51 protein-coding genes and 8 pseudogenes are annotated in these 44,074 nt (G+C 48.5%); 50 read left to right on the top strand and 9 right to left on the bottom strand.

The window, feature by feature from the left end:
* From G614_RS32210 to G614_RS34540, 23 genes and pseudogenes are all read left to right on the top strand, one after another.
* Window positions 1–258, top strand: a pseudogene (locus tag G614_RS32210) (maturase); the annotation flags it as partial.
* A gap of 76 nt (window positions 259–334) precedes the next feature.
* Window positions 335–1,873, top strand: coding sequence for a multiple monosaccharide ABC transporter ATP-binding protein (gene mmsA / locus G614_RS0117515; RefSeq protein ID WP_027642990.1), 1,539 nt, complete (start codon window positions 335–337; stop codon window positions 1,871–1,873).
* Window positions 1,874–1,876: 3 nt separating this feature from the next.
* Window positions 1,877–3,045: pseudogene (gene mmsB / locus G614_RS27900) on the top strand (multiple monosaccharide ABC transporter permease).
* Window positions 3,046–3,250: 205 nt separating this feature from the next.
* A complete protein-coding gene (locus tag G614_RS0117505; protein ID WP_002593934.1) occupies window positions 3,251–3,889 on the top strand; it encodes an endonuclease III domain-containing protein in 639 nt (212 codons plus the stop codon).
* Between the two features lie 364 nt (window positions 3,890–4,253).
* Window positions 4,254–4,817: a GNAT family N-acetyltransferase gene (locus tag G614_RS0117500; protein WP_027642989.1), complete on the top strand. Its 564-nt coding sequence runs from the start codon at window positions 4,254–4,256 to the stop codon at window positions 4,815–4,817.
* Between the two features lie 88 nt (window positions 4,818–4,905).
* The gene (locus G614_RS0117495) at window positions 4,906–6,177 is read left to right on the top strand and encodes a DUF4272 domain-containing protein (RefSeq protein WP_027642988.1); all 1,272 of its coding nucleotides are present in this window, start codon (window positions 4,906–4,908) and stop codon (window positions 6,175–6,177) included.
* Between the two features lie 27 nt (window positions 6,178–6,204).
* Window positions 6,205–7,071 carry a patatin-like phospholipase family protein gene (locus tag G614_RS0117490; protein WP_027642987.1) on the top strand — a complete coding sequence of 289 codons (867 nt, stop codon included), beginning with the start codon at window positions 6,205–6,207 and terminating at the stop codon, window positions 7,069–7,071.
* Between the two features lie 210 nt (window positions 7,072–7,281).
* Window positions 7,282–7,803 carry a peptide deformylase gene (locus G614_RS0117485; RefSeq protein ID WP_242828130.1) on the top strand — a complete coding sequence of 174 codons (522 nt, stop codon included), beginning with the start codon at window positions 7,282–7,284 and terminating at the stop codon, window positions 7,801–7,803.
* A 65-nt stretch (window positions 7,804–7,868) separates the two neighbouring features.
* Window positions 7,869–8,675, top strand: coding sequence for a GTP pyrophosphokinase (locus G614_RS0117480; RefSeq protein ID WP_027642985.1), 807 nt, complete (start codon window positions 7,869–7,871; stop codon window positions 8,673–8,675).
* A pseudogene (locus G614_RS34550) lies at window positions 8,662–9,416 on the top strand (GrpB family protein). Before G614_RS0117480 ends, G614_RS34550 begins: the two are co-directional and overlap by 14 nt.
* Before the next feature lie 112 nt (window positions 9,417–9,528).
* Complete coding sequence (locus tag G614_RS0117470) at window positions 9,529–11,052, top strand: 4Fe-4S dicluster domain-containing protein (protein ID WP_027642984.1); 1,524 nt, start codon at window positions 9,529–9,531, stop codon at window positions 11,050–11,052.
* Window positions 11,053–11,482: 430 nt separating this feature from the next.
* Complete coding sequence (locus G614_RS0117465) at window positions 11,483–12,601, top strand: BMP family lipoprotein (protein WP_027642983.1); 1,119 nt, start codon at window positions 11,483–11,485, stop codon at window positions 12,599–12,601.
* Window positions 12,602–12,641: 40 nt separating this feature from the next.
* Complete coding sequence (locus G614_RS0117460) at window positions 12,642–14,267, top strand: ABC transporter ATP-binding protein (RefSeq protein ID WP_027642982.1); 1,626 nt, start codon at window positions 12,642–12,644, stop codon at window positions 14,265–14,267.
* Entirely contained in the window at window positions 14,264–15,307 is a 1,044-nt protein-coding gene (locus G614_RS0117455) for an ABC transporter permease (RefSeq protein ID WP_027642981.1), read from the top strand. Before G614_RS0117460 ends, G614_RS0117455 begins: the two co-directional genes overlap by 4 nt.
* Before the next feature lie 11 nt (window positions 15,308–15,318).
* Window positions 15,319–16,254 (top strand): ABC transporter permease, encoded by a 936-nt coding sequence (locus G614_RS0117450; RefSeq protein ID WP_027642980.1) that lies wholly within the window; start codon window positions 15,319–15,321, stop codon window positions 16,252–16,254.
* Between the two features lie 14 nt (window positions 16,255–16,268).
* On the top strand, window positions 16,269–17,204 hold the full coding sequence (locus G614_RS0117445) for a nucleoside hydrolase (protein ID WP_027642979.1): 936 nt from the start codon (window positions 16,269–16,271) through the stop codon (window positions 17,202–17,204).
* A gap of 57 nt (window positions 17,205–17,261) precedes the next feature.
* Window positions 17,262–18,542 carry a M20 family metallopeptidase gene (locus G614_RS0117440; RefSeq protein ID WP_027642978.1) on the top strand — a complete coding sequence of 427 codons (1,281 nt, stop codon included), beginning with the start codon at window positions 17,262–17,264 and terminating at the stop codon, window positions 18,540–18,542.
* A 23-nt stretch (window positions 18,543–18,565) separates the two neighbouring features.
* A complete protein-coding gene (locus G614_RS0117435; protein ID WP_027642977.1) occupies window positions 18,566–19,309 on the top strand; it encodes a glutamine amidotransferase in 744 nt (247 codons plus the stop codon).
* 75 nt (window positions 19,310–19,384) lie between these two features.
* The gene (locus G614_RS0117430) at window positions 19,385–20,548 is read left to right on the top strand and encodes a M20 family metallopeptidase (protein ID WP_027642976.1); all 1,164 of its coding nucleotides are present in this window, start codon (window positions 19,385–19,387) and stop codon (window positions 20,546–20,548) included.
* A gap of 58 nt (window positions 20,549–20,606) precedes the next feature.
* Entirely contained in the window at window positions 20,607–21,644 is a 1,038-nt protein-coding gene (locus tag G614_RS0117425; protein WP_002570573.1) for a LacI family DNA-binding transcriptional regulator, read from the top strand.
* A 117-nt stretch (window positions 21,645–21,761) separates the two neighbouring features.
* The gene (locus G614_RS0117420; protein WP_027642975.1) at window positions 21,762–22,271 is read left to right on the top strand and encodes a CBS domain-containing protein; all 510 of its coding nucleotides are present in this window, start codon (window positions 21,762–21,764) and stop codon (window positions 22,269–22,271) included.
* 375 nt (window positions 22,272–22,646) lie between these two features.
* A pseudogene (locus G614_RS34545) lies at window positions 22,647–23,035 on the top strand (phenylacetate--CoA ligase family protein); the annotation flags it as partial.
* A 25-nt stretch (window positions 23,036–23,060) separates the two neighbouring features.
* Window positions 23,061–23,459: pseudogene (locus tag G614_RS34540) on the top strand (thiamine pyrophosphate-dependent enzyme); the annotation flags it as partial.
* Between the two features lie 4 nt (window positions 23,460–23,463).
* On the opposite strand, the pseudogene G614_RS30255 reads toward G614_RS34540, so the two are convergent.
* Together G614_RS30255 and G614_RS32205 are read right to left on the bottom strand one after the other, a co-directional pair.
* A pseudogene (locus G614_RS30255) lies at window positions 23,464–23,860 on the bottom strand (PaaI family thioesterase).
* Between the two features lie 224 nt (window positions 23,861–24,084).
* Window positions 24,085–24,636, bottom strand: a complete 552-nt coding sequence (locus G614_RS32205; protein ID WP_155245072.1) for a hypothetical protein — start codon at window positions 24,634–24,636, stop codon at window positions 24,085–24,087.
* A 77-nt stretch (window positions 24,637–24,713) separates the two neighbouring features.
* Between G614_RS32205 and G614_RS0117400 the strand changes: the two genes are divergently transcribed.
* The 3 genes and pseudogenes from G614_RS0117400 to G614_RS34535 form a co-directional block, all read left to right on the top strand.
* Entirely contained in the window at window positions 24,714–25,085 is a 372-nt protein-coding gene (locus G614_RS0117400; protein WP_027642973.1) for a spore coat associated protein CotJA, read from the top strand.
* Between the two features lie 8 nt (window positions 25,086–25,093).
* Window positions 25,094–25,378 carry a spore coat protein CotJB gene (locus G614_RS0117395; protein ID WP_027642972.1) on the top strand — a complete coding sequence of 95 codons (285 nt, stop codon included), beginning with the start codon at window positions 25,094–25,096 and terminating at the stop codon, window positions 25,376–25,378.
* Window positions 25,378–25,476 (top strand): annotated as a pseudogene (locus tag G614_RS34535) (manganese catalase family protein); the annotation flags it as partial. The gene G614_RS0117395 and the pseudogene G614_RS34535, both read left to right, overlap by 1 nt.
* A gap of 9 nt (window positions 25,477–25,485) precedes the next feature.
* Here G614_RS34535 and G614_RS0117385 read toward each other — a convergent pair.
* The 6 genes from G614_RS0117385 to G614_RS29350 form a co-directional block, all read right to left on the bottom strand.
* A complete protein-coding gene (locus G614_RS0117385) occupies window positions 25,486–26,949 on the bottom strand; it encodes a recombinase family protein (protein ID WP_027642971.1) in 1,464 nt (487 codons plus the stop codon).
* 910 nt (window positions 26,950–27,859) lie between these two features.
* A complete protein-coding gene (locus G614_RS0117370; RefSeq protein ID WP_027642969.1) occupies window positions 27,860–28,681 on the bottom strand; it encodes a hypothetical protein in 822 nt (273 codons plus the stop codon).
* Window positions 28,682–28,701: 20 nt separating this feature from the next.
* Window positions 28,702–28,941: a hypothetical protein gene (locus G614_RS0117365; protein WP_027642968.1), complete on the bottom strand. Its 240-nt coding sequence runs from the start codon at window positions 28,939–28,941 to the stop codon at window positions 28,702–28,704.
* 98 nt (window positions 28,942–29,039) lie between these two features.
* A complete protein-coding gene (locus G614_RS0117360) occupies window positions 29,040–29,672 on the bottom strand; it encodes a DUF4352 domain-containing protein (protein WP_027642967.1) in 633 nt (210 codons plus the stop codon).
* Window positions 29,673–29,727: 55 nt separating this feature from the next.
* Entirely contained in the window at window positions 29,728–30,417 is a 690-nt protein-coding gene (locus G614_RS0117355; RefSeq protein WP_027642966.1) for an ImmA/IrrE family metallo-endopeptidase, read from the bottom strand.
* A gap of 3 nt (window positions 30,418–30,420) precedes the next feature.
* Window positions 30,421–30,747, bottom strand: a complete 327-nt coding sequence (locus G614_RS29350; RefSeq protein ID WP_049948077.1) for a helix-turn-helix domain-containing protein — start codon at window positions 30,745–30,747, stop codon at window positions 30,421–30,423.
* 164 nt (window positions 30,748–30,911) lie between these two features.
* Between G614_RS29350 and G614_RS0117345 the strand changes: the two genes are divergently transcribed.
* The gene (locus tag G614_RS0117345) at window positions 30,912–31,142 is read left to right on the top strand and encodes a helix-turn-helix domain-containing protein (RefSeq protein WP_242828131.1); all 231 of its coding nucleotides are present in this window, start codon (window positions 30,912–30,914) and stop codon (window positions 31,140–31,142) included.
* Between the two features lie 63 nt (window positions 31,143–31,205).
* Window positions 31,206–31,517, top strand: a complete 312-nt coding sequence (locus tag G614_RS32920; RefSeq protein ID WP_027642964.1) for a hypothetical protein — start codon at window positions 31,206–31,208, stop codon at window positions 31,515–31,517.
* Window positions 31,518–31,556: 39 nt separating this feature from the next.
* On the opposite strand, the pseudogene G614_RS35070 reads toward G614_RS32920, so the two are convergent.
* Window positions 31,557–31,871 (bottom strand): annotated as a pseudogene (locus tag G614_RS35070) (ATP-dependent Clp protease proteolytic subunit); the annotation flags it as partial.
* 238 nt (window positions 31,872–32,109) lie between these two features.
* Here G614_RS35070 and G614_RS31390 point away from each other — a divergent pair.
* The 22 genes from G614_RS31390 (at window position 32,110) to G614_RS32905 (ending at window position 43,972) form a co-directional block, all read left to right on the top strand.
* Complete coding sequence (locus G614_RS31390) at window positions 32,110–32,265, top strand: hypothetical protein (RefSeq protein WP_155245071.1); 156 nt, start codon at window positions 32,110–32,112, stop codon at window positions 32,263–32,265.
* 42 nt (window positions 32,266–32,307) lie between these two features.
* Window positions 32,308–32,580 carry a hypothetical protein gene (locus G614_RS0117330; RefSeq protein WP_027642963.1) on the top strand — a complete coding sequence of 91 codons (273 nt, stop codon included), beginning with the start codon at window positions 32,308–32,310 and terminating at the stop codon, window positions 32,578–32,580.
* Window positions 32,581–32,595: 15 nt separating this feature from the next.
* Window positions 32,596–32,874: a hypothetical protein gene (locus G614_RS27870; protein WP_044918094.1), complete on the top strand. Its 279-nt coding sequence runs from the start codon at window positions 32,596–32,598 to the stop codon at window positions 32,872–32,874.
* 15 nt (window positions 32,875–32,889) lie between these two features.
* A complete protein-coding gene (locus tag G614_RS0117320; RefSeq protein WP_242828129.1) occupies window positions 32,890–33,060 on the top strand; it encodes a hypothetical protein in 171 nt (56 codons plus the stop codon).
* Window positions 33,061–33,109: 49 nt separating this feature from the next.
* The gene (locus G614_RS0117315) at window positions 33,110–33,328 is read left to right on the top strand and encodes a hypothetical protein (protein WP_027642961.1); all 219 of its coding nucleotides are present in this window, start codon (window positions 33,110–33,112) and stop codon (window positions 33,326–33,328) included.
* A 22-nt stretch (window positions 33,329–33,350) separates the two neighbouring features.
* Window positions 33,351–33,950, top strand: coding sequence for a hypothetical protein (locus G614_RS0117310; protein WP_027642960.1), 600 nt, complete (start codon window positions 33,351–33,353; stop codon window positions 33,948–33,950).
* 18 nt (window positions 33,951–33,968) lie between these two features.
* Window positions 33,969–34,592, top strand: coding sequence for a host-nuclease inhibitor Gam family protein (locus G614_RS0117305; protein WP_049948076.1), 624 nt, complete (start codon window positions 33,969–33,971; stop codon window positions 34,590–34,592).
* Window positions 34,593–34,595: 3 nt separating this feature from the next.
* Complete coding sequence (locus tag G614_RS0117300) at window positions 34,596–35,516, top strand: AAA family ATPase (protein ID WP_027642958.1); 921 nt, start codon at window positions 34,596–34,598, stop codon at window positions 35,514–35,516.
* Entirely contained in the window at window positions 35,509–35,955 is a 447-nt protein-coding gene (locus tag G614_RS0117295; protein WP_027642957.1) for a RusA family crossover junction endodeoxyribonuclease, read from the top strand. The genes G614_RS0117300 and G614_RS0117295 overlap by 8 nt, the downstream gene beginning before the upstream one ends.
* Window positions 35,952–37,361: a DEAD/DEAH box helicase gene (locus G614_RS29345; RefSeq protein ID WP_027642956.1), complete on the top strand. Its 1,410-nt coding sequence runs from the start codon at window positions 35,952–35,954 to the stop codon at window positions 37,359–37,361. The genes G614_RS0117295 and G614_RS29345 overlap by 4 nt, the downstream gene beginning before the upstream one ends.
* A 4-nt stretch (window positions 37,362–37,365) precedes the next feature.
* Window positions 37,366–37,836, top strand: a complete 471-nt coding sequence (locus G614_RS27860) for a DUF669 domain-containing protein (protein ID WP_049948075.1) — start codon at window positions 37,366–37,368, stop codon at window positions 37,834–37,836.
* 39 nt (window positions 37,837–37,875) lie between these two features.
* Window positions 37,876–39,651, top strand: coding sequence for a DNA primase family protein (locus tag G614_RS27855; protein ID WP_080664539.1), 1,776 nt, complete (start codon window positions 37,876–37,878; stop codon window positions 39,649–39,651).
* Window positions 39,652–39,937: 286 nt separating this feature from the next.
* A complete protein-coding gene (locus tag G614_RS0117275; RefSeq protein WP_027642955.1) occupies window positions 39,938–40,510 on the top strand; it encodes a hypothetical protein in 573 nt (190 codons plus the stop codon).
* Window positions 40,511–40,524: 14 nt separating this feature from the next.
* A complete protein-coding gene (locus G614_RS0117270; RefSeq protein WP_027642954.1) occupies window positions 40,525–41,079 on the top strand; it encodes a hypothetical protein in 555 nt (184 codons plus the stop codon).
* A gap of 11 nt (window positions 41,080–41,090) precedes the next feature.
* Window positions 41,091–41,738, top strand: a complete 648-nt coding sequence (locus tag G614_RS0117265; protein ID WP_002589170.1) for a single-stranded DNA-binding protein — start codon at window positions 41,091–41,093, stop codon at window positions 41,736–41,738.
* A complete protein-coding gene (locus G614_RS32915; protein WP_242828128.1) occupies window positions 41,719–41,940 on the top strand; it encodes a hypothetical protein in 222 nt (73 codons plus the stop codon). Before G614_RS0117265 ends, G614_RS32915 begins: the two co-directional genes overlap by 20 nt.
* A 31-nt stretch (window positions 41,941–41,971) precedes the next feature.
* A complete protein-coding gene (locus G614_RS32910; RefSeq protein ID WP_242828127.1) occupies window positions 41,972–42,157 on the top strand; it encodes a helix-turn-helix domain-containing protein in 186 nt (61 codons plus the stop codon).
* A complete protein-coding gene (locus tag G614_RS0117255; protein WP_002592925.1) occupies window positions 42,144–42,395 on the top strand; it encodes a hypothetical protein in 252 nt (83 codons plus the stop codon). Before G614_RS32910 ends, G614_RS0117255 begins: the two co-directional genes overlap by 14 nt.
* 30 nt (window positions 42,396–42,425) lie before the next feature.
* Complete coding sequence (locus G614_RS31385) at window positions 42,426–42,572, top strand: hypothetical protein (protein ID WP_155245070.1); 147 nt, start codon at window positions 42,426–42,428, stop codon at window positions 42,570–42,572.
* Between the two features lie 70 nt (window positions 42,573–42,642).
* Window positions 42,643–42,855 carry a hypothetical protein gene (locus G614_RS0117245; protein ID WP_027642953.1) on the top strand — a complete coding sequence of 71 codons (213 nt, stop codon included), beginning with the start codon at window positions 42,643–42,645 and terminating at the stop codon, window positions 42,853–42,855.
* 41 nt (window positions 42,856–42,896) lie between these two features.
* Complete coding sequence (locus G614_RS0117240; protein WP_027642952.1) at window positions 42,897–43,499, top strand: DNA cytosine methyltransferase; 603 nt, start codon at window positions 42,897–42,899, stop codon at window positions 43,497–43,499.
* 41 nt (window positions 43,500–43,540) lie between these two features.
* Window positions 43,541–43,972 (top strand): XF1762 family protein, encoded by a 432-nt coding sequence (locus G614_RS32905; protein WP_074664624.1) that lies wholly within the window; start codon window positions 43,541–43,543, stop codon window positions 43,970–43,972.
* Window positions 43,973–44,074: the final 102 nt, after the last annotated feature.

Raw genomic sequence — 44,074 nt, 5'->3', positions numbered from 1 at the left:
GAACAGACGGATGAGTGGCTGCGCCACAGAATCCGAGCGGTGTACTGGAAACAATGGAAGAAGGTACGCACAAGATATAAAATGTTGCGGGCGTTACATTTACCAGAGTGGAAGGTGCATGAGATGGCGAACTGCCGAAAGGGAGTGTGGAGAGCGGCGGGAATGCTCAACTCGGCACTCACCAAAAGAATCATAGTGGACAGACTTGGTTATCCCGATATGACTGCCCACTATTTGAAAGTCCGAGTAAACTATTGAACCGCGTAGTACCGAACGGTACGCTACGTGGTGTGGAAGGGGAGGTTAAAATCTCCCCTATCCGATGAGGGATAGAATGGCAGAGATACTTTTGGAAATGAGAAATATCACCAAGACCTTCCCCGGAGTAAAAGCCCTTGACAATGTAAACCTGAAGGTGGAAAAGGGAGAAATCCACGCGCTGGTGGGGGAAAACGGAGCCGGTAAATCCACTCTCATGAACGTGCTCAGCGGCATATATCCCTACGGCACATATGAGGGCGACATCATTTACGGCGGACAGGTGTGCAAGTTCGATAAAATCAGCGACAGCGAGGAAAAGGGAATCGTCATCATCCATCAGGAGCTGGCGTTGATTCCATATATGTCCATTGGCGAGAACATGTACCTTGGAAATGAAAAAGGAAAGAAGATGGCAATTAACTGGGACCAGACATACGACGAGGCTGACCGCTATTTAAAGACAGTGGGCCTTAATGAGTCCTCCCATACATTGATCAAGGATATCGGGGTGGGAAAGCAGCAGATGGTGGAGATAGCCAAGGCCCTTGCCAAAAAGGCCCGGCTGCTGATTCTGGACGAACCAACTGCTTCCCTCAATGAGGATGATTCCAAAGCCCTGCTGGAGCTGCTGCTTAAATTCAAGCAGGAGGGCATGACATCCATCATTATTTCCCATAAGCTCAACGAGATCGCATATGTGGCTGACAAGATAACGGTCATCCGTGACGGCTCCACCATAGAGACACTGGATAAACAGACAGATGACATCTCAGAGGACCGGATCATAAAGGGCATGGTGGGACGTGAGCTGACAGACCGGTTCCCCAGGAGGGAGAACATCAACATCGGCGGCACTGCCCTTAAGGTCAGGGATTGGGTGGTATACCATCCCCTGTACTCAGACAGGAAGGTGGTGGACCATGTGTCCATTCATGTGAACAAAGGAGAAGTGGTGGGAATCTGCGGGCTGATGGGCGCAGGACGTACGGAGCTGGCCATGAGCATTTTCGGAAAGAGCTACGGCACCAATATATCGGGACAGCTTTATATTGAGGGGAAAGAAGTCCATCTGAATACGGTGCACGATGCCATATGCCATAAAATCGCATATGTGACTGAGGACAGGAAGGGGAACGGCCTTATCTTGTCCAATCCCATCCGTGTAAACACCACCCTTGCCAACATGGGGGCGGTCAGCAGCCATGGAGTCATAGACAAGGACAAAGAATACATGGTGGCTGTGGAGTACAAGGATAAGCTGAAGACAAAATGTCCTGGAGTGGAACAGAACGCAGGAAATTTAAGCGGCGGCAACCAGCAGAAGGTACTTCTGGCAAAATGGATGTTCACGGAGCCCGATGTCCTGATTCTGGATGAGCCCACAAGGGGAATCGACGTAGGCGCAAAGTATGAGATATACTGTATCATAAACCGTCTGGTGGAGGAGGGAAAGTCCGTCATCATGATATCGTCGGAGCTTCCCGAGGTGCTGGGCATGTCCGACCGCATTTATATTATGAATGAGGGCAGGCTGGCCGGGGAAGTGGACGCTTCGGAAGCTACCCAGGAATATATTATGTCCTGTATTCTTAAAGCTGATAAAGGAGAGTAGACCATGGATCAAAAGCTGAAAATCTCAGAGATTCTGAAAAAATATACAATGATTATCGCCCTTGCGGTCATCATCATACTGTTTACCGTGAACACGGGAGGCAAGATGCTTCTTCCGCAGAACGTAAACAACCTGATTGCCCAGAATGCCTATGTATTTATCCTGGCCACCGGTATGCTGTTCTGTATCCTGACAGGAGGCAACATCGACCTCTCGGTTGGTTCCGTGGTATGCTTCGTGGGCGCCATCGGAGGCAAGATGATGGTGGAAATGGGCATCAGCCCCTGCCTTACACTCATCGCCATGGCCATCATGGGAATGCTGGTGGGAGCATGGCAGGGATTCTGGATTGCCTATGTCAGGATTCCACCTTTTATCGTTACCCTGGCCGGCATGCTGATGTTCAGGGGGCTTTCCAACGTGGTGCTTCAGGGAATGACGCTGGCCCCCATACCGGACCAGTTTCTGGTGCTGTTCAACAACTATGTGCCGGATTTCTTCGCAGTGGAGGGCTTTAACCTGACCTGTTTCCTGGTGGGAGTCATTGCCTGTGTTGCCTATGCCTTTATCGTGTTCAATGGAAGGAGACAGAAACTGGCAAAGGGGTATTATGTGGAGCCCCTTACGGGAGTTGTGGTCAAAATGGCAGTCATCTGCGTTGTCCTGCTCTCCTTCATGTTCCGTCTGGCCCAGTACAAGGGGATTCCAAACGCTCTTATCTGGGTTGCGGTCATCATCGGAATCTACAGATTGCCTCCAAGACCACCACAGGCCGCTACTTTTACGCTGTGGGCGGCAATGAGAAGGCAACAAAGCTTTCCGGCATCAATACCAACCGGGTATATTTCCTGGCCTACCTGAACATGGGCCTTCTGGCAGCCATCGCGGGCATGGTCACAGTGGCCAGACTGAACTCCGCCAACCCCACGGCTGGAAACAGCTATGAGATGGACGCAATCGGCGCGTGCTTCATCGGCGGCGCTTCCGCATACGGCGGCACCGGTACAGTGCCCGGGGTTATCGTGGGCGCAACCCTCATGGGCGTGCTGAATCTGGGCATGAGCATCATGGGTGTGGACCAGAACCTGCAAAAGGTGGTAAAGGGCGGCGTTCTGCTGGCAGCCGTTATATTTGATGTGGTGAGTAAGAGAAAGTCGTTTATTGTTAAATAATCATATGTGATATCAACAGGAATAATCTGCCCTGGGGCCGTTGTCTTTACAGTCTGCCCCAGGGTATTTCCCTTGAGAAATAAACCTGTGTCATGTATAATAAGATGTATGTGAAAAGAGAAGCGCAGGAAGATACAAAGAAGTAAAAAGGAAGTAAAAAAGAAGTTAAAAAGAAGTGCGCTGCAGCATACAAAGGAGATATAACATGACTAAGGAAAAACTAGCATTGGAAATCATAGGCCGCCTGAAAAAAGAATATCCCGATGCAGGCTGTACCCTGGACTATGACCATGCGTGGAAGCTGCTGGTCAGTGTACGTCTGGCGGCACAGTGTACAGATGCAAGGGTGAACGTGGTGGTTGAGGACCTTTACGCCAAATATCCGGATGTGGATGCCCTGGCAGAGGCGGATGTGGAAGACATTGAACGGATTGTGAAGCCCTGCGGCCTGGGACACAGCAAGGCCAGGGACATAAGCGCCTGCATGAAGATACTGAAGGAACAGTATGGAGGCAAGGTGCCGGATGACTTTGACGCCCTGTTAAAGCTTCCCGGAGTGGGAAGAAAGAGCGCCAACCTGATTATGGGGGATGTGTTTGGAAAACCTGCCATTGTGACGGACACACACTGCATCCGCCTGGTGAACCGCATGGGTTTGGTGGATGGAATCAAGGAGCCCAAGAAGGTGGAGATGGCTCTGTGGAAGCTTGTACCGCCTGAGGAGGGCAGCGATTTCTGCCACAGGCTGGTATTCCATGGCCGGGACGTCTGCACGGCCAGGACAAAACCCCACTGCGAGTCATGCTGTCTCAATGATATCTGCAAAAAAGCGGGAGTGGAATAAATATTTGCAGGGATGGAATAGAGATGGGACTTGAAGAAAGCTTTATGGAAAAAGCTCTCCGGTATATGATGCGGCCGGAGAGCTTTTTTTGCTTAAAGAGGTAAGCTTAATTAAAGGTATTTCCATATCCCGATGCCTTTGAGCATTTTTGTGTTTTGACAATCCCATCCTTCAGGAGCGGGCAGAGGCAGGGGCTATGGAGTTAAAGAAGAAGCAAGCGGAGGAAGCATAGCTATATGGAATAATTTAGGATATTAAGGGTTCCTAAAATGCGGGATGTGTGCTATATTAGAGAATAATATTCTGCTGCCAGTCAATCATGCTGCGCACATCCTTTGTATGTGCAGGAAAGGAGAGGAACCTTATGAAGAATTCAGGAACCGTGAGAATGGAGACAAAGCGGCTGGTGCTGCGCCCTTTTGTGATAGAGGACGCCGGCGCCATGTTCAGAAACTGGGCAAACGATCCTCAGGTCACGAAGTTTCTCTCCTGGGAACCTCATAAGGATGCGGAGGAGACAAGGAGAATCCTGGAGGGCTGGATTCAGTCTTATGCGTCCGGGGATTATTATAACTGGGCCATAGAGTGGAAGGAAGACCAGGGAAATGTCATTGGAAACATTTCTGTCCCGGAGCTTAACCAGAAGGCCGGCCGGGTGACGGTAGGTTACTGCCTGGGCAGAAAGTGGTGGGGGCATGGAATCATGAAGGAGGCGTTTGCGGAGCTGATTCGGTTCTTTTTCGAGGTGGAGGGTGCCAACCGCGTGGAGGCCCGGCACGATACGCGCAATGTGAACAGCGGAAAGGTCATGATGGCCTGCGGGCTTAAAATGGAAGGGACCCTCCGGCAGTATGGGTGGAATAATCAGGGGATATGCGATGAGTGTATCTATGGGATGGTGGCTTCGGATTATTTTAAAGGGAAATAGTAGAAAATATAAGGAATAATTTGTGTTTTCCCACCAAACATAGTATAATCAAACTGTTTTATACGGTGTAATCAAGAAGGAGATTTATATGGAATTGTTTGAAGAAAAGAATACAACAGAGACATCAGCCCCAGCAAAGCGATATGAAGGCAAGGCATTCATTTTCTCAGATATCCCGTCACAGGAAAAAATCATTCAAGTTCTGTGTGCAACCTTTGGCCTGGACCCGGAGGGAATGGGAGACACCCTGGTTCTGCACAACGGAGATATAGAAATCCGTCTGGCGGTGGCCAGCGAGTCTGCCGGCGAGCAGGCGGAGGAGTTCATAAAGAGACAGGTGGAGGGAACCTGCGACCATTTTTATCAGGTTAAAACAGGGGTGGTGGATGTTAAGACCAACCTGCTGTACCAGATTGGACGGGCCAGAAGTTTTGTGCTGGTGGAATATGCCTTTGACGTGGAAGACGAGGAGGATATTGAGGGCAAGAAGACCATGATTGAGGACATGTTTGTGTCCGTCTTAAACGACCTGGAGGGGATCATCCTGATCCAGAATCAGGAAGATAAAGAGGACAGCATGTTCTGCTGCGGGGAAAATGGGGAAAAGCTTCTGATTCTGTCCGACAAGGGCGGAAGCGCCTTTACCCGCTATCTTCCCTATCAGGAGCCGGACTTAAAGGCCGGAAAGGATATCACCCAGGAACAGGTAGACCGCAGGATGCGTACCATGCAGACGCTTATCGGGAATGCCATCTATGTACCCGGATGGCTGCCGGCGGTTGAGCCTGCTTCACAGATAACCTGCCCCTCCCTGGAGGAGACCGCCAAGAGGGCCCTGGCCATTATGGGTGTTGCCATTTATTCGGAATGCCTGCTGGATGAAAAACAGGGAGTGGAAAAGGCCCAGAATTTCCTGATGGATTATATTGATAATAACAATACCCAGGATTATTTCTCTCCCAGGGAGTGGAAGTATCTTCACGATACGGCTCCCGACAGGAAGGAAGTCCTGTCTTTCTTAAGGCAGTATGAATCCCTTTACGTGGTAGAGTGGGCTCTGGGACTGGTGGAGGAGCTGGGATTCCCGGACCATCCGTGCAATCCCGCTGATTTGGTAAAGTCTCTGAGGAATGGCACCAGTATCAGTAAAATCATGGCAAAGTCCAGGCCTAAGAGCCCCAGAGAGCTGTTAGATGCCTGCGACCTTATTTCCTGTCTGGAATGGTCCTGCATCAATGCCAGGCGCCATGAACTGCCGGAGCCTGTGGGCATGAAGACCAGGGTGGTAAGGGAATGGCACAAGGCTCTTAACTGGCTGACAGGCCATGGCCAGTGGGATGAGGTAAGGGCTAATACCTAAAATACGTCTGTAAAGAGGTAGATGGAAATGAAAACTGGAATTGTTGTGGAAGGCGGCGGAATGCGGGGCATTTACGCCGCCGGCGTATTGGATGTTTTATTGGAACATGGGATTAAGGCAGACGGTCTGGTGGGCGTTTCGGCCGGAGCCGTCCATGGGTGCAGCTTTGTGGCGGGACAGGCCGGGCGCTCCATACGCTATAATCTGAAGTACTGCCGCGACCCGCGGTATATGAGCTTCCGCTCTCTGGTAATGACCGGCGACCTGGTGGGAAATGAGTTCTGCTATCACGAACTGCCGGAGCGGCTGGACCCATTTGACAATGACGCCTTTGAGGCTTCGCCCATGGAGTTTTATGCCACCTGCACGGATGTGGAGACCGGCAGGCCGGTATACCACAGATGCGACAGCCTGAGGGGAGAGAACATACAATGGATCAGGGCATCTGCATCCATGCCCCTGGTTTCCAGGATTGTGGAAATAGACGGACAGAAACTGCTGGACGGAGGAGTATCCGACTCCATTCCCGCGGCGGCATTCCGCAAGATGGGCTTTGGAAGAAGCCTGGTCATACTTACGCGGCCGGATGGTTACCGCAAAAAGCCAAACCATATGCTCCCCGCTATCCGCAGGGTATACCGCAGATATCCTGAATTCATAAAAACCATGGAGTGCCGCTACCTGATGTATAACCGGGAACTGGAGGAGGTCAGACGCATGGAGGCTGCCGGGGAAATCTTCGTTATACGCCCCAGCCATCTTATTAAAATCAGCCGGACAGAAAACAGACCGGAGAAGATACAGCAGATGTATGATTTAGGGCGTCTTGACGGGATGAGGGCGCTTTGGGATACAGCCGGTTTTTTAGGATCGGAGCCAGCTGTGTGCGGGTAATATCATATAAGAGCCATGGACCCTGGAATTGAGAAAAAACGGGTTCACGGCTCTTTTTACGTTTTTAGGTCAGGGTATATTCCAACTTTTCCAAAAAGGCATACAGGCCCGGACTGCCCCATGTATGGAGGCGGTCCGGATTTTTTTTGCCGTACCCTTTAATTGGGATTTGGAAATAGGATGGAATCGTGATATACTTAGGAAAACGCGTTGTACGGGGACGAAAACAGCGCAGAGGGAGGTTTTGACGTGGAGCGGACGATTCTGTTATTGGGAAATCCTGAATTATATGAGGTCAGCGGGGAAGTGAAAATAGAGGAGCTGCAGCAGATGGAACAGGTGCGGGAGGATTTAAAGGATACCCTGTTGGCATTTAGGGCCCGATATGGAGTGGGAAGGGCCATTGCGGCGCCTCAGATTGGAGTGAAGAAACGTGTTATTTACCGGCACCTGGACACGCCGGTGCTGTTTATCAATCCCCGTCTTTCCTTTCCTGAACAGGAGATGATAGACGTGATGGATGATTGTATGTCATTTCCTGACCTTCTGGTCAGGGTAAAGCGGCATAAACGGTGCATCATATATTATAAAGACCTGGACTGGAACGACTGCTCCATGGACCTGGAAGGGGATATGTCGGAGCTGATTCAGCATGAGTACGACCACCTGGACGGAATACTGGCAACCCTGCGGGCAGTGGATGAGAGGGCATTGGTGATGAAACCTCATTGATGGATGGAGTACGGCGGCTGTGAGGATATGCAGACATTTTAGACACACAGGAGGAATTATACCAGATGATTGACAAGGAAAAATTTTTGACAAGCTACAACATTGAACCTGAGGAACTTAGGGCAGCCGGTCTGGACTGGGAGGAGCTGGCGGCCATATATGATGACTATCTGTCCGTTGAGGGAAAACTGCGCAGCATTGGTAAGGATTTTGTATACGATTATCTCTATGATATTGAGAGGGCAGGCATCCATTCCTACCGGTACCGCACTAAGGATCCCGGCCATCTGATAGAGAAAATCATACGCAAGCGCAAAGAACATTTTGAACGGTTTCAGGATATAAACAGGAGCAATTATCATAAGTATATCACGGACCTGATTGGTATTCGGGTGTTTTTTCTTTACCGGGAGGATTGGATTCATTTCCATAAATATATAACCAGCGTATTTGAGAATAATCCCGGTCTCTACGTGGTGGACCGAATAAAGGATTTTGATGAGGACCCCAGGCATTATTACATCGCGGAAAGGCCAAAGGTCTACCGCAGGAACGGGGACACCAGGATTTATGATGAGAATTTGATTGAGATTAAGTCCAACGGAATATACCGCTCTCTCCACTATATCATCAAATATAAGGGATACTATGTGGAAATCCAGGGAAGGACCCTGTTTGAGGAGGGCTGGAGTGAGATAGACCATGATATCGTATATCCCTATTTCCAGGACGATGAGATGTTAAAGGATTTCTCCACTCTTTTAAACCGTCTTTCAGGCATGGCGGATGAGATGAGCTCTTATTTCCGCAGGATGAAGGGGGTGAAGGAGGAGTGGGAGAGAAAATTGGAGAGATATGATAATGAAGGATAAACAGGACCCGTTTTCCGGCATGAGCCTGGAGGAACTGTGGCAGCTGTTCCCTGTTTTCCTCACAGAGCACAGGCAGGTCTGGGCGCAGTGGTACCGGGAGGAAAGGGAACGGCTGTTGGATATCCTGCCCATGGAGGATATCTGTGAAATCAGTCATGTGGGAAGCACATCCATCCCATCCATCTGGGCTAAGCCCATAGTGGATATCCTGGTGGAAATAAGGGAAGGCGCGGATATGCAGGCCATGAAGGAGCATGTCATCCGCGGCGGCTACATCTGCATGATGGAAAAGGCGGGGAGGATTTCGTTCAACAGGGGGTACACGCCGGCGGGATTTGCGCAGAAGGTATTCCATCTGCATCTGAGGGAGGCAGGGGATAATGACGAGCTGTATTTCAGGGATTATCTGAGGGAGCATCCGGAAGCTGCTACGAGGCGCTGAAGCTGGGACTCTGGAAGGAATACGAACATGACCGGGATGGATATACGGAGCAGAAAACAGCCATGGTGGCAAGGTTTACCAGGGAGGCAAAGACCCTTTATCCCGGCCGGTATAAAAGGCCGACTTTGCGGTTTGACAGGGCTGAGCCGGAAGATACGAAGGCGCTGCGCCGGCTTGCCAGGGCGTCGCACACTGGGGATACCGTGGGATTTTACAGGAACATGGGCGCGGTGCAGGACGGGGAAACACGGTCTCTGGTGGACGGACGGCCTGTTCCGCATTTTGTGTATGACGTGTGATATTTGCATTTTTCATGGGCTGGTATATAATCGGTACTGTTAAAAGCGGCATGTATCGCACGTAAGAGACCAGAAGACGGTCTCTAAGTGCTCATAACGAGGAGGCAGGAATATGCGAGGAGTGGAGACACGTATACAGGAAATCAGACACAGGATATTCAGGGAAGTGGCAAGGATGGCCTATCATACGGAATGGCCGGTGGATAAACGTATTGAAGAGCTTCCGTATAAAATTATACCGGGAGAAGTGGGTAATTTCCGTAATGATGTTTTTTTGGAGCGGGCCATTGTCGGGGAACGGCTCAGATTGGCCATGGGGCTTCCGTACCGCAGCGCGGCGGAACATGCACCGGTTTCGGATAACATAGAGGCGGCAGACAGACCGGAGACCTATTATACGCCTCCTCTGATTAATGTGATTAAATTTGCCTGTAATGCCTGTCATGAAAAGCGGGTATTTGTAACAGACGGCTGTCAGGGCTGCCTGGCCCATCCCTGTGAGGAGGTGTGTCCTAAGGATGCCATCAAGCTGGACAGGACCAATGGCCGCTCCCACATCAATGACGACAAATGCATCAAATGCGGAAGATGCGCGGATGTTTGTTCCTATAAGGCCATCATTATCCAGGAAAGACCATGCGCCGCTGCCTGCGGCATGGATGCCATTTCCACGGATGAGAATGGAAAGGCGGATATTGATTACGATAAATGCGTGTCCTGCGGTATGTGTCTGGTGAACTGCCCCTTTGGCGCCATAGCGGATAAGTCGCAGATATTCCAGGTTATACGGGCCATCCAGTCAGGGGAAAGGGTTTATGCGGCAGTTGCCCCGGCTTTTGTGGGACAGTTCGGTCCCAAGGTGACGCCTGGCAAGCTGCGTGCAGCCATGAAGGCGCTGGGGTTTGCGGACGTATTTGAGGTGGCGGTGGGAGCCGACCTGTGCGCTACCCAGGAGGCAATTGACTTCATCCGGGAAGTGCCGGAAAAGCTTCCTTTTATGGCTACGTCCTGCTGCCCGGCCTGGTCCATGATGGCTAAGAAGCTGTTCCCGGAGCATGCGGACTGTATTTCCATGGCATTGACACCCATGACTCTGACAGCAAGGCTGATTAAGCGTCACCATTCCAATGCAAAGGTTGTATTCATCGGTCCCTGCGCAGCCAAGAAGCTGGAGGCCATGCGCACGGACATACGAAGCGATGTGGATTTCGTCCTTACCTTTGAAGAAATGGACGGCATCTTTGACGCCCGGCATGTGGACATGGAGAAGATAGAAGAAGATCCGGAAGGTGTCAATGACGCTTCCGCGGACGGCCGTAACTTTGCGGTGGCAGGCGGCGTGGCCAAGTCCGTGGTGGATGTGATTCACGAGCGTTATCCGGAAAAGGAGATTAAGGTAGCCAATGCAGAGGGCCTTAAGGAATGCAGAAAACTGCTGACCATGGCAAAGGCCTGGAAATACAATGGCTACCTTCTGGAGGGAATGGCGTGTCCGGGAGGATGCGTGGCCGGAGCAGGCACCATGCAGCCTATTAAGAAGTCCCAGGCTTCCGTGAATCTGTACGCATCCAAGGCAAAGCATAAGACCTCCAATGAGACAGAGCATGTGAAGGAACTGGATAAGCTGGTGGACTAAAGGACGGAAATCTGTCCAACTTTACAAGGAGGTTTAAGAGCTCAGAGAATATGACGCCGGGACAGTATAGGAATTTGTATGGAAGTAGGAAGAAAGTATAGAGCAGGTATGGCAGGAGATATGGCGGTGTGAGAAACACCCCTTCTCCTGCCATTTTCTTGTTTGACGGTCAGAAACTGTATCGAGGTAGATAAATCCTTTTACCAATAATGAAATTATTAGTCAGAAGTGCGTGACCAGATATATGAAAAAAACTGTAAATAATGCATAAAAAATACGGAAAAATATAGTGAAATATCTATCTATTGACAAATTAAAGAAATAGTAATAAGATTAAACCACGAAATAAATTTGGAAAAACGCTTTACTAAACGCTTTTTCTTGGTAAAAGGAAACAATTATATTTCAGGTGAAGGAAGGAGTAGTTTTTATGAAGAAACGTTTTATGGCAATGACGATGGCGGCAGTATTAGGATTAAGTCTGGTGGGGTGTGGATCCGGCAGCACAGGAGCTAAGACGGAGAGCAATGCGGGCAGCGGGCAGACTGCAGGGGAAGGCTCCGGTGAGGCGGCAGATTCTGAGGACAAAAGTCCGATAAAGGTAGCTGTTGTCTACTCTGGTAATCTGGGTGACAAATCCTACAATGATTCCTGTAATGCCGGCGCACAGCAGGCAGCCAAGGATTTCGGGGTGGAGGTAAAGAACCTGGAAGGCACTACCGCAGACGAGTGGGAAGCCAACCTTCTGGCGTGCTGCGAGGGTGGATATGATTTGGTCATCTGCTCTAACTCTAATTTCCAGGAATACCTTGAGAAATATAAAGACAGCTATCCGGACGTTAGATTTGCTATCATCGATACAACTGTAAAAGGGCCAAACGTGGTTTCCATCAGTTTTGCTCAGAATCAGGGTTCCTTTTTAGCAGGTGCAGTGGCAGCTATGTTCACAACTCATTCCGAGATTGAAGGTGTAAATGACGATGCCATTATAGGCTGGGTCGGAGGCCAGGATATTCCGGTGCTTCACGATTTCTATGTTGGATTTGAGCAGGGAGCAAAATATATAAATCCCGACATCACCATTCTTCAGTCTTATGCAGGAACATGGATTGATCCACTTAAGGGTAAGGAACTGACATTGGCTCAGTATGAACAGGGCGCTGACATTGTCATGAATGTGGCTTCCGGTACAGGTACAGGTATTCTGGAGGCAGCCAAGGAAGCTGGAAAATATGCGATTGGCGTTGATTTGAATCAGGATAACGACCAGCCGGGACATGTAGTGACATCTATGGTTAAACGAGTTGACACAGCCTGCTACAGCGTGATTGAATCTGTTGTGGAGGGTAACTTCAAAGGGGATACAACCAGCTATCTGGAAATTTCTAACGATGGTGTGGACTTAACTGATTTCGCAGTCATTAAAGAGCATTTAGGCGATAAGTTCCCTGCAGATATCCAGGACAAGGTGCAGGAACTGAAAGATAAGATCATCTCTGGCGAGATTGTGGTAAATAACTACGAGGGATTCGGCAAGGACGCTCAGTAAGGCTGTATAAAGTGCGGAAATACTTCAGGGGCGGCAGGGCATGAATATGTCTTCCCGCCCCGGGTTTTATGAAATCTTTAGAGGCAAAGATTCAGGGAAAAAGGTGACCGGAATGAACGGATATGTAGTGGAAATGAATAGTATCAGGAAATCATTTGGCTCCGTACAGGCGGTAAAAGATGGGCAGTTCAACTTGAAGAAGGGTGAAATACACTCCCTGATTGGTGAAAATGGAACAGGAAAATCCACCATGATGAAACTGCTGTACGGACTATATGATTTTGACGGGGGAGAAATAAAAATCAAAGGTGAGAATATAAGCCACATCACCCCCAAGATTGCCATAGAAAAAGGAATAGGCATGGTGCACCAGGAATTCATGCTGGTCAACGAGCTTACGGTACTGGAGAATATTATTCTGGGATTTGAGCCCAGGAAGGGATGCACCATAGATTTTGAAAAAGCAAAAAATACAGTGCAGCACTATATAGACCAGTACGGCATGGATATACAAATGAGTAAGAAAATAAATCAGATTTCCGTGGGAGAAGCCCAGAGAGTGGAGATCATTAAAATATTGACCAGAGGAGCAGATATAATCATACTGGATGAACCGACAGCGGTGCTGACGCCTCAGGAAACCCGCAGGCTTTTTGAGATTCTGGAGAATTTGAGGAAGGACGGCAAGTCCATTGTTTTCATTTCACATAAACTCAATGAGGTAATGGAGATATCGGACCGTATTACGGTAATGAGGCAGGGATGTTTTATCGGTACCGTAGATAAACAGGATACGTCCCCTTCGGATTTGGCCAGGATGATGATAGGAAGGGAAGTTTTCCTGGACATAAAAAAGGAAAAGGCTGATATCGGTGATGTGGTCCTGGAGGTCAGAGATTTGTGGACATCGGGGGAAAAAGAGATATCCAAGATACGCGGTGTCTCCATGGAAGTCAGGGCAGGAGAAATCGTGGGAATTGCCGGTATTGATGGGAATGGACAGAGTGAGTTTATAGAGGCTATAACCGGATTGAGAAAGGTGGAGAAGGGATGTGTTATTCTGGGAGGAACGGAAATCACTAATTTTTCTCCAAGGAAATCCAGGGAAGCCGGACTTGCCCATATTCCTGAAGACCGAAATACCAGAGGTTTAAACCGTACCATGACAATACGGGAGAACCTGGTGGCAGTTCAGGAGGACAAAGCGCCCTTTGCCAGGGGAATCATGGTAAATGATTCTGCCTCCTACCCATTTGCGAAAGAGATGGCCGAGAAATTCGATATACGTCCCAGGGATACTGAGATTCCCGCATCCTCACTTTCGGGAGGAAATGCCCAGAAGGTAGTGGTGGCGAGAGAGGTTTCCATAGGCGGAAAACTTCTGGTGGCATCCCAGCCTACAAGAGGTGTTGATATAGGCGCTATTGAATCAATCCGCACTATTTTGCAGGATGTCAAGAAAAAGGGCCTGGGAGTGCTTCTGGTATCTGCGGACCTGGAGGAAATCATGTCTTTGTCTGACCGTATTGTGGTTATGTATGAGGGCAGGATTACAGGGCGCATGATGGCGGAGGAAGCAGATGAAGAAAAGCTGGGGCTTCTGATGATGGGCGGCCATGATATGGAAGGCTGCGGTATCCAGGAGCAGGAAGGAGGCAGACAATGAATCCAAGAGTAGAATCAGTGATGAAAAGCCTGAGGAGGATTTTACTGCTGGCTCTTCTGGCGCTGGGCATAGGAGCTGTTTTTATACTGCTGATTCATGAAAATCCACTGGAAGCATATGCGGCTTTGTTTAAGGGAGTTTTTGTCGGGAAGCTGAAGATTGGTACAACCCTGGCCAACTTTACCCCGCTGCTTTTGACGTCCATTGCATTTGCGGTGGCGGCTAAGGCAGGAGCCTTCAATGTAGGCGTTGAGGGCGAGGTGTTCTTAGGCGGTATGGCAGCTGCCTATGTGGGAATCTACTGCACATGGCTTCCAAAGCCTTTGCTGCTGGTGGCATGTTTTGGGGCTGCCGTTGCAGCAGGTGCTGCATGGGCATGGATTCCGGGATTTTTAAAGGCGTATTACGGCGTCAGTGAGGTGTGTACTACCATTCTGATGAACAGTGTGGCACTGTATATCACTTCCTATTTAGTAAGCGGACCAATCAGTGCAGGCGTTGCCAATCCGCAGTCCATACCGGTGAATGTGACGCTTCCCAAACTTTTGAAACCAAGTAATGCCAACGCGGGGCTGTTTATAGCTATTATAACGGTAATTGCTGTCATCTGGATGCTGAACAAAACAACGCTGGGCTATAAAATAAGAACCGTGGGAACCAATCCGGCCAATGCTGAGTATGTTGGAATCAATCCGAAGAAGGTGTTTATCCGTACCATGATGCTCAGCGGCGCCATTGGCGGCCTGGCAGGCTGTATCGAGGTGCTGGGTACATATGGATACTTCCTGAATAACTTTGCCGCGAACCTGGGAACAAACGGTATGCTGGCTTCCCTGATTGTAAAGAACAATGTGGTTACCACCCCGTTCATCGCGTTTTTCCTGGCAGTGCTGCGCTCCGGAGCTTTGGGTATGCAGCAGAATACCGGTGTTCCAAAATCCATTGTAGATACCATTACCGCTATCTTTATTATCGTGGCTACCATGGAATTGTTGTTCCAGTTTAACAAAAAACGCAAGGCAAAAGCAGATGCGCAGTAGGAGGAGGACATATGCAATTTAATAAGATTTTTGATATTTCATTAATATATGCGACGTTCCGTTCAGCTACGCCCATCATATATGCAGCTCTTTGTGCAGCCATTACCCAGCAGGCGGATATTCTTAATATTGGTACTGAGGGTATCATGCTTACAGGTGCATTTACAGCTGTAACTGTTAGTTATCTGACTGGAAGCTGGGTTCTGGGAATCCTTATTTCAATGGTTGCAGGCCTTCTCATTGCCATGATTATGGCTGTGGGGCACATTAAGTACAAGGCAGAGATTTGTGCCATTGGTATGGGTATTAATCTGTTTGCCATTGCCTTTACCAAATTCATGCTCAATAGCATGCTTGGAGTAAGCGGCTCCTTTACCAGCCCGCAGATTAAAGGAATACCTAAGGTACATATACCGTTTTTAGACGGCGTGCCTGTTCTGGACAGCCTGTTTAACAACTGGAGTGTTACGGAATGGTTTGTTATCGTGCTGGTATTTCTTATGATGTTTCTTTTTTATAAGACAGTATGGGGACTGCGGCTGAGGGCAGTGGGACAGTTTCCCATGGCTGCAGAGACAGCGGGAATTAATGTAAATGCCATGAAATACCAGGCAATAGCCATATCCGGTCTGATTGGAGGGCTGGCAGGAGCTCATCTGTCCCTTGGATACAGCAGGCTTTTTACAGAGGGCATGACGAATTCCAGAGGATTTATGGGTGTGGCTGCCATGTATTTTGGAGGAGCCCATCCTGCACTTACAGCGGTTGGATGTCTGATATTCGGATTTACGGATTCATTGGGAGCCCGTATACAGGCGTATGGTGTTCCATCCCAGTTTGTATTGCTGATGCCCTACGTGGTGACCATTGCTGTGCTGGCAGTTTCCATGATATCTAAGAAAAAAGCCCAGGAGAAGAAAAAGAGTTCGCTGGTTACGATTGAATAGCAGGAGGTCAAGATATGGATAAGCGCAAGATTATTTTAGACTGTGATCCGGGCCATGACGACGCGGTTGCCATAATGCTGGCAGCTAAGAGCCCGCAAATTGATTTATTGGGTATCACAGTGGTCGCCGGAAACCAGACATTGGAGAAAACAACTGCCAATGCGCTGAATGTATGCCAATATCTGGGGCTGGATATTCCGGTGTACGCAGGATGCGGACAGCCCATGATACGGGATAAGCAGGTTATTGCAGATGACATACATGGAGAGACAGGACTTGACGGACCGGTATTTGCTCCTCTCCGGAGAAAAGCAGAAGATAAACACGCGGTGCTGTATATAATAGATACGCTGATGGCATCGGACGGCGATATTACACTTGTACCCACAGGCCCTCTGACCAATATTGCCATGGCAATCCGCCTGGAACCGAGAATTCTTCCCAAGATTCGTGAGATTGTGCTTATGGGAGGCTGCTATCAGTTGGGAAATGTGACGCCTGCGGCAGAGTTCAATATCCTGGCGGACGCAGATGCGGCCCACGTGGTGTTCACATGCAATAGGCCCATAACCATGGTAGGACTGGACGTGACCAGAAAAGTACTGTGTTATCCGTCCGTGATTGAACGAATGGAAAAAATCGGCACGCCGCCGGCAATGCTGTTCGCGGATTTGATGCGGTTTTTCAGCAAGAGCCAAAAAGCTGTATTCGGATGGGAGGGAGGGCCTCTCCACGACCCTCTGACCATAGCATACCTGATAGACCCGACAGTCCTTACTACGAAAGCAATGTTTACGGAAATAGACATCCGCAGCGTTCAGAGCTACGGCCGTACGAATTGTGACTTCTTCGGATATTCCAAGAGGGAGCCCAACAGCAATGTGGCAGTGGAAGTGGATGTGGAAAAGTTCTGGGATATCATTGAACAGGGAATCCGTAATTACGGTTAATATGGTTAAGAGAGTGATGAAATGCCGCAGCCATGTCTGACCGAAAAAGGAGTTGAAATTATGAGGCCGCTAAAAGAAGTTTTGGAAGAAAATAAACAGGCATATATACAGCGTTTGATGGACCTTATAGCTATCGATACCCATGATTTGGGCCATGGGATAGCAGGGGGACTGGAAAAACAGGGGCAGGAGTATATGGTGAAATTGTTCGGGGATATGGGCGCGGATATCATCCGCCGGGATCCCATGACAGAGGAAGCCATTAAAGAATGCCTGACAAAATATCAGGAAGGAAACATTGGACATAATTACGATGACCGCTATAATGTGTATGCTGTTTTTAAGGGTGACAAAGACGGCAGGAGCCTGATGTTTAACGGCCATATAGACACCATGCCTGCGGGAAATGAAAATGAGTGGAATACGCCGCCGCACACGCCAACCATGAATGACGGCAGGCTTTACGGCCTGGGCGCGGCTGATATGAAAGGCGGTCTTATGGCATCTGTTATGGCAGTGCAGCTGCTTAAGGATGCCGGTGTACAACTGCCGGGAGATGTACATATCACTTCAGTCTGCGACGAGGAAGGCGGAGGCAATGGTTCTATGGCCGCAATCATGTCAGGAGAAAAAGCCGATGGAGTGGTTGTCTGCGAGCCTTCTTCCGATGAATTGATTCTGGCCCATATGGGATTTGTCTTTTTTAAAGTGGAGTTTGAGGGAAAAGCAAATCATTCCGGAGCAAAGTGGAAGGGAGTCAGCGCAATTGATAAGGCGCTTAAGGTTATTCGGGAGTTGGAGGAGCTGGAACACAAATGGCTCCTGACCTATAAACATCCCCTGCTTCCTGCTCCCAATCTGAATATAGGTACGATTCACGGCGGCAGCGCCGGTTCCACCGTGCCGGGACATTGCTATTTTGAGACATGCATCCACTATCTGCCCAGACAGATGAGTTATGATCAAATTGTAGAAGAATTTACAGATGCGGTGAACCGGGTGGCTGACAGTGACATGTGGCTGCGCCAGCACAGGCCGGTGATAACCATGTATCAGGCCGGAGGGGCCTTTGAACAGGAATCCGGTGACAGCTTTGTGGCCTGCTTTATGAATGGATACGAAAAAGCCCTTGGAAGGCAGGTGCGCCTGGTCGGTTCTCCTGCAGGCTGTGACTCGAGATTATGGAAGAACATCGCGGGCTGCCCCACCATGCAGTTTGGCCCCGGACGGTTGGAAGAGTGCCATTCTGTCAATGAGTATGTGGAGGCGGAATCATATCTGGAAGCCATTCTTGTTTATGCCCAGCTCATACTGGAATGGTGTAAGGCAAATAAATAGAATGAAGAATAAGGAGAAGAGAGATGAGCAAGAAAGTATTGTTGGCAGGAGAGTCCTGGATGAGTTATACCACACATGTGAAAGGATTTGACAGTTTTTATACCTCCGCATATGAGACAGGAGAAAAATGGCTGAAAGCAGCACTGGAGGAAGGCGGTTATGAGGTTACTTTTCTGCCGAACCATCTGGCAGGAGAGGAATTTCCATTTACAATGGAAGAATTAAAGGAATACGATGCAGTGATTCTCTCTGACATCGGAGCAAATACGCTTCTTCTTCCGTCAGCCACATTTATGAGAAGCGAGAAGAAACCAAACAGATGCAATCTGATTCGCGATTACGTGCTGGATGGGGGGGCCCTTATGATGGTGGGAGGCTACCTTACCTTTTCAGGCGTGGATGCAAAAGGAAAATGGCATGATACTGCGGTGCAGGAGGTTCTTCCGGTAGAGGTTCTTACCGTGGACGACCGTATGGAGCACTGCGAGGGAACTACGCCTGTGACAGTTGCTGAGCATGAAGCCCTGAACGGGATTCCGGGGGAGTTCCCGCAGGTACTGGGATATAATAAGACCATTGCAAAGCCGGAAGCGGTTGTGGCCGCTGTGGTAGATGATGACCCGTTTATTGCCTTTGGGGTATATGGAAAGGGAAAGAGCGCTGTAGTAACCACGGACTGCGCCCCCCACTGGGCACCGCCGGAATTCTGTGAGTGGGAATATTATAACAGGATGTGGCAGGGAATCATGGACTGGCTGACAAAGTAAGAATAAGAATGGGGACTGCTGCCTGAAATCAAGGATTCCATGGGCGGCAGTCCTCTTTTTGCAGGAGGATTGCAGATGGAAACAGAGAAAAGAACAGAGGAACAGAAAAGAACAGAGGCTCTGGAGTTTTTGAAGCACATACTGGATATACCCAGTGTCAACGGAAAGGACAGGGAACAGGAGGCAGCTGTTTATCTGGCAGAATATTTAAAAAGAAAGGGTATGGAAACAAGGGTTCAGCTGATTGATGAGCATCACGGCAACGTGATTGGCGTACTCAAAGGAAAAACAGAGGAGACCATACTTTTTAACGGTCATCTGGATACAGTTCCATATGGAGATATAAACGAATGGAATACCAATCCGGCCGTGTGTGCAGAACAGGATGGGCGCCTTTATGCAAGAGGAGCCAGTGATATGAAAAGCGGATTGGCAGTCATGGCTTTTGTTCTGGGAGAGCTGGCGGAGAGTGGATGCGTTCCACAGAAGACGATTGTTTTTGCGGGAACCTGCGATGAGGAACGGGGCGGTTTGGGCGCAAAGGAAATCATAAAGGAATACCCTGATTTATTTCCAAAGCTGCTCCTGATTGGAGAGCCTACTTCATGTCAGGCTGGTGTGGCTCAGAAAGGATGTATCTGGTTAAAGCTGTCTGTTTCAGGCAAGACAAGCCATGGAGCAGAACCCTGGCAGGGAATCAATGCCCTGGAGCAGGGCTTTGGCCTGCTGGCGGATTTGAGAGAGGAGCTTAAGAGGGAGGAGCATCCTGTACTGGGACGCAGCACACTCCAGATTACCATGGCGGAGGGAGGAATTGCCCCCAATATGACGCCGGACAGGGCGCGGTTCCTGGCTGATATCCGGATTGTACCGCCTTTGAATGAAAAGAAGGTTCTGAACCGGTTGGAATACCTTATGGAAAAGCGGTGTGAAGGATATAACGGGGGTCTGTCCTTTGTGCCTGAGATATCAAATTACAGGATGCCGGTAGAGACAGGCCCAAAAAACCAGTGGCTTCACATGCTGAAAGGGTTCATAGGCGATGATTCCAGAGAGACCGGTATCAACTATTTTACAGATGCATCCATTTTCCGGACAGCCTGGCCGGACTGTCCGGCACTGCTCTTTGGTCCGGGAGAGCCTCAGATGTGTCATAAGCCCAATGAATACGTGGAGATATCTAAGTATTTTGAGGCAATTCGAGTCATGGAAAAATTTTGCTGGTACATTGCTAAATGATAAACTTATGATATAATGAAATGTAAGATTTTGAGCATGTTTTAACAGGGGGCAGGATTTGCGAACAACAATTAAGGATATAGCGAAGTACACAGGTTTTTCTATTACCACCATATCATTGGTACTGAATGGAAAGGCACATAAGATTCCAAAGGCAACAGAGGAGGCGATTCTCCAGGCTGCGAAGGAACTCAATTACCGGCCAAATCAATTAGCCGTGGGGCTGGTAAAGAAGCAGACAAAAACCCTGGGCCTGATTTTATCTGACATCCGAAACAACTTTTTTGCTAATATGGCTAAGTCCATTGAAGATGAATGCCGCAGGAACGGCTGGAATCTCATACTGTGCAATACCAACGACCTTCATGAGCGCGAGATGAAATATCTGCAGATGCTGGCTGACAAGGGTGTGGACGGAGTATTGATCTGTATGGCAAGGGAGAATGACAGTGAAAAAGTGGAGGAAATGGTGGCGCTGATGGATTCACTCAACATACCGTTTGTCCTTGTGGACCGCTTTTATCCTGAGGTCAAAGGCTGTTCCGTGATTGTGGACCATGATGAGGGAGGATATCTTGCAGCCAGACATCTGCTGGAATTGGGCCATACCAGGATTGGATGCGTGGGCGGCCCAAAGGATCTGGCTGATTCCAACCGGAGGACGCAGGGCTATATACGGGCGCTGATGGAAAAAGGAGTGGAATTTGACCCGTCCCTTATATTTTATGGGGACTATGACCTGAGCAGCGGCGTGCGGGGGGCAGAGTATCTGCTCAAAAAAGATGTTACAGCAATTTTTGCCTATAATGATATGTCGGCGTATGGCGTGTTTCACTATTTAAAGCAGCAGGGAATCTCTGTTCCGGAAGACATATCGCTGATTGGATATGACGATATCTTTTTTTCAGAGATATTGAGTGTGCCTCTTACATCAATTCATCAGCCGGTGGAGGAGATGGGAACAGAGGCGGTTCAGCAGATGATTCGGATTATCCGCCAGAAACAGAAACAGGATACAAAGAAAAATATTATGTTTCAGCCGTATTTGGTGGTCAGACAGAGTACGGCGGCTCCCGCAGGTGTAATGCACATATAAATATATCTATATTTCCTGCATCTTAAGAAATTTCAGATTTTTATAATAATTTGTTCACATTCGGTTCAGAGGCAGGCATTATACTTAATTAAGAATACGGGAAAAAGGAGTGAAAAAATGAACATACTGTTTTTCCTGACTCCTAAAAGTGACGTGGCGTATATAAGCGAGGATGATACGTTAAGGCAGGCTTTGGAGAAAATGGAGCACCACAAGTATTCTGCGGTACCGATTGTCAGCAGGACAGGGCGCTATGTAGGGACGCTGACGGAAGGTGATCTGTTATGGGGAATGAAGAACCAGTTCAACCTGGATTTGAAAGGGGCTGAGAGGATACCTGTCACAGCCATACGCCGCCGGTGTGACAACCGTCCGGTTAAGGCAGACGCAGATATGGAGGATCTGATCGGGAAGGCATTGAACCAGAACTTTGTGCCGGTACTGGATGATCAGAAGAGTTTCATTGGTATCATTACCAGAAAGGACATCATCAAGTATTTCTACCAGAAGTGCGAGACCGCCGGGGAACGTTCCAAGAAGTGTCGGGAACAGGGCGGAAAGGAACATAAAAAGACGGACCTGTCCGCAGCGGTAAAGCTGCGCAGCCAGGAGGGAGTCCTGGTGTAGCGGGACACGGCCGTCCGGCACAGTGAGGGCTTGCGATTGCAGGGAACCATGGAAAACGCCATAAGGCGGGATGCATGGTTCCCTGTTAATATACAGGGACATTGGCAGTATGTCCCGTCCTCATATGACCTAAGTCATGAAACTGTGATAATATGTAGATATGGTCGCTCTTTGGATTTGTGCAGATGCTTCCGGCGTAAAAACCGCAAACAGAAAACTCATATGAAATATGCACAAAAACAGCAGACAAATCCGGGAAAGGATGGTATAATGTCGCCAGACAATATAATGCGCCAATGCGTTGTCACGTCGAAGTGAGATAGTACGGAAAACCAGACAGGAGATGTGGGTGCAGGGAAAGGGAGGTCAGACAACATGATTTGGGCAAAAGAGGAGACAATGTCCAGGGCGGAGATTGAAGCGATACAGCTGAGCCGCCTAAAAGACACGGTGAACCGGGTTTACGAGAAGGTACCGGCATACCGCGCCAAGATGGAGGAGGCAGGTGTAAAGCCGGAGCATATACAGACGCTGAAGGATTTGCAGAAGCTTCCTTTTGTAACAAAACAGGATATGAGGGATAATTATCCCTATGGCCTGTTTGCGGTTCCCAGGAAGGAACTGCTAAGAATCCATGCATCCAGCGGCACCACGGGAAAGCCTACTGTGGTGGGATATACGGAGAATGACCTGGAGGTATGGAAGGAATGTGTGGCCCGCCTGGCCGTGGCAGGAGGCGCTCGGACGAGGATGTGGCCCAGATTGGGTAACTGTGTCCGGGATGTCCCCAGCATCAGCACTCTCCACGGCATGGAAAAGGCAAAGGGAAGAGAGTATATTAAGAACTGGGTGGCTGTAATCGGTGATTCCACCTTCATGCACACAGGCATCAACTCTCTCATGAACATGGTCTACAACCAGGCCACAGGCACAGTGGTCATCCTGGATAATTCCACCACAGGAATGACGGGGCACCAGGACCATGCCGCCTCAGGCAAGACCCTTAAGGGACAGGTGGTTCCCGCCATCAATATTTACGGTCTGTGCAGGTCACTGGGCATTGAACATGTCTGTGAGGTGAACGCCTTTGACCAGGCGGAACTGGAGCGGGTAATCAAAGAGGAAGTGGCAAGGGACGCGGTATCCGTCATCATCACCAAGGCGCCCTGCGCCCTGCTCAAGGGAATCATGACTATCCTTTGGAGAAACCGCTGGCTGTCACGTGGGCCACCTCATTGCCCAGGTCATCCTTCACTTCCACCAGATAGTAGCAGGTGTTGCGTCCTTCCTTTACCTTCTGGCCTCAGCTATGAGGCGTGTGCCTCTGGCAACACCCAGGTAGGTGATTTGGGACGTGGTTGAAACGTGAAGGGTTTGTTCCAGTTGGAAGCAACCGCAAAGGCAAAGTCAGCCAGGGTAAAGATGGCACCCCCCATGACCGTGCCCGCCGCATTGAGATGGTGCGGTTGTATTTCCAGCCAGCATTTTGCATATCCCTCATCCGCCTGCTCAATGACTGCCCCGTTATCCGTGGCAAAACGGTCGTTGGAAAAGACCTTTTGTATTTGTTCCAGTTTTTGTGCATCCATATGAAAAAAACTTCTGTGGTTATATGTATGAATTGATAATGAATATAAACCAACTATATACCAGAAAAAGGAAGATTGTCAATGGCTGTCCGTTATGTAGGCGGGGATGTGGGGAGTAAAGATGTCGAATGATGTCGAAAAGATGTCAAAAGGAGGTTAAAAAGAGAGCAGGTGCATAAAACAGGGCCTCGCAGGGAGGTCCTGTTCTGCATACCTGCTGTTTATCAATTTATATTAGCTATTGCAGCCACAGCTGCTTTCGGCGATAGCTGGTCCAGGTCCTCCGGCTGTACGGGGGGCAGGGCCGCCACATCGATTGCCCCAGGTTGCATCGTTGAAGCCTTCCCAATGGCCATTGCGGAAGCCTTCCCTGTATGCCTGGCGTCTGGTGCCTGCACAGATATCATGGCCGCCGCAGCCGCTGTTGCCGCCGCATCCACAACCGCAGCCGCTGTTATTGCCTCCGCTGCAACCGCAACCGCAGCCCCAGCCGCTGTTATTGCCGCAACCGCATCCACAGCCACTGTTGTTACAGCCACAGCCACTGTTGTTACAGCCACAGCCCCAGCCGCTGTTATTGCCGCAACCGCAGCCACAGCCACTATTGTTACAGCCACATCCGCTGTTACTGCCACAGCCACAGCCACATCCACAATTACAACGATTCCATCCACATCTGCAAAATCTAAAGCAACACATATATTGTACTCTCCTTTTTTGTTGGTTTGTACTATATCATATGGGACGCCCGGACAAAGTGTGAGTGATTGTCTCAATGTATTTTATTGTCACCCGTTCTTTTTCTTCTCATAAACTATAGTAGAAAAAGATAAATGGAAGGAGTATCCAACCTATGGATTCTTATACAGATGTAAGTACCCAGTGCTGTGGCCGCGGCCGCATGTCTAGCGGTACATCGTTTGGAAATGGATGCGGTTCTTATACAAATCCGAATTATCCAGACATGAACACATTTCCATGGGACTCATGGGGAAGCAATCCTGAGCTTTCCTATCCTGCCCCTGCAGCCCCAGCCACTCAGCCAGCTAATATGTCGTGTCCCTCTACTGAAGGAGGCGTGCTGGAGCAGCAGTTTCCGGTAGCCATGGCTTATGTGCCGTGGCAGCAGTGGCAGACCACCTATGCCCCTGAGAGAGGCCTTGTCCAGGGAACCATTTTCCCTGACCTGGATTTACAATTTAATTACGGGAGGTGCGGAAGATGATGAATCAGATGATGAATCAGATGATGAATCCCGACTTTAATGCTTCCCGTGAGGCCATGCTCCTTGAGGTGGACCAGGCCGGCTTTGCAGTGGTTGACGCGAATCTCTACCTTGACACCCATCCGTGTGATGCAGCCGCCATTGATTACTATAATCAGATGGCAAACGCATATAGAAATGCAGCAGCAGCCTTTGAGGCCCAGTTTGGACCTTTGACTGCTTCCGCCAATAGGGATGCTGCATACTGGTCCTGGATTAACGATCCATGGCCATGGGAAGGAGGGTGCTATTAATGTGGATTTATGAGAAGAGATTGGAATTTCCGGTTAATATCAAAGAGCCCAATGCTCAGATGGCTCAGTTTATAATGAGTCAATATGGCGGGCCGGACTGTAATAACCTATGATATATAAAAATGAATATGTAAATGCCCTTGACTGCGGTCAAAAACAATATCTTTGACAATCTTGCGGAGAGCATTTCCTTTTATCTCATAACTGATATTTGGGTCTGCCAGAATCTCATGCACATGCGCAATCTGGCGCATGATATCTTCCTTGCTTGGAACTGCGGCGGGAGATTGTTCTGCCTGCCTGCGGAGTCTTTCGGCATCCGCCATGAGTTCTTCTCGTTCAGCCTTCAGACGGAGCTTATTCTGCTTATATTCCTCCAGGGAGTCAATTTCATTCTCGTAAGCTTCCCTGATACGCCGTTCTTTGACTTCTAAGCGGGCAAGGGCCTCCTGAATGGCGATTTCTTCTGCGTTTACAGCATCATCGGTCTTTTGGATGTATTCATATTCCAATTCATTTGTTTCAAGGACTTCCTCCAGCGATTCAATCACAGCCTTTTCCGCCAGGTGTACGGCTAGGCAGCAGGAACCCGGATGCATCCCCTTTGCATACTTCCAGCATTGGAAGAAGTCAGGCCGCTTCTTCTGGTCATTGGAACGATTGTAGCCAAGGCTGCCGCCGCATATGCTGCATTTGAGCAAACCGGAAAGCCAGTGAACATTGTTGGAAACCTCCCGGCGTTTCTGGGGCCGGTATTCCTTTTCAATCCGCTTCTGAACATCGTCAAATATGGAGGTAACGGTGGGACGTACCTCATGGGTGCCCTGGAAAGAATACCCGTTCCATATGACCTCGCCAATATAAAAGCGGTTGGCAAGAATCCGATTAATGCCCCGGCGGTCGAATAGGTTGCCGCGGCGGGTCCGGTATCCTCTGGCATTGGCGGCCCTGGCCGTGGCGGTCATATCCTTCCCGCTATGGTAGGTCTGGAAAATATACTCTACAATGGTATATGATTTTTCTTCAATGGCAAAAGGTTTACCTTCCCCGACGGCCTTATAGCCGAGGCAGGGCGTGGCCTGGTAGCCTTCACGGAGGGCCTTTTCCGTCATGCCGCGCAATACCTCTCCGGAGAGGTTGATGGAATAATATTCGTCAAACCATTCTATTATGGTTTCGATTAGCCGGCCAAACATGCCCTCCATGATTGGTTCAGATACGCTCTTGATTTCTACACCACATTTTTTTCTCAGGATGCCTTTATAGAATGTGCTTTCCTCCTGGTTTCTGGCGAACCGGGAGAACTTCCAAAGGTAGAGCCGTTTGAATGGGGCCGGTTTCTGGGATTTGGCAATGGCTATCATGCGCTGGAACTCTGGCCGGTTGTCTGCTTTGCGGCCGGAGATTCCTTTCTTCTCAATGAATATGTATTCTTTGGGTATTATAAATCCATCTGCCTTGGCTGCGTCCATGATGACGCGTATCTGGGCATCCGGAGACAGCTCCGTCTGGTCGTCCGTGCTGACACGGACGTAGGCAGCGCCGATTTCTAAAGGTGGTGTTGCTGGCATTATATCATCTCCTGTTCCTATCATGTATATGAGTTTGGGGTATTTTTTAATCCACATTTCGACCCACATTACAATCCATAAGGTTTTAGCGAACCTTGAAAAAGGGTATAAAAAATACGCCCCTTGCCAGGACGCTCTAGGAATGATATAATTTACTTGCTTAGGGTAATTAATTATATTTTTCTGGGGCGACCCGGTAAGAGAAATCTATGTGAGGGCGGTTCCTGCTGGTAACAGGGCCGCTTTTCACATTTGACAATTTCCGTATATTTGGTATAATATACTTAACAAGACAGCCGGGAGATAGATTAAGCCTATCCGTCCTGGCGAATTATAACAACTTTAGTAAGTCGCCCATCCGGCCAAGGAGCAGGGCGGCTTACTTATTTTTCATGTTCAGGATTGCAACGATTAACAAGACAACACCTAATATAATCTGAAATTCCTCATATGTACTCATAAGCAACCATCCTTCCTGTCAAGACTCAGAACGAATGGCACGCACGCCCTCCCGGCTGTCCGGGTAAACATATTATGTTTTCAAGGTGGTATCCCAGGAGCGTGGGAGTTCGCAGCTCCTGGGGGTCTTTATTTACTTAAAGTGATAACCTGTATAATTTAATCTTTCTGTAACAATTGTTCACAATTCGTATCTTGAAAAATGTTTATATTCATTTATAATGAAATTACAGAGTATTAATGAAGGAGGTGATAGCATGCTGACCAATTTTATTGGCATGTTGGGAACATATGCATTTTTATTTGGCAGTGTCTATCTTATTTTAAGATACTCTATTTTTAAAACACTGTGGTCTAGCAAAATAGTTTGCCATAAATTTTTATTAAACGAAATAGTATGCATTGTGTTGAGTATAATTATAGTAACTGTGTGTTTTTCTGTTACTATAAATTAATTAGAATAATCACTGGTTATTACAATTTCTCCATTCTCATTAGGTGCCGAAAGCTCTAGTTGCTTTTGGCATTTTTTGTAATCATCAAGCAGTTTTTCGTAATCTGATTTCATTTTAATTAATTCCTGGTTTTCTTGGTGAGTCTGTATCGTATCATAGACGTTCACTGCGGAATCAACAATTTTGGGAATTCCTTCTGAACTTATTTCAAAACCATCTTTTAAATTCAAACTAATCTTCCCACCACACAAAATCATGCAAATCAACCCTACCAACGTTATCTTTGTTATTGCACCTGTAAATTGCACGGGCCCTTTAGACTGCACATCTATTTTACATATTAATTCTCCTCGCTCTATGTGATAGTCAGGAAAATATGCATTAATAAAATCGCATAAAGAGCGATTGAGCAAAAACAAGTCTGTTAAATCATCAAATGGAATATTACTAGGACGATTTACTCTTAATGTAAAATATCCATAATTACCTTTTATATAAAAATCAGATATTGTTCTGTCAATAAATAGTGCATATGAGTTTAAATCCACTATTGTATTGTGTGCATAAATGAAGGTCTGTAGATATGGATCTAAGTTTTCTCTAGGCATATATTTAAGCCAATTTACTTTTCGGCGTTTACGAAGAATAGGGGTGGAATTATCTTCATCAGGTAATGAAAGTTCCCACAATGGGTCATTTATTCCGTCTTCACTGACATATATATTATCTTCTGCAATTTCACCAAATGCTATAATTTTGGAATCTTTATTAGGGATTAGAACGATATCCCCTTTTTTAAACCCATGTATAAATTTCATGATTTGGCCAGCAACATAAGTTACCTTGGTTTCAGAAGGATATTTTCTTGTACAAGTTTAGCCATAGCTTCAATTCCATCAATTGAGGTGTCAACTATATCATCCCATTCTATTCCGATATAGTTATTGAAATAGAATTCATCAAAGTAAGTGCCAGCCTGTGTACGCAAAAACCAATAATTTCTGGATTCGCTAAAAACATCAATATTCAGCTGTTGTAATACGTGTTTATCTAAATCAGATAGCTGTAATGAACCCATGTACGTTTCCTCTTTTCTTTAGTGTGTTATTAAAAAGCCATAAGCTGATTGATTATAAAGCTCTGGGAGTTCGCAGCTCCTGGGGCTTTTTGCTTACTTTAGCGAACTTTAAATTGTAAATTATCCTTACCGGCAGAGATTACTAATATAAGTTCTTCTTCAGCGGATGCTACTGTATCAGGTATTTCAAATGCTAATATACCACTTTTGGTGGATAACGGATTGACGCTTGTATCATAAAGGCTCTTGCTGTATCCTAGTAAATTAGTCGCACTGAACTCATAGTCGCCTTGATACAATACTTTTGCTGAGATGTCATCTCCCATACCGAAGCTTGGTAAAAAGTTTGCAGCATTTTTACCATTATTGGATACGGTCACGTCAATGGCCATATACTTGTTTCCCTCTTCTGGAGAGAATCCATAATAATCATTTTCTTTAATGGAATCCGCTATTTCAGCATTTGTGACCACAATGGACCAGTCCTTTAATGTGCCCTCTTCGCCAATTGCTAATACAGAACTAGATGCAGCTGCCGCTTCAGTGGTTTCAGCTTCCGTAGTGGCTTCCAACTGGGCTTTTAAATCTGAATTTTCTTTTTTAAGTTCATCTACCTGAGCTGTAAGGCTTTCGAGTTCAGCAGAGTTGTCGGCCGGAGCGGGCGCAGATGAAGAACAACCGGCCAGTGATACAGTTAATAATGTTGCAATTAATACAATTCCTTTTCTCATAAGTAAATCCTCCTATAAAGATATTCGTTTTTATTAAAAGCCATAGGCTATTTAATCATAAATCATTCCCATAAAGCCATTTGTTTTCTGCTAGGACAAAGCCACAGTCTCCGTGCCATCTGCTTATTAATCTCATAAAATCAGAACGTTCATCCAATTCAGAGTAGTCATCCTTATCCTCAGTATAACGCCCCCTGGCTGGCTGGTCAATACCTTCCATAAGCGGAACCAAGTTTGATTCTGGGAAAAAGATATGCTCCAGCTGTAACTCCGGTTCCGTGGGCTTTCTGGTTGCGCTGTAGGAGATGTTGCGGAACCATTCCTTGTAGGAAAATAATGCTCGGTTGGCGGCCCGGTAGGACAGGCCAAAAGCATCATGCAGTTGTTCTGCATCCCGGTAACCGTATTTATGTATCATAATCCGTGGAGCCAGGAAGTGGCTGGCAAATGCATCAGCTTTGTCCTCATTGTCTGTTTTGAAGAAGACATGGCCAAATTCATGTGCTATTGTAAATTGTATCCGCCGCGGATGGGCTTTAGCCTCATAAAACAATGTTCCATCCAAAAGGCAGGCATCTTCGCTAAGGGTTCGACAGGCTATTCTCTTCTTATCACTTAAGTCTGTATATTTCACAGTTCTGAAACCACATTTCCGTACTAATTCAAAGCAGTCTATTGGAAATGAATTAATACCAAAAAACATATAAGCATATAAAATGCTGCTATATAGACTTTGATAATCCATTTACTACTCCTCGTCATCATCTGATAATATGATACGAGCAAGTCTCATTTTTTCTTCTTGAGAAAGGTTCTTTCTACTACGAGTATACACAGTGATAAGCCTATCAAGAGGATTTTTTTCTGGTGGAGCTATGCCCATAATATCATTGGCGTCCACGTTGTATAGCTTACATAACGTCACCAAAGTATCAACGTCCACGCGCGTTCTGCCAGTCTCAAAGCTACTGACCTTTTGCGGTGTAACGCCCAAAATATTGGCTATATCTTCTTGCTTATACCCTGCCTTTTCTCGTGCTGCTCTTAACTTTGAAGCAATCTCTTCCTTAGACATCTTAGAACCTCCTTATATTGATAAATTATACAACATTGATGTTGAAACGTCAATAATGAAAACAACAAAATGTTGAGTTGATGCTTGACAAACAACAAAACGTGTAGTAATATTGGTTTACACAACAAAATGTTGTTTAAAAGGAGGTGAAAGAATTGCAGGATGTGCAAATCTACGAAAAAGAATTTAGAGATGGCCTGAATTTATACATGAAAGATAAGCTTATTAAGAGCACTTCGGTAGCAGATAAATCAGGTATAAGAAGAGATACTTTTTCCAGAATTTTAAGTGGAGGAAGGCGCATATATGCGGATGAAGTAGCAACAATTTGCAAATCCCTTGAAGTATCCTTTGAGTTCTTGCTTAATTATAAAAAACAAACACACGTTCGATAAGGAGAATATACCACTATCGAACATGTGTGTCAATGGGATTATGAGGAAAGGAGGGAGTGAGAGATGTGGATTTCAAAGAAGAAGTGGCAGGCTCTTGAAAAAAGAGTAGCTGACCTTGAAGGACAAGTTCAAGGCCAGCCGGAAGAAAAATTAAAAACAGGCCTGACTCCACCAATGAATTGTATTTTCAGTTCTGGGCGGTATGCTCCCCTCGACAGGGAGTGTTCCAGTAGAGATGCCATTATTTACGGAGGTGGCGGCATCAATTATAACGGATTGACCATTGAGGCACTTAGAGATATCAATAAGTCCATTTCCGTGATTGGTTCGCTCATTAAAGATATCCTCATATCGCCTGAAATCAAACATGAGTGAGTTAGAGTTCTCATTGAGGCGCGAGTAATCAACTCGTTGATGTGGATATGACCAATTAAATTGATGCAATAGAAATCTAGAACTTGTAAGAGCAATACGTTCATCCGCAGCAAGATAGATGAGCATAGCAATGGACTCAACAGTTCCCACATTAACCATTTTTACCGGAACTGGGAGACCTCTGAAAAAGTTATAAGCGGAGAAGCCGGAATTTAAGTCACCCCCTTCGCTGGAAAACATAATAGTAACTTTTTCAGCACCTTGTTGACATAATGCACTTAAGACTTGATTCCGTAAATATTCATAGGATTTAGGGATAATCGGGCCACAAAAATGGAAAATATGTTCTTTCATAAAAGTTCCTCCACTTGCATGTAATGTATTCAGCTCTGGCGGGAGCCTGTAAGTACAGTATACCAAGGAGGGGGACAAAACGCAACGAGGGAGGCGGTACATATCAAAACCACATGCAAAACCTGCCGGTATAGCCAGTGCCCAGAACGGACACGGTGGTATCCGTGCAAGGACTATGAGAGGATGGAAACAAGTACAACCGGTACCGCATACAATCTACCAGGGAGGGGTGGTGATAGTGCAGAAATTAAAAGTATTCAAATACATAGAAATTGATGGTCAGGATGTTCCGATGGAATCACTGACTGATGAAGAAAAAAGGCGCATTGCCTATGCGCTGCAGGACAATCTAATGCTTCCACTGGGATTTCGTAGGAAGAGAAAGACCGCCTAAGGGCGGCCATGGAGGACAAGCATAGAAAGGAGAGACAAGCCAATGAGAGCTAAAACATTTGCGGAGCACCGCATCCGCGCCAAAGCAGCGGTCCAGTATCCCGGCTGGCGCCTGGACATCACCGGGCCAGGAACAGCGGTACTCACCAACATCATGGGGCACAGGCGTATGGTGACCTTCAGACAGCGCAGGAGACGCCGGGACGGCCCAATCATGAGGGCAGCTAAGTGGATTGTGCCGGCGGTTATCTGGCTGCTTGGGATGTGGATGGTAGCTATAGTGGTCATGGCGCTGGCCATGGGCGTGAGGTTGTGAAGTGAGGATATGAAGATGACAAAAGTACAGATGGAGGCAATCGCGGATAGGGCAGCGAGACTGTCCGTGAGTAAGATGGACGCGGAGGATGCGCAGGTTTACGCGGCGATGGAATTGGACCCATACCGCCAGTATTATGAGGAGTATCTGGACCAGCTGCAGACAGGGGACACCGAATGGCTCCGCCGGTGGATTGGATGGGAAGTAGCGGATAAGGTTGGTGAGGCGGTTGAGATTCTCAAGATGTGGATTCGCGCAGAGTTGTCTGGGCAAACCATGGGCGTGAGGCTGTGAGAGGAGGTGAGGACGATGCAGAGGCAAGTTATTAAAGCTATCATCATACTGGCCATGGTCCGGTCCGATGCCGTTACAACCGATAATGCAGGCAGGATTGAGGCGGGGGCCGAGATTGCGGTCAATGAGATATTGGAAGAAATGAAAAAGGACCCCGGACGGGTGGAGCCGTCCGAAGTCCAATAACAAAATAAACTAAACACCCTTAGTATAAGGGATTCAGGAGGGAAAATCAATGATTAAAGCTGAAAAGAATGTACCTATCGTGGGGATTGAAGCGCACGGGGAGAAAGCTGAGACAACGATACGGGGCGATTATGTAGACGTCGTTGTTCTTACAGTTACTCTTCTTTCAGGCGTTTCAAAAGCGTTAGCCGGTGATGATATAGGAGACCAGGCTTCGACCCTTCAGGCGTTATACCTTACTGCGCTGGATGAACTTAAAAAAAGGTAAAACCATAGAGGAGGGAAAAATAATGTTTATCAACAGTTCGCAGCTTAAAAAACTGATGAAGCGGGATTACAAGGATGTGAAACTGACCATTGGCAACATTGACAGTGGATACTCAATTATGGGAAGCGCCTGGGCGGTACATATCATGCATGACGGGATGCCCAACATTGTGAAGTCCCTGATTATTGAGCTGGCCGGCATTCTTCCGGCAGAAGGAGAAATCTTCACGATATCGAAAGAAAATCCCATGCCTCAGTATGAGATAGATACCGGGGAAGGCCGCAGCATCCATGTGGTCCAGCGATACCGGATATCCGGCCGGCCTGCCTTCTGGACCAATGTCTATGAGGAACGTAATGAGGAGATGTATGGCCTGATACAGTCAAACCTCAACGGGGAACTCTGCCATGTCAGGAAGGAGCTTCTGGATCTGATTGATCTGGAAGCCATCGACTTTAATCAGGAGGAGCTGCCCGGGAACCCATGTTATAGGGAGGACATGTCCGGAGGTCTTATCTGGCACAATGAGACAACTACCTTCTATTGCCAAGCCGCCAGGATGACAGGGTGGCGAATGCGCTTAAGCAGGTCATATTTGACCCGTATCTGGACGGATTTTTAGAAAATGAGGAGGACGAAGATGAAGATAGATGAGACCATGATGGAAGAGGAGGCCCTGGCCCTGCAGGAACAGGAGTGGGATATGGTTGTATCCGATGAGATGGAGAAAATTGCCGCAGCGGACGACGGCCAGGAAGCACCACAAGAAAAGAAAGCCTTTGTGATTGATGATGACAATAAGGCAGACTGGGCTATCCGGAAAATAGATGAAGAAAAGCAGGAGTTTAACCGTATCAGGGAGCTGGCCGAAGAACAGACAGCCAGGATTGAACAGAAGGTTGAAGCAGCAGAGCGGCGTTTCAACCAGAGGACCTCCTATCTGCGTTCGCTCCTTGGCAGCTATTTCATGCAGGTCCCTCACCGTAAGACCAAAACCCAGGAAAGCTACCGCCTGCTGTCCGGGTCACTGGTTCTGAAACTGCCGAAGGTCAAGCCTGTCTATGAAGAGGATGAACTTGTGAAATACTTAAAGGAAAGCGGGATGCCGGATTACATCAAGACGGATGAGAAGGCAAGGTGGGGAGAATTAAAGAAGCTCCTGGACCTGTCCCAGGGAAAACATCCGGTTATCAAGGATACCGGAGAGCTGGTGGAGTGCATCTGGATTGAGGAGACGCCGGCGGAATTCAAGGTGGAGGTGTAGCTTATGGGAAACTTTCAGGAAGTTGTACGGGCGAAAAGCAAGCTTAGGATGGCGCTCACTGGCGTATCCGGTGCAGGGAAGACCCTGGGCGCCCTGTATATAGCATATGGGCTTACCGGTGATTGGAGCAAAATTGCCGTCATTGATACGGAGCATGAAAGGGCGCGGATGTATGCGAACAGGACGGACCTTGGGACGGGAAAGTTCCTGTACTGCCCCCTTTATCCTCCCTATACGGCAGAGCGGTATACGTCTCTGGTGAAGGAGGCCGCATCTGTCGTCGGGCCCGATGGAGTCGTGATAGTGGACAGCTTCTCGCATGCCTGGAACAACGAGGGAGGCGTCCTGGATGTAAAGGACCGGATTGCCGCCCAGGCAGGTAAGAACAGCTATACGGCATGGAATGAAGCCGGGAAGGTTCAGAACAGCCTGGTCAACACCATCCTTGCCGTGGGGTGCCACACCATCGTGACTATGCGCTCCAAGATGGATTATGTAATGCAGGAGAACGAACGTGGAAAGACGCAGCCGGTGAAGGTAGGCCTGGCTCCTGTGCAGAGGGATGACACAGAGTATGAATTTGACATTGTACTGGATATCGCCAGGAGCCACATCGCCACGGCCAGCAAGGATGTGACCTTCCTGGACAAGTACGGGGAAATCATAACTCCTGAACTGGGACGGCAGCTCAAGGCCTGGCTGGATGACGGAGTGGATCCGGCACAGCTGCTCGGGGAGAAGCCCATCACGAAGGAGCAGTGGACGGCGTTATCAAAACCATACAAGGAACTCCCGGAGGTCCTGCAGGCAGCCTATAAGGCTTTCGGTTACCAGAGCCCGTCTGAAATCCGGCAGAAAGATATGGAGGCCATCAAAGCCAAGACGGAGGAGTATGCAGCTGCGGGAGGTGTGCCGTATGCTTAACGTGATCGCGTTTGAAATTCCAGGACCTATCAAGGGGAAGGCGCGGCCACGGGTCACCCGGGTAGGAATTACATATACCCCGAAGGAGACGGCCCAGTATGAGAACCTGGTGAAGCTGTGTTTCCGGGAGGCGGCTGCCTCCAGCACCGTGGATCTGTTCGACAAGCCGGTACGGGCCCAGCTGGAAGTGTATCATGAAATACCCAAGAGCACCAGCAAAAGCCGGCAGGGCGCCATGCTTCTGGACCGTATCTATCCGACCAAGAAACCGGATGCGGACAACATTGCTAAGATTGTCCTGGACAGCTTGAACGGAATAGCCTATAAGGATGACTCTCAGGTCGTGGAGCTGATTGTGAATAAATCATACAGCAAGAGGGGACAGCCCTATGTGTTCGTCAGGCTCTCCCCCATGCCGGAAGGGAGGCTGGAGCCATGAGGATAACAGTGGACAGCGTGATTAGCATAGAACAGCCGCCACAGGAGCTCATAACCTGGTGCAATGACCATCTGGTCATGGCCAACCCAGCCTATGCAAAGCTGCTGAACATGGGGCGCCGTCCATGGAGCATACCGGCCAGCATCGTATTCTATTCATGGTATGACGGGAGGCTGGTCCTGCCCCGGGGGCTTCTTAAGGATGTGTGGGACATGTATCCGGACTTGCGCTTGTATGAACACCGCATGAACAAATGCAGTCCGGTGCAGTTCCGGTCGGATATCAGGCTGCGTCCATACCAGGCCCCGGCCATCCAGGCCGTCCGGTCCGGAAAACAGGGAATCATTGTGATGCCCTGCGGGGCCGGGAAGACGGAGACCGCGCTGCAGGTGATTGCGGAGCTGGGACAGCCGTCCCTGTGGATCACCCATACCAATGACCTGCTAAACCAGTCGCTGGAACGGGCCCGGGGAAAGCTGCACCTGCAGGAAGGGGAGTACGGCATCATTGGCGGAGGAAAGTATACCATCGGCAGCCACATCACCTTCTCCACGGTCCAGAGCCTTAAGGGTAAGGACCTGGACAGCATCGGCCGCCGGTTTGGGACCGTGGTGGTGGATGAATGCCACCGGGCATTTATGAGCGATTCCAAACTAGGCATGTTTGAGCATGTGCTTGAGCATCTTCCGGCACTGTACCGGATTGGCGTAACAGCCTCCGAACACCGCTCAGACGGACTTATCAAAGGCATGTATTATCTGTTGGGAAAGAAACTATATGAAGTCCACCAGGAAGAACTGAACCAGGCAGGGAACGTGATTGCGCCAGAAGTAATAGCCGTTCCGACCGGATACCGGTACCAAGGTGACACAACGCTGGAGTTTGGCGCCATGCTGAGTGATATGGTGGACGCGCCGGAGAGGAATCTGGCCATTATGGAATATCTGACAGTCGAAAAGCGGCCAGCGCTGGTGTTGGGTGACCGCCTGGAGCAGCTGCAGCGCCTGGCCGGGGAGCTGGATGGGATGATGGATGGTGTGGAGTACATCTGCGGGCAGAGCAGCCGGAAAGCCAGGCAGGCAGCTCTGGAACGCATGAAATCAGGAGAGTCCCGTGTGCTGTTCGCTACATACTCACTGGCTAAGGAAGGGCTTGACATTCCCAGGCTGGAGCAACTGTACCTGCTGACCCCGCACCGGGACAAGGTAGCCATACAGCAGGCCGTGGGGCGTATCATGCGCCCCGCAGAAGGGAAAGGAAAGCCCGCCGTATATGATTTCGTGGACGAACAGGAAGGGCTGTGCATGAGCCAGTACCGGAGCAGGAAAGCAGTATACCGAAAGCTGGGGTGCATGATTGATGAAAGCAGGCTTAAGGCATATCAAGTAAAAATAAAAGGAGCATGATTGTATGAAAGTAGATTATAAAAACACGGAACCCAGCAGGATAGCCCCAGGGCAGTATGAGGTAACCGTTGCGGCATTTGATGTAGTGACCAGCACCAGTGGGAACCAGCAGGTAGTACTGGACTATGAGATACGTAAGGATGTGCAGCAGGAGTCCCAGGGGATGCGCATCCGGTTTGACCGGTTCACGTTTACGGACAATGCAGCATGGAAGATAAACCTGATTGCCAGGGCAACAGGTGTGCCGGATGGTTATGACTTCCCGTCCCCGGAGTGGTTCGGCAAGGTGATGATGCATCGAAGCTTTCTGGCCACGGTAGAGGAACGGACATATAACGGGAAGACATTTCCGAATGTGACACGGTTCGACCCGTCCAGGCAGCCGGCGGCCCAGCCGGAGCTTCCTGTGGATATCGGGGGCGGGTTTTCCAAAATCCCTGACAATGTGGAGGACGAGGGCCTGCCATTTAATTAATACTCAGGCCGGGAATCCGGCCATCAGGAGCAGAGCGGAATGAATAAAACCATATTTGACAACATGATACGGACAGAGCCAGGTGAGGACCGCCTGCTTTTTATCAACGATGATGTGACACTGTGCGGACAGATTATCGCCGCCGGCCGGAGGGCGGTATTCATCGGAAGGGACCAGCTGACGGAGCAGTATTTCACCTTGAAAAGTTTCCGGGAGTATATGGAGGAGAAGGCCAACACGGGTACCTATATGTGTGACTATACATACGTGCTGGCCTGTTACCGCAAAGGGGTAAATGAGGAAATCAAGGAATTTCTCCGACGCATAGGCGGCATCACATACCAGGAGGACGGCTGGAAGCTGTTCCGCGGGAAGGAATATCTGTCCCTGCCGGAAAACCTGGAGGAATTAAAAGAGCTCCTGCAGCGGTATATACAGCGCATCGCCGGACCGGGCAGTGAGGTCCAGTTTAAACGCCAGTTCCATCAACTGGACAAATACGGCAACCCCAGACGCGTCATTGACAAGGCCGTGGTGGATTACCTGATGCAGGAGATGGATATGTTCGCCATGAACGGGGTGCTGTACCTCTACGAAAGCGGGGTATTCCGCGAGGACCGGGACGGAACGCGCATCAAGAACCGGATACAGGAACTGCTGTACACGGAGTTTATTAAGTCAACGGCGCTGAACCAGATATTCAACCTGCTGCTGATTCAGGAGGATATCCAGCGGGAGTTTACGGACCTGAACCGGTATCCGGTTACATGGATTAATTTTAAAAATGGCATGTATGATGTGGTGGAGCATAAGCTCCGGCCGCACAGGAAGGAATATTTCTCAATCAATCAGATTCCTCATGAGATTCACCCGGACCTGGATCTGGACAGCGGATGGCGGTTTACAGACTGGTTCCTGACAGAGATATCCGCGGGGCCGGATGACCGCCGGATGCTGCTGCAGTATCTTGGCTACTGCATGACCCGGGATACCAGGCAGCAGAAGTTTATGATCATCAAGGGTACCGGAGGTACAGGTAAGAGCCGCATCATCAACCTGTTTGAGACAATCATAGGAGGAGACAACTGTTCCAACATCCCGCTGCAGGACCTCAATAGGAGGTTCTACGCGACCAATCTGTACTGCCAGCTCTTAAATTCATGCGCGGATATCCCATCCGGCGCCATGGACAGCATCGACGTAATTAAGAAGGCCACAGGCGAGGACGCCTTGATGTATGAAAAGAAGGGACGTGACCCGGTGACGTTCCGCAGCTATGCAAAGCTGCTTTTCTCCGCGAATAAGATACCGCTTAATCTGGACGAGAAATCGGATGCGTATTACCGGCGCCTTCTCATCTTTGAGATGAACAAAAAGCCGCAGAAGAAGGACTACGGATTGGATGAGAAGCTGGCGGCGGAGGTGGACTGTACGATCCTGGCTGCAGTGAATGCACTGGGTGAGATGTACGCGAGTGATTCCGGTGAACTGAAGGCATCAAAGAATAGTGAGCGCCTGGTAAATGAATTATACAAGGAAGCGGACAGCGGGAAGGCATTCCTGGAGGACTGCCTTCAAAAGGCGCCGGGGGGAAGGATTAAGCGGAGCGATCTGTTTGAGGAATACAAGCGGTACTGTGAAGAAAATGAGCGTGTCATCTATAAGAAGAATATATTCTTTTCAAACCTGCGGGAAAAGGGGTTTGAGGAAGTGAAGGTCAAGGGGATTATGTATTTTGTGGGGATTGAACTGAAAAGCGATTTTATCCAGGTGGATGAAAATGAACAGCAGACTCTCCCATTCCCTCAGATGTAGGAAGGGGGCAGCAGGGGGCAATTGGGGGGCAGTAAAGGGGGCAAAAACAGGAAGCCTCTGTTAGACTGCAAAGCCTTGTATTTACTTGCTTTTTTAAAGATGGGGGCAAAAGGGGCAGTATATATTCTTTCGTTTTAAAAAATAAAAAAATATATAAAAAATATAAAATAACTTTTCTTTTGCCCCTTTTGCCCCCCAATGCCGGAACCCATTGTAAATACGTTGTTTTTGGGGGGGCATTTTTAATTCCCGTTTTTGCCCCACATACCTTGAAAGGAGTGTTTTGATGATTTTATCAGACCAGCTGAAAGAAGTCAAGCGTCTGGATCAGGTACGGATGAAAAACGAACAGATGGTGCCAAAAGAAGATCTGCAGGGAAAGTACAGGGAGCCTTATGAGAAACTGCTGAATAATCTGTCAAACCAGAATAAGAAAGCCGTTGATTATTGCAGGCAGGTATTTGGCCGGGCTCTGGAATACTTGGAAAGAGGAACTGGGATATATGAAATGGATGAACTGACGGAAATGCTGCAGGAGTATTATGGGCCGGTATCCGGAGACCCGTTTGCGAAAAAGATACTGACAGCGGTATATGAGGCGCTGGAGGACCGGGACAGGGACGAGGATGGAGGATATGCAGTAAGCAATGTCATGGGCAAAAAAGGAATGTGCAGATATTGCGGGAAGAATGAAGCCACCCAATTATGCGATATGCCTAAGCATACGATAGCTGTGGGGATACGAAGAAGCTATGTAAAGACCTGTAACAACCCTATGTGCCCTGAATGCGCGACAAGGTTCCGTGGATTTGAACTTTGCCCGGATTGTGTAGAGGAACTAAGGAAAAATAACGAGTGAGGAGGACGGGAAACATGAAGATTAGGATATCAATGCCAGGAGCATATATGGTGATGGACATGGAGGAGGGCCAGGCGCGGACGGCGTTCCGCAAATTGGCGGAGTCATTGTGGCTGATTGGGAGCAGGGGACGGAAGCCGCAGGAAGGCGTAGCTGTGGAATCGGAACCGGTTCGGGAATCGGTGAAAGAAGTTTATCCAGGTCAGGAAAAACAGGAGGTTGAGACAGTGGGGGAAACAGCTGTGGTTTCGGAAAAGGAAAGCGAAGAACCGGCGCCTAAAATCATCTCAGCCGGGTATGGCGGGTATCTGTACATGAAATGCCCTGTCTGTGAAAAGACCAGGGGCTTCTGCGCCAAGACACGGCTGAATCATTACCGGTGTGAATGCGGAGCTGTAACAAGGATGGAACATATGGTCCCGCTGTATATGAAATGTGAATGCGGCAGACAGGCCAGGTACCTGACTAACATGACAGACACGGAGTTCGATATAACATGTTATGACTGCGGGGCTCCTGTTGCAGTGGAGTGGAACGAAAAGAAACAGATGTATGAGACGATGAGATAAGGAGAGGTACTATGTCAGAAAAAATGATTGAAAACAACAAGGTAAGCGTAATCGGTGAGATTGTATCGGAATTTACCTTTAGCCATGAGGCTTTTGGAGAAGGCTTTTATATGGTGGATGTTGCTGTGAGGCGGCTCAGTGGCCAGGAGGATATCCTACCGTTAATGGTGTCCGAACGTCTGCTGGATGTGCGCCGGGATTATTCCGGGGGTACGATGGAGGCCATTGGCCAGTTCCGTTCCTATAACCGCCATGAGGGCATCAGAAACCGCCTGGAGTTGTCCGTTTTTGTCCGGGAAGTCCGTTTCATGGAAGAATTTACAGATTATACAAAAACAAACCGGATATCCCTGGACGGCTATATCTGTAAGCCGCCGGTTTATCGCAGGACTCCCCTGGGACGAGAGATTGCGGACATCCTTCTGGCCGTCAACCGACCATATGGCAAGTCTGATTACATACCATGCATTAGCTGGGCCCGGAATGCCCGGTATGCATCCGGTCTTGAGGTGGGGAGTAGGGTCAGGACATGGGGCCGGGTACAGAGTAGGGAATATGTGAAGCAACTAAGTGAGGCCGAGTGTGAGAAACGGATTGCGTATGAAGTCTCAATCAGCAGACTGGAGGAGGTTAAGGATTATGTTCGTGAAACAGATTGATATGATAGAGGCCTTGCGGCTGGCTGCCGTAGGCCAGGAGATTAATATTATGGCGCCGAATACCTCGGAGCCGAAACGATGGGCGGACTATTCCCCGGATACACTGCAAAACCTGCTGGAGGTCTGCCTGTTCTTCCGGAACGAACCTGCAATGGATAATTTCGAGCTTGAACGTATGATGCGTGGTGCCCCCCCCCATTGACAAAAATAAAAGCGGATCCAGGGATTCCGGCGTGGAAGATAGGTCCGCAGTGGACGGTCATCCCAAACGGGCCAAGAGGGTAGACAAAGGCAAGGTGATGGCGTTGCATGAAGCTGGCCGGAGCAATCGGTGGATTGCGGATGATATGGGACTACATGAAGGGACAGTGTGCAGAGTTCTGAAGGAGATGAAGGAGGAGAGCCATGAGAAAGATTAAATTATTCCCGGCGCCGCACACGGAGCTGCGTCTGGATGTGTCAGACGAGATGGAGAAGGACTACCAGGAGTGCCGAAGGATGGCACAGTCGGGAGATGATGGTAAGGACTGCAATACCTGTAGCTGGAGACCAGTGGAGATTGAAAATACCGGGTTGTGTGAGTGGCCCGAGGTAATAAGGCAGATGGACAAGGAACTTGTGAAGGAGTCTGGGGATGCCGGTTGTAATCAGAATTAATATTTAACCAAAAAGAAAGAAGGAAATAGAATGAATCAATATGATGTATCGGGAATTTTAAGAACGTATTCAGAGAAAGCAAGACATGCAAAGGACAAGGAACAATTAAAAGATATTATTCGCGAACTCAAGCAAGAATTGGATTTGCGTAAGATTGATTTTAATAAGCAAAACTGAGATTTTATGGAGGTGTAAGATGCTGTGGCTGTTTTATCACGATGGACATGCATGACATTTGGAGGAAAATATGGAACCGAAAGAGGCAATAGATATTATAAAACGTATGTTTAAGGGAGCACCTACGGAAGAACAACTTGTTGCACTTGATATGGCGTATGATGCTCTTGAAAAGCAGCAACCTGTATCGCGGGTAATTATCGAAGGAAAATATTTTTGCCCAAAATGTAAGAATTTGATGAAATATCCGGGATACTGTGGCTGCGGACAAAGGGTTTATTAACCTGTAATTCAAGGAAATTAATATTTTGGAGGTAAAACAGCATGTGCAATAAGGACAAAATTATCCTGGACCTGTGTGGCGGGACAGGAGCTTGGAGCCGACCATATCGAGAGGCCGGGTATGATGTGCGGCTGATTACACTTCCAGAACAGGATGTGCGTACATATAGGCCACCCGAAGGAGTATATGGCATCTTGGCAGCGCCGCCATGTACAGAGTTCAGTCTGGCAAAAGGTGGTAGGCCGAGGGACTTTGCATCTGGCGTTGAGGTCATGGCGGCTTGTCTGCGGATTATCTGGGACTGTAGGCAGAGCAATAAGCTGGCGTTCTGGGCGCTGGAAAACCCCGTAGGCTTTATGAGGCAGTTTTTGGGCCGGCCACATTATACTTTTGAGCATTGGCAATTCGGCGATATGCAGATTAAGCCTACGGATATCTGGGGGTATTTCAAGGAGCCGGCAGCTACAGTCAAAATTAAGCCGCAAGGTATGACAAAAAGGTATGCTAACGGGCGGACGTACTGCAAGACCTGGTGCAATGCGAATTGCCCGGATGAGTACAAGGGCATGGGGCTTGATAGGGCAGCAATCAGGGCAATAACGCCGCCAGGATTTGCCAATGCCTTTTACAAGGCTAATAAATAAAATTAAGATTTAGCTGCCGAAGGGAGTGAAATAAAACGGAAATTAGACCTATAACATTTAAGCAAGCCAGTGACTTTATTAACCACTTTCACCGCCATCACAAGGCCACGGTCGGCCATAAGTTTTCGGTGGGGTTATATGAGGGTGAACAACTTATTGGTTGTGCTGTATGCGGTCGTCCAGTGAGCCGATTCCTGGATGATGGCCTGACCTGCGAAATCAACAGATTATGTACAGATGGTACATACAATGCGTGCAGCATGTTATATGGAGCGTGCTGTCGGATTGCAAAGGATATGGGATACCGAAAAATCATTACCTATATTTTGCAGAGTGAGCCAGGAACCAGCCTAAAAGCCAGCGGTTTTATTTGTGACGGAGAAGCTGGTGGAACGCACTGGACAGGAGAGCGGAACCGAGGGCAAAGCATACCAGCCGAAATGAAAACACGGTGGTATCGCTTACTTGCCTAAACTGATATTTTGAGGAGAAAGGGAGGTACCAGATTGAAAAAGAAAGCAGACAGTAAGCAGGCCAAGGCCAACAAGGTCCTGCGGGAATCAGCTGTGGCAGCT

Source organism: [Clostridium] clostridioforme AGR2157, from assembly GCF_000424325.1.
Lineage (GTDB): Bacteria > Bacillota > Clostridia > Lachnospirales > Lachnospiraceae > Enterocloster > Enterocloster clostridioformis_A.
This window is presented reverse-complemented; position numbering and strand designations above follow the sequence as displayed.

Coding starts and splice junctions, on each gene's coding strand:
- mmsA (WP_027642990.1), top strand. CDS start 335: ATGGCAGAGATACTTTTGGAAATGAGAAATATCACCAAGACCTTCCCC.
- G614_RS0117505 (WP_002593934.1), top strand. CDS start 3,251: ATGACTAAGGAAAAACTAGCATTGGAAATCATAGGCCGCCTGAAAAAA.
- G614_RS0117500 (WP_027642989.1), top strand. CDS start 4,254: ATGAAGAATTCAGGAACCGTGAGAATGGAGACAAAGCGGCTGGTGCTG.
- G614_RS0117495 (WP_027642988.1), top strand. CDS start 4,906: ATGGAATTGTTTGAAGAAAAGAATACAACAGAGACATCAGCCCCAGCA.
- G614_RS0117490 (WP_027642987.1), top strand. CDS start 6,205: ATGAAAACTGGAATTGTTGTGGAAGGCGGCGGAATGCGGGGCATTTAC.
- G614_RS0117480 (WP_027642985.1), top strand. CDS start 7,869: ATGATTGACAAGGAAAAATTTTTGACAAGCTACAACATTGAACCTGAG.
- G614_RS0117470 (WP_027642984.1), top strand. CDS start 9,529: ATGCGAGGAGTGGAGACACGTATACAGGAAATCAGACACAGGATATTC.
- G614_RS0117465 (WP_027642983.1), top strand. CDS start 11,483: ATGAAGAAACGTTTTATGGCAATGACGATGGCGGCAGTATTAGGATTA.
- G614_RS0117460 (WP_027642982.1), top strand. CDS start 12,642: ATGAATATGTCTTCCCGCCCCGGGTTTTATGAAATCTTTAGAGGCAAA.
- G614_RS0117455 (WP_027642981.1), top strand. CDS start 14,264: ATGAATCCAAGAGTAGAATCAGTGATGAAAAGCCTGAGGAGGATTTTA.
- G614_RS0117450 (WP_027642980.1), top strand. CDS start 15,319: ATGCAATTTAATAAGATTTTTGATATTTCATTAATATATGCGACGTTC.
- G614_RS0117445 (WP_027642979.1), top strand. CDS start 16,269: ATGGATAAGCGCAAGATTATTTTAGACTGTGATCCGGGCCATGACGAC.
- G614_RS0117435 (WP_027642977.1), top strand. CDS start 18,566: ATGAGCAAGAAAGTATTGTTGGCAGGAGAGTCCTGGATGAGTTATACC.
- G614_RS0117430 (WP_027642976.1), top strand. CDS start 19,385: ATGGAAACAGAGAAAAGAACAGAGGAACAGAAAAGAACAGAGGCTCTG.
- G614_RS0117420 (WP_027642975.1), top strand. CDS start 21,762: ATGAACATACTGTTTTTCCTGACTCCTAAAAGTGACGTGGCGTATATA.
- G614_RS0117400 (WP_027642973.1), top strand. CDS start 24,714: ATGGATTCTTATACAGATGTAAGTACCCAGTGCTGTGGCCGCGGCCGC.
- G614_RS0117395 (WP_027642972.1), top strand. CDS start 25,094: ATGATGAATCAGATGATGAATCCCGACTTTAATGCTTCCCGTGAGGCC.
- G614_RS0117385 (WP_027642971.1), bottom strand. CDS start 26,949: ATGCCAGCAACACCACCTTTAGAAATCGGCGCTGCCTACGTCCGTGTC.
- G614_RS0117370 (WP_027642969.1), bottom strand. CDS start 28,681: ATGAAATTTATACATGGGTTTAAAAAAGGGGATATCGTTCTAATCCCT.
- G614_RS0117365 (WP_027642968.1), bottom strand. CDS start 28,941: ATGGGTTCATTACAGCTATCTGATTTAGATAAACACGTATTACAACAG.
- G614_RS0117360 (WP_027642967.1), bottom strand. CDS start 29,672: ATGAGAAAAGGAATTGTATTAATTGCAACATTATTAACTGTATCACTG.
- G614_RS0117355 (WP_027642966.1), bottom strand. CDS start 30,417: ATGGATTATCAAAGTCTATATAGCAGCATTTTATATGCTTATATGTTT.
- G614_RS29350 (WP_049948077.1), bottom strand. CDS start 30,747: ATGTCTAAGGAAGAGATTGCTTCAAAGTTAAGAGCAGCACGAGAAAAG.
- G614_RS32920 (WP_027642964.1), top strand. CDS start 31,206: ATGTGGATTTCAAAGAAGAAGTGGCAGGCTCTTGAAAAAAGAGTAGCT.
- G614_RS0117330 (WP_027642963.1), top strand. CDS start 32,308: ATGAGAGCTAAAACATTTGCGGAGCACCGCATCCGCGCCAAAGCAGCG.
- G614_RS27870 (WP_044918094.1), top strand. CDS start 32,596: ATGACAAAAGTACAGATGGAGGCAATCGCGGATAGGGCAGCGAGACTG.
- G614_RS0117320 (WP_242828129.1), top strand. CDS start 32,890: ATGCAGAGGCAAGTTATTAAAGCTATCATCATACTGGCCATGGTCCGG.
- G614_RS0117315 (WP_027642961.1), top strand. CDS start 33,110: ATGATTAAAGCTGAAAAGAATGTACCTATCGTGGGGATTGAAGCGCAC.
- G614_RS0117310 (WP_027642960.1), top strand. CDS start 33,351: ATGTTTATCAACAGTTCGCAGCTTAAAAAACTGATGAAGCGGGATTAC.
- G614_RS0117305 (WP_049948076.1), top strand. CDS start 33,969: ATGAAGATAGATGAGACCATGATGGAAGAGGAGGCCCTGGCCCTGCAG.
- G614_RS0117300 (WP_027642958.1), top strand. CDS start 34,596: ATGGGAAACTTTCAGGAAGTTGTACGGGCGAAAAGCAAGCTTAGGATG.
- G614_RS0117295 (WP_027642957.1), top strand. CDS start 35,509: ATGCTTAACGTGATCGCGTTTGAAATTCCAGGACCTATCAAGGGGAAG.
- G614_RS29345 (WP_027642956.1), top strand. CDS start 35,952: ATGAGGATAACAGTGGACAGCGTGATTAGCATAGAACAGCCGCCACAG.
- G614_RS27860 (WP_049948075.1), top strand. CDS start 37,366: ATGAAAGTAGATTATAAAAACACGGAACCCAGCAGGATAGCCCCAGGG.
- G614_RS27855 (WP_080664539.1), top strand. CDS start 37,876: ATGAATAAAACCATATTTGACAACATGATACGGACAGAGCCAGGTGAG.
- G614_RS0117275 (WP_027642955.1), top strand. CDS start 39,938: ATGATTTTATCAGACCAGCTGAAAGAAGTCAAGCGTCTGGATCAGGTA.
- G614_RS0117270 (WP_027642954.1), top strand. CDS start 40,525: ATGAAGATTAGGATATCAATGCCAGGAGCATATATGGTGATGGACATG.
- G614_RS0117265 (WP_002589170.1), top strand. CDS start 41,091: ATGTCAGAAAAAATGATTGAAAACAACAAGGTAAGCGTAATCGGTGAG.
- G614_RS32915 (WP_242828128.1), top strand. CDS start 41,719: ATGTTCGTGAAACAGATTGATATGATAGAGGCCTTGCGGCTGGCTGCC.
- G614_RS0117255 (WP_002592925.1), top strand. CDS start 42,144: ATGAGAAAGATTAAATTATTCCCGGCGCCGCACACGGAGCTGCGTCTG.
- G614_RS31385 (WP_155245070.1), top strand. CDS start 42,426: ATGAATCAATATGATGTATCGGGAATTTTAAGAACGTATTCAGAGAAA.
- G614_RS0117245 (WP_027642953.1), top strand. CDS start 42,643: ATGGAACCGAAAGAGGCAATAGATATTATAAAACGTATGTTTAAGGGA.
- G614_RS0117240 (WP_027642952.1), top strand. CDS start 42,897: ATGTGCAATAAGGACAAAATTATCCTGGACCTGTGTGGCGGGACAGGA.